This is a genomic window from Shewanella sp. P1-14-1 (genome assembly GCF_001401775.1).
Lineage (GTDB): Bacteria > Pseudomonadota > Gammaproteobacteria > Enterobacterales > Shewanellaceae > Shewanella > Shewanella japonica.
The window spans coordinates 1-57,671 of record NZ_LKTL01000004.1; the positions used below are offsets into that span (position 1 = coordinate 1).

Below are 57,671 nucleotides of genomic sequence, written 5' to 3' on the forward strand. Positions count from 1 at the left end.
TAATCACGCTGTGTTCGTTTAACGCTGATTGCGCTTGAAGGTTTCATAGATAAGTCTCCAAAGTGTCAACTTATCTCAGGACGGGACATCAATACAATGATAAAAAGCCACCTAAATGGTGGCTTTTTTATGTGAAAAATGACATCGACAATGACAAGCTAGTGGCTGAAATTATTTATTATAGTCTCAGCATTTCTTTGATAAATGGAATCGTTAATTTTCTTTGATGTACCATCGAGGCTTTATCTAACTTATCTAATACATCAAACAAGGTACGTAAATCACGTGCCATTCTAGTTAACAAAAAACGCCCGACTTCATCAGATAATTGCAATCCACGCATTGCAGCACGACGTTGGAGTGCGACTAACTTTTCTTCATCAGCCATGGGCTGTAATTGATAAATAAGTCCCCACTGCATTCGAGATATTAAATCTGGTAATGCAAAGCCAGCTTCTGTGGGTGATGAACTGCCGCTAACAATTAATCGACAGTCAGGCTGCTCAGCGACACGATTGTATAAATGAAATAACGCTTCTTCCCAGATAGGGTGACCCGCAATAGCATCTATGTCATCAATACAAATTAATTGTAGCGATTCCACACCTTCGAACAAAGCAGGAGAAATACTGGCATGAATACCTAAAGGAATATACAGGGTTCGTCTATCAAGCTCATTGGCATGGGCACAAGCAGCGTGCATCAAATGTGTACGACCTGACTTAACCGGTCCAAACAAATACATACTTGACGATAAACTGCCTTCTGCAGTCGCTTGCAGTTTTTGAATCAATTCATCATTCCCCACAGCGGGGTAATAACTTTGAAAAGTTTCATCGTCAGGTAAATATACAGGCAATGATAATTGTTTTGGTGAGTTTTGGGTCACTCAAAAATTCTCTAATAATAAAACAAGCAAAGTAAAGTAAAGTATAACACAGCCAAGTTAATAACTGCTGTTGAATAACTAAGCGTTAAAGGTTCCCTAAACACACTAAGATCAACTTTCCCACTTCAACGCTGAATAAATCAGCAATTGCTAACGCTTAATGCCACTGATATATCAATGTTTCTGTTAGTTCCGTCTTAAAATCTTCCTCTGATTCTGGGCTTGGTAACACAGCGTCAACGGGTTCAGACTGATTTAGTGTATCAAGTAGAGTCAATCTTTTATTGATATTCAGTAATTTCTGTAAATCATCAGCAGTACCAAATAGTGATAATTTATAAGTCACTGTATCAGCTTTAAACTGATGTAAACTGACAGATTTTATTGCACTTAATTGGTTTAAATAAGCTTCAATCTCGACTAACTGAGCCATATTTTGGACACCAACTAACGACAAATGTGTCGTTGCACTATTACCACTATCAGCAAAGGCATATTGGCTAACAAAGTACTCGGCAAGTGTTGATAATATTTGATTAGTAGCCGTTTCATAATCAAGCACTTCAGCCTGATGATGAATAAGCGGTTGCATTACAGCTGAGTCACTTTCTTTATCAAATAACGAAACTTGAAAGCGAACAAATCCACCGACTTGATCCATATCCGCAATAGCAAAATAGTCTGCGCGGTAACGCTTTGAGGCTTCAGAGACAACATCAGTAAACATACCTCGGACGTCAGAAACATTGATTTTCATCACATCATCTAAGTCCATTAAAGGCAAAATGACGGGAATGCCTTTATTGCTTGATTCCAGCTCAATTTGAGTACGAGTATCCATATCAGAAATGTCAGACAAGATATGACGCTCGCCATTGTCTTCAATTGACACCCACAATAGGGTTAAAGGACGTTGCTTGCCCCAAACAGGTAACTCAGCCTGACGAAGTGTTGAAATAATTCTTTTATGATCAAAGTTAGCTTTTAGGACTAACTCATCGTCAATTTCACTGTAACCATATTGAGTCAATAACACTTCAGGCTGGTTAATCTGAGCCTTTACTAAAGGATGTGAAACTGCAGAAGGTAAACCGGAATTTTTTACAAATACAGCGGAAAGTGCCGTTTTTAATGCTTGTTGACGTTCAGATTTAGCACGTGAAGAGACAACAATATCCGCTTCATCTAATAAGCCGACTTCAGCAGACATGCTACTTGTTGTTAATCCTACTGAAAGCAGGACAAATAACAAAATTTGTAATAAAAATTTTGGCATATAAAAATCATAAAAAAGTAATAATGATCAGAAGTGTAGCATATTATTTTTATGACTAGAATGAGATAACCAAGACAATATAAGCAGATTTATTATTGTAATTATTCGAATAACTCTGATTAAACTTGATTTGTATTACAGACATTTACCCCTTTATGGCCTATCTTACTGAATAATTAAAACGAGACAGGATACCCACCGGCTTATGAACCGTTTATTCATTCCTTTACAAGGTGCGCAAATGTTATTTGTGGCCTTTGGTGCATTAGTATTGATGCCATTACTGAGTGGTTTAGATACGAGTGTTGCCCTTTTCACTGCGGGTATCGGTACCCTAATCTTTCAGGTCATCACTAAAAGACAAGTTCCAATATTTCTCGCATCATCCTTTGCCTTTATCGCCCCGATTATGTACGGCGTACAAACCTGGGGAATACCTGCCACCATGGGCGGGCTGATGGTAGCAGGTTTTGTTTATGTCATTTTAGGTGCTTTAGTTAAAGTGAAAGGCAGCGGTTTTATTCATAAACTCTTACCGCCTGTCGTTGTCGGTCCGGTGATTATTATTATTGGTTTAGGCCTTGCACCTATGGCTGTGAATATGGCATTGGGTAAAACGGGCGATGGGAGTACAGTGCTGGTCGAGCCTAACATCGCACTGTTTATTGCATTAATGTCATTGGCAACCACAGTCGCTGTAGCAGTATTTGCCAAAGGGGTATTGAAATTAATGCCAATCCTAGCAGGTATTCTTGTTGGTTATGGTCTTAGTTTATTTTTCGGAATTGTAGACTTCTCCCCAGTTCATCAAGCTGCTTGGCTTGCCATGCCAAATTTTGTCGCACCAGAGTTTCACTGGCAAGCCATCCTCTTTATGATCCCAGTTGCTATTGCTCCAGCGGTTGAACATATCGGTGATTTGTTAGCAATATCTAACGTAACTGGCAAAGATTACATGAAGAAACCTGGGTTACATCGCACGCTTACTGGAGATGGTGTTGCAACAATGGCAGCGTCTGCTTTTGGTGGACCACCGAATACAACCTACTCAGAAGTGACTGGTGCAGTGACACTTACTAAAAACTTCGATCCTAGAATTATGACTTGGACAGCGATTACCGCTATCTGTTTAGCCTTTATAGGAAAATTAGGTGCGCTCATGCAAACCATTCCATTACCCGTGATGGGCGGCATCATGTGTTTGCTTTTCGGTTCTATTGCAGCTGTGGGACTCGGTACGTTAATTCGTAACCAAGTTGACTTAAACGAACCACGAAATTTGAGTATTGTGGGAGTGACATTAGTATTTGGTATTGGTGGTATGGCTTTCGGTATCGGAGAGTTTAGTTTAACTGGGATAAGTTTATGTGGCTTAGTTGCCATTGTAATGAACCTAATTTTACCTAAAACCCCCGAAACAACTAAAGCGTCATAAAAGAGAAAACAAACAGTAAAATAGACAATAAAAAACCTAAAGTGAAAACACTTTAGGTTTTTTGTATCAGGCCATTACGGCAACCGATATTAACCAAGCATAGAAACTATAATTTATGCAATAGTGCGGGCTATAGCATAATCTGAAGCTTACTCAGCGCCTTCTTCAGTATTCAGTACGGAACTTATCAGCAGTTTCTTTGATAATTGGCTGTAATTCGCCTTTTTGGTACATTTCAGTGATGATGTCACAACCACCAATTAATTCACCCTCAACCCACAATTGTGGAAATGTTGGCCAGTTAGCAAATTTTGGTAATTCAGCGCGGATATCTGGATGCTGTAAAATATCAACGAATGCAAACTGCTCTCCACAGTTAATCATAACTTGAGCGACTTGAGATGAAAAACCACAGCTTGGTAACTTTGGAGAACCTTTCATATATAAAATAATTGGGTTTTCACTGATTTGCTGTTTAATCTTGTCTACTGTTTCCATTGTAATTCCTAAGTGCAACTTAATAATCTTGACCCATTGTACTCGACCCTGAGCCATAACAAAATCCCACAGTTTGTAGGGTTATAATAAAAAACGCTTTTTTAGATGGTCACTATCGACATTATTCATCAAACAATGATTCACATCACAAAAATTTTAAGTACAATGTCGGCAGAGCAATGATGCCTAAGTGGTACTCATAAAATAACGATAACCTATGTCCATGGAGAGATAATAATGGCTTTCGAATTACCAGCATTACCATATGCTAAGAACGCACTTGCACCACACATTTCTGAAGAGACTATTGAATATCACTACGGTAAGCATCACAACACTTACGTTGTTAAGCTTAATGGTCTTGTTGAAGGTACTGAATTTGCTAACAAAACATTAGAAGAAGTTGTTAAAACTTCTACTGGTGGCATGTTCAACAACGCTGCTCAAATCTGGAACCACACTTTCTACTGGAACTGTTTAGCTCCAAATGCTGGCGGCACACCTACTGGTCCTATCGCTGATGCAATTAACGCAGCTTTCGGTTCTTTCGAAGAATTCAAAGCTAAGTTTACAGATTCTGCTGTAAACAACTTCGGTAGCGCTTGGACTTGGTTAGTAAAAAATGCTGACGGAACTGTTTCTATTGTTAACACTAGCAATGCTGCTACTCCGTTAACTGACGAGTCAGTAACATCACTACTAACAGTTGATGTTTGGGAACATGCTTACTACATCGATTACCGTAACGTTCGCCCTAACTACATGGCTGCGTTCTGGGAACTAGTTAACTGGGATTTCGTTAACGCAAACTTCGCGGGTTAATCTACCCACAAAGTAACAATTGAGATGAAGTAAAAGGAGCCTAATGGCTCCTTTTTTATTACTCAAAATGAGATATTTTTCTTTTACCCATCTAATACCAAACGCATTTATAGTTAAATAAAACTTTTGCAACAGTTGCAATTGCAACTGTTTATCATTGTTTTTATTGATAATTTTTATTTCTAATTTCTCGCCAAGTTCAAATCTCTAGCCTAGACTTAATTTAGCAAGTGGGTTTATTTACTCATTTAAGACAGTCAATTGTCACCGTAAAAACAAACCAAACATGCGCTATCACATACTTTCTTTCAGCTAAGTTTCAAGGGGTTTCTTATGGGCATATTCGAACATTACCAACAACGTTATGAACAAAAGCTAGATGAAGAATATTCATTACAACAGTTTCTTGAAATCTGTAAGGAAGACAGAAGTGCTTATGTTTCAGCCGCCGAAAGAATGCTAATGGCAATTGGTGAGTCTGAAACAATTGATACATCAAAAGATCCTGTTTTAAGTCGTATTTTTTCAAACCGACTTATTACTCACTATCCAAGTTTTAAAGATTTCTATGGGATGGAAGAATCAATTGAACAAATTGTTTCTTACTTAAAACATTCAGCTCAAGGATTAGAAGAGTCTAAACAAATACTTTATCTACTAGGGCCAGTTGGTGGCGGTAAGTCATCTTTAGCAGAAAAGCTTAAGTCACTCATGCAAAAAGTACCGATTTTTATTTTAACAGCCAATGGCGTGCGTAGTCCTGTTAACGATAGTCCACTGTGTTTATTTGACGCAGAAGAAGACGGAGAACTACTAAGCAAAGAATATAATATTCCTACTCGATACATTAAAACCATCATGTCACCTTGGGCAGTGAAACGGTTACATGAGTTTGGTGGCGATATTACTAAATTTAAAGTAGTTAAAGTATATCCTTCTATTCTTGATCAAACTGCAATCGCTAAAACTGAACCAGGAGATGAAAATAACCAAGATATATCGGCATTAGTCGGTAAAGTAGATATTCGTCAGCTTGAACACTTCTCACAAGATGATGCCGATGCCTATGCCTATTCAGGGGCTTTATGTCGAGCAAACCAAGGTGTGATGGAATTTGTTGAGATGTTTAAAGCACCGATAAAGGTACTGCATCCACTATTAACAGCCACTCAAGAAGGTAATTATAACGGAACAGAAGGATTATCGGCCCTTCCCTACAACGGCATGATATTGGCTCATTCGAACGAGTCAGAGTGGACAACATTTAGGAACAATAAAAATAATGAAGCATTTTTAGATAGGGTTTATATCGTTAAAGTGCCATATTGTTTACGTGTATCCGAAGAAATTGAAATTTATCAAAAATTGCTATCAAACTCCGAGCTATCTAAAGCGCCTTGTGCACCTGGTACACTAGAAACCTTAGCGCAATTTAGTATTTTATCCCGTCTAAAAGCACCAGAGAACTCGTCAATCTATTCAAAAATGCGCGTGTATAACGGCGAGACATTGAAAGATACCGATCCCAAAGCAAAATCCTTTCAAGAGTATCGTGATTATGCAGGCGTCGACGAAGGCATGAACGGGTTATCAACCCGCTTTGCGTTCAAGATACTATCTCGAGTATTCAACTTCGACGATACAGAAATTGCAGCTAACCCTGTGCATCTGTTTTATGTCCTCGAAAAACAAATCGAGCAAGAACAATTCCCTAACGAAATCAGTGAAAAGTATTTAGAGTTTTTAAAAGGGTATCTAATTCCTAAATATGTCGAATTTATCGGAAAAGAAATTCAAACTGCCTATTTAGAATCCTATTCCGAATATGGCCAAAATATTTTCGATAGGTACGTCACCTATGCTGATTTCTGGATTCAAGATCAAGAGTTCAGAGACCCAGAAACAGGCCAACTGTTCGATAGATCAGCTTTAAATGCCGAACTTGAGAAAATTGAAAAGCCTGCAGGAATAAGTAACCCTAAAGATTTTCGAAATGAAATCGTTAACTTTGTTCTTCGTGCACGTGCCAATAATGAAGGCAACAACCCACTTTGGACAAGTTACGAAAAACTGCGAGTGGTGATTGAGAAAAAAATGTTTTCTAACACCGAAGATTTACTCCCCGTTATTTCATTTAATGCGAAAACATCTGCTGACGATCAACGTAAGCATGATGATTTTATCAACCGAATGATGGAAAAAGGCTATACCCAAAAACAAGTAAGACTGCTATCAGAATGGTACTTAAGAGTCCGTAAGTCATCATAAATGTCGCTTAGTGAGCCTAGTCGTTGTGGGCGATTTTCATCTGAAAGTTGCCCTCATAAGGCCATCTTTTAACGAGCTACATTAGGAGCTGTGTATGGCAAATTTTATTGATAGACGCCTAAACGCTAAAGGTAAAAGCACTGTTAACCGTCAACGATTTATTGAACGATATAAAAAACAAATCAAAAAGTCTGTCAGTGAAGCAGTGACACGCCGTAGCGTGACCGACATTGATAAAGGCGAGAAGATCAGTATTCCAACACGAGATATCAGTGAGCCCATTTTTCATCAAGGACAAGGTGGTATAAGAGAAAGAGTCCACCCAGGCAACGACCAATTTAATCAAGGCGATCAAATCGAGCGCCCTAAAGGTGGTGGTGCAGGTGAAGGAAGTGGCGAAGGTGATGCATCAAATTCTGGTGAAGGTAAAGATGAGTTTTTATTTGAGATATCAAATGATGAATACCTAGAATTGCTATTTGAAGATTTGGCTCTGCCTGATTTACAGCAAACCAACGCCAAACAAATGGTGGAATTTGAAACCTACCGCGCCGGTTTTACCAATGTCGGTGTACCAGCCAATATAAACATCGTTCGTTCTTTACGCTCTTCACATGCAAGACGCATTGCAATGACCGCAGGAAAAAAGAAAAAACTCGCACAATTAAAAGCTGAGTTATCCAATCTTGAAAACACTCCCGGTACCCAAGCTGAAGTGATAATCGATTTAAAACAACGAATTGACTACTTACAGAAAAAAATTGATAGCGTTCCTTTTATCGATAGTTTTGATTTACGTTTTAATAATTTTGCTAAGCGTGAAAAACCTTCAAGCCAAGCGGTAATGTTCTGCCTAATGGATGTCTCAGGTTCTATGGATCAAGCAACTAAAGACATGGCAAAGCGATTTTATATCTTGTTATATCTTTTTCTAACGCAAACATACAAAAACTTAGAAGTCGTTTATATACGCCATCATACTCAAGCTAAAGAAGTCGATGAGCATGAGTTTTTTTATTCACAAGAAACAGGCGGCACAATTGTATCAAGTGCATTGAATTTAATGCACGAAATCCAACAAGAACGTTACCCTGCCGATGAATGGAATATCTATGCAGCACAGGCATCAGACGGCGACAATTGGGCTGATGACTCCCCTGTCTGTAAACAAGTTTTAGCAGAAAAGATATTACCAGTATCTCGTTATTTCAGTTACATAGAAATTACCCGACGCGCCCACCAAACCCTTTGGCGCGAATACGAAAACCTACAACAAGATTATGCAAATATTGCAGTGCAACATATCCGTGAGGTGGATGATATCTACCCTGTTTTCCGTGAGTTATTTAAAAAGCAGCCTAGCTAAGGAGAACATGATGACGAATCATAAAGCCAAAGCAAAACAGCCATTAAGTGATGGGCCAGATTGGAGCTTTGATTTACTTGAAGCTTACATGACTGAAATTGAAAAAGTGGCTGCTTTTTATAAACTTGATAGCTACCCAAATCAAATTGAAGTGATCACTGCTGAGCAAATGATGGATGCATATGCAGGTATTGGTATGCCAATTGGTTACACTCATTGGTCTTTTGGTAAACGTTTTATAGAAACTGAACAAGGTTACCGTCGTGGCCAAATGGGATTGGCCTATGAAATTGTAATTAACTCAGATCCTTGTATTGCTTATTTAATGGAAGAAAACACCATCACAATGCAAGCTTTAGTGATGGCTCATGCAAGCTTTGGACATAACAGTTTTTTTAAAAATAACTATTTGTTCAAAACTTGGACTGATGCAAGTTCAATTATCGACTATTTAGTTTTTGCTAAAAACTACATTCATGAGTGCGAGCTTAAATATGGAGTGGAACAAGTCGAGTTAACTGTAGATTCTTGCCATGCACTAATGAATTATGGTGTGGACCGATATAAGCGCCCCGCTGAGGTGTCGTTTAAAGAAGAGCAAATGCGTCAAAAAGATCGTGAGAGCTACTTACAAAGTCAGGTGAATGACTTATGGCGAACGGTACCTAAAAACCTCGATGAAAACCAACAAGAAAACAGTGCGTCCTTTCCTGATGAACCACAGGAAAATATTCTCTATTTTATTGAAAAAAATGCGCCACTGCTTGAGCCTTGGCAGCGAGAAATTGTAAGAATAGTTAGAAAAATGGCGCAATATTTTTACCCACAAAAACAAACCCAAGTCATGAATGAAGGCTGGGCAACGTTCTGGCATTACACCATCCTAAATCACATGTTTGATGAAGGTACTGTTACCGATAGGTTCATGCTTGAGTTCTTACAAAGCCACACAGGGGTTGTCGCACAACCTGCGTATAACAGTCCGTATTATAGTGGGATAAACCCTTATGCTTTAGGCTTTAACATGTTTGTAGATATCCGACGAATATGTGAATCCCCTACTGAAGAAGATATAAAGTGGTTTCCTGATATCGCTGGCAGTGACTGGCTTACAACCGTTACCTTTGCGATGGAAAACTTTAAAGATGAAAGTTTTATCAGCCAATACCTTTCGCCTAAAGTGATCCGTGATTTTAAATTATTCAGTATTCTTGATGATGACAGCTGTAATCGATTATCAGTATCAGCTATTCACGATGATCGAGGTTACCACCTCATTCGTGAAAAACTATCGCAGCAGTACAATCTATCTAACCTTGAACCAAACATTCAAGTTCAACGAGTAGATATAAATGGTGATCGGTCATTAACATTACGGTATGTGCCAAACAATCGAATACCGCTAGCAGGGAGTCATGAAGAAGTGTTAAAACATTTACATCGTTTATGGGGCTTCGATGTCAGCATTGAACAAGTTGATGCAAGTGGCAAAACAACAGTCTTAGCTCAATGTCCCACAAAGGAAGAACAGCAAAAAATGACTACAATATAGATAGCAATGGTTGATGGTTCACCTTTTTCATCACCAACAAAAAACCAACCTCTCGGTTGGTTTTTTTAATTGCTATTTTTATTTATCGTTTTTTGCAATTTCTGCAGGCATGTCATCACGTAGCTTTTGCCACATTATGCCACTGTTAATGCCGTTGGACTTCATCAGCGCAGGTACTTCAGTATATTTACCTTCCTGAGCTAATTTTTCTAGCGCTTTATAAAAATCCAGCGCAATAGTGCGTGCTTCTTGGCTTGAAAAGTAATAACGACCAACACGACTGTATAAGCCTTTAAAGCCGTTAAGAATTAATACATAAAGTGGGTTTCCGGATGAAAAAGCCAAAGCATGATGTAATTCATAGTCATAATCAGCATACGCTTCAGCTGTTTCTTCTAACTCATGAATTTTGGCTAATACTTCCTGCGCTTTTTCAGGGTTATTTCGAACAGCACCACGAAAATAAATCGCACTGACGTTCGCTCTTGCTGATAACAATTGATCGACCAATAACGGAAAACCATCCGGATTAAGATCGGCAATAGTCTCAAGAATATTAAGCCCTGATGTTTCCCAAAAGTTATTTACTTGGGTTGGTTTACCATGCTGAATCTTAAGCCAGCCATCACGTGCTAAACGTTGAAGTACTTCACGTAACGTGGTTCTAGTGACACCAATTAACTCTGATAGTTCTCGCTCAGCAGGTAAAATTGAACCTGGTGGGAATTTATTTTCCCAAATAGAACGGACGATATACTTCTCTGCAAAACTTGCAGGACCTTTTGCATTGATAATTGTCAACTTGAACATCCTGTGATTACTCAATGAACTGATCATACCAGAGGTATTCCAAATAGGCACTATTGATAAAGGTCAAACACACTGTTCTACAACGTTATTGGTGAATAAACAGACGATACAGGTAAAGAATGTGAGATAGGAGTTATATTCGTTATTTTTTTTCGTCCCAAAAATTAATTCGCATTACAATAGAAACCGTTTGCGCTAAACTAGCGCGAAAATTAATGGATGTAAGTTAGTGGTACAACTAACGAATTTTGAAACATCAAATAAAAGCAATATAAAACAACAACGTAAATAGAGTTAAGCTTTGTCATTTTGCAATCATTAGACAAAATAGTTTAGGGGCAAAATCACCAACCATAACAGCAGTTTTTGTTTTGGCTTAAATTGGTCTACAAAATTCCTTCCTCAAAAATTCACTATCGTAAATTCATAACTGGAGAGGCTATTATGCCGTCAACCACTGGTGCTGCGTTTTTTAGTAACTTTTTGGGTAACTCCCCAAAATGGTACAAATACGCAATATTATCGTTTCTTGTAATAAATCCCCTTTTATTCTTTTTAGTCAGTCCGTTCGTTGCCGGGTGGGTATTAGTAATAGAATTTATTTTTACCTTAGCTATGGCATTGAAGTGCTACCCACTTCAGCCTGGTGGTTTACTAGCGATACAGGCAGTCATGATTGGCATGACTTCCCCAACACAGGTACTGCATGAGATAGAAGCAAACTTAGAAGTTTTATTGCTACTCATATTTATGGTTGCTGGTATTTACTTCATGAAGCAGTTGCTTCTTTTTGTATTCACCAAAATGATCACTAAAGTACGCTCTAAAATTATTGTTTCATTGATGTTTTGCGTATCTTCCGCTTTCCTTTCAGCATTTTTAGACGCTTTAACTGTTATTGCCGTCATCATTGCGGTCGCAGTCGGGTTCTACTCTATTTATCATAAAGTTGCATCTGGCAAAGACTTTAGCTGTGACAAAGAGCATGACCATACTTCAGAAGAGCGTGAACAACTTAACGATGAAGAACTTGAAGCTTTCCGTGGTTTTCTACGTAACTTGCTGATGCATTCAGGTGTTGGTACAGCACTTGGTGGTGTATGTACTATGGTTGGTGAACCACAAAACTTGATCATTGCAGCGCAAGCGCACTGGCAGTTTAGTGAGTTTTTCCTTCGCATGTCACCAGTCACTATGCCTGTGTTTATTGCTGGTATTACAACCTGTTTCTTGGTCGAGAAATTTAAATTATTCAGCTATGGTGCACAATTACCAGATGCTGTTCATAAAATTCTAAGTGACTATTCAGATTACGAAGATCAAAATCGTACTAAAGCGGATAAAGTGAAGTTACTTGTTCAAGCATTGGTAGGGGTTTGGCTAGTTATTGGTCTTGCATTCCATTTAGCTTCTGTCGGACTGATTGGTTTATCTGTGATTATTTTAACCACAGCATTTAATGGCGTTACAGATGAACATGCATTGGGTAAAGCATTTGAAGAAGCCTTACCCTTTACAGCACTATTAGCCGTGTTTTTTGCTGTTGTCGGCGTAATCATTGACCAACACTTATTCGCGCCAGTGATTCAATGGGCATTAAGCTTTGAAGGAAACGCGCAACTGGTTATCTTCTATATTGCCAATGGATTACTGTCCATGGTGAGTGATAACGTCTTTGTCGGAACAGTTTATATTAACGAAGTTAAAGCCGCTCTTATCAATGGTCAAATCACCCGCGATCAATTTGACTTACTTGCCGTTGCAATTAACACAGGTACTAATCTACCTTCAGTGGCAACACCAAACGGCCAAGCCGCATTCTTGTTCTTATTAACGTCTGCATTAGCACCATTAGTTAGATTGTCATACGGCCGTATGGTTTGGATGGCTTTGCCTTATACGATTGTGTTATCTATCGTCGGTATTATTGCAATTGAATCAGGTTTCTTAACCGATATGACGCAATACTATTATGATAATCAAATCATTATTCACCATTCAGCCAAAGATATTGGTGGAATTTCGGTTGGACATTAATGCCAATTTGAATTAAGTTTGACCTGAAAACACCCTCAATCGAGGGTGTTTTTTTATCGTCATAAATCGACAGGAGATTGATTTGACTGGTTTACAGGAATTTACTCGTTCGCGTACTGCATGGATAATGCTACTTTTATCCGCAATAGGCCTAGAAGCAGCTGCATTATTCTTTCAGTACGTAATGGAATTAGATCCTTGTGTCATGTGTATCTATGTACGTGTGGCTGTATTAGGATTAATCATTGCAGGAATTATAGGCGCCTTAGCACCTAAATTCTGGTTAACTCGCTTTCTTGGTCTCATTGGTTGGGGAGTCAGCGGCGTTTGGGGCTTATTGTTATCGCTTGAGTTAAATGAATTACAAGTTAATCCATCACCATTTTCTACTTGTTCGTTTTTCCCAGAGTTTCCAACTTGGATGCCATTAGATCAGTGGCTGCCTTCGGTCTTTTCTCCAACGGGTATGTGTAGCGATGATCCTTGGACATTTTTGTCAGTGAGTATGGCGCAGTGGATGGTTGTCACTTTTGTTATCTATTTACTCGTTTTGGCGGTCATGCTACTTCCAGCAATAAAACCGTTAAAGCGCAGCTAACACCACGAAGTTGATTCGTTTATAAAAGAAAAAAGCACTCAATCAGAGTGCTTTTTTGTGGTCAATCAAATCTAACTTCACTTGTTCTACCCCGTAGGGTTAATCTAGGTCTTTCAAGGGCCATAGAACAATATGGTCAAAAACATCTTTAACTCGTTTCTCGTTAATGGTTTTCCCTTTAACTGAGATACCCGCTGCGTGCATTGCCTCTTTTGAACCGGTTAATAATGGATGCCAAGAAGGAAGCTCCCTGCCATCGTGCAGACGCTTATAAGCACAAGAGTCAGGCAACCAAGTTAACTCTGCAATATTATCGACGGTAATCGCTGTACAAGCTGGCACATATTTAAATCGTTCAGGATAATGACGACAGGCGCACGTATCATCATCGAGTAGATGACAAGCAGCATCTGTGTAATACAGATCCTCGGTTTCATCATCAATTAACTTATTCAGACAACACTTACCACAACCATCGCACAATGATTCCCATTGCACGGTGGTAAGTTGGTTAAGCTTTTTTTCAACCCAAAAAGACATAGTTCAATACGGTAATAACTTACAATTCCAATATTGTATCATTATTTAATAGGAGGATTTTTGATTCGTTCGGATAGATAGGTCACAGTCAGTAAGAAATGTTCTTTCTTTGACCAAGCTTGCAGCAGTCGGAAATTATTATAAACCAGATACTCTCGGCCCTTCTCGCCATCAGGCATTAAGAAAGACACTTGCATGTCATCACGTTTAGGTAAATCATTGCCGTTGTATCGACGAACGCCCAGCTCTTGCCACTCATTAAATGTTTGAGTGTGGTCAGCACCAATCAGATACTGCGGAACTGGATTAACTGAACTAACTTGTCTTCCCCAAGTTTCATCGTTTTTCCATCCGGTATCTTTAAGCATTGCAGCTGCAGTAGCAAAAGCGTCAAATTGGTTGTTCCAAATGTCTTTGTTTCCATCTCCATTGCCATCCTGGGCATAGGCTAGATATTGAGATGGCATTAACTGCATATGACCCATAGCACCTGTTGAGGAACCAATTAATTGCTCATAGGTAACTTGTTGGCTATCGATAATTTGCAGTGCTGCGATAAACTCATCGATGTAAAACTGTTCTTTTACACCTGAATAAGCGTTAGAAGCAGTGACAGATAAAATAGGAAAATTCCCCTTCTGTTCACCAAATTCTGAAGTCATTCCCCATAAGGCGACGAGAAAACGAGGCTGAACACCGTAACGGTCACCCAGCGTAATTAACGCATCTTCTTGTTCTTTAAACATTGCCCTAGCAGTGCTGACTGTTATTTCAGGTGCATTTTGTGGAATATAACTCTCTAGATTAATGCTCTTATCAGCGCCGTTAACAGTGGCACGTTTAAACACTTTTATTTTCGAAAAGTGTTTATTAATAGTATTTTGTGAAACACCAGCCTGTATTGCTTTGTCTTTTAATGAAGCTAAATAATCATCGAAAGTAACGGTTTGCTGTGCATGAGCAATGTTAAAAGTAATCAGAGAGATGACTACTGATGAAATGATCTTCCCAATCATAAAATGTCCTAAGTTAACTCATTACTGCTGTTTTTGTTCTTATTAACTAAACGTTAACACATTTGTGTTAACGTCGAAATACTAAAATTGATAACTGTATTAAAAACAAGCTATTGTAAATTTTATATCATTTAAAAAAACGCTTTTCAGACCAATAAACTATCACTGTAATAACAGGCGACGCTAGTCTTTTATCCCTAAACTTTTTCTGTGTTCATCTAACAAATTCGTGACAGGAGGCGGGATTTGTAAATAAAAGCCTTTATCAGCTAATTCTGATTTGACCTTCTCAATATCAGCCATCGCTAACTCAGTACGTTTGGATAAAGGCACCATCATAACCAATTTTGGAGTGCCAAACATTTGCATTAATGCTTCAGGTACAGCGTCAAAAACATCACGTTTTTCAACGAATAAGTAAGTATCAATTTTTCGGCTGCTTTTATATACTGCGCATATCATTTTGAAGTTAAATTCCTATGTTTCTTGCTTGATAGTCAACAACGCACACTATAACATGGACAGTCATAATTTAATTGCAAATCAGTTCACACACTGAAATTTTTGGAGATTAACGCCTGGATGGCCACACAAAGTCTTGAGCTCAAAGCGACCTCTTTTACTCTTTCAGTTCTTCATATCAATACACACGATATAAGTGCGATAGCTGCTGATTTAGACAGAAAGCTATCTCAAGCACCGCAATTCTTTATCGGCGCACCATTAATTTTAAATTTAAGTGCGATAGAACAACACTACGTTAATCTTGCTGCATTAAAACAACTTCTTACTGATAACCAATTAATCATCGTTGGTGTAACATCTGCAAACGATGATATTAGTAAACAAGCAAAATCGTTAGGCCTTGCGGTCGTTAAATCGGGCAAACAAGCCAAGAATATGCCAGCCCCAACCAAAGAAACCAAAATCATTAAACAAAATGTACGTTCAGGGCAGCAAATTTATGCAAAAAATGCTGACTTAATCATTTTTGGTGCGGTTGGTAATGGCGCAGAAGTGATTGCGGATGGTAGCATTCATATATATGGCGCTTTACGAGGTAAAGCAATGGCGGGAGCTTCAGGTGATCGCAATAGCATCATCATAGCCAATAGCCTTGACGCCGAATTAGTATCAATTGCTGGACAATATTGGCTAGCAGAACATTTGCAGCAGCATTGTAGCGATCAACGCGGTTGTGTTCGTCTTAATGACGAAACACTCATGGTTGAATCATTGCCTCAATAGTTGGCAACATAAAAGGATATAATAACAAATGGCACAAATAATTGTTGTCACATCAGGTAAAGGTGGCGTAGGTAAAACAACTTCGAGTGCAGCTATTGCGACAGGTTTAGCACTTAAAGGAAAAAAGACTGTTGTTATCGATTTCGATATCGGTTTACGTAATCTTGATTTAATTATGGGTTGTGAGCGCAGAGTTGTTTATGACTTCGTCAACGTTATCAACGGTGAAGCTAATCTCAATCAAGCACTAATTAAAGATAAACGTTGTGATAAGCTATTTATTTTACCAGCGTCACAAACCCGTGATAAAGATGCACTGACTAAAGAAGGTGTAGGCGGAGTGCTTGATGAACTCAGCAAAGACTTTGACTATATTGTTTGTGACTCACCAGCGGGTATTGAACAAGGTGCAATGATGGCCTTGTATTTTGCAGACATCGCTATTGTAACGACTAACCCAGAAGTGAGTTCTGTACGAGATTCAGACCGTATTCTTGGTATGTTACAAAGTCGCTCTCGTCGTGCAGAACAAAATCTTGAACCAATTCAAGAGTTTTTATTATTAACTCGCTATTCACCTGCTAGAGTTAAAACAGGTGAAATGTTAAGTGTCGAAGACGTATCAGAAATTTTAGCCATTAAGTTAGTCGGTGTAATTCCTGAATCACAAGCAGTATTAAAAGCATCAAACTCTGGTATTCCAGTCATTAACGATGAAGAAAGTGATGCAGGTTTAGCGTACGCTGACACTGTGGCGCGTTTACTTGGTGATGAAGTACCATTTCGTTTTCTGACAGAAGAGAAAAAGGGATTCTTAAAAAGGATATTTGGTAGCTAACTATGTCTATACTTGATTATTTTAGAAGCAATAAAAAAACCAACACAGCGGTGACAGCCAAAGAGCGCCTGCAAATTATCGTTGCACATCAACGTGGTGAACGTGATGCGCCTGATTACTTCCCAAAAATGAAACAAGAGATCATTGAGGTTATCCGCAAGTACGTTCATATCTCTGAGGATCAGGTATCAGTTCAGCTTGACCAAAATGATGACAAGCTGTCGGTACTTGAGTTAAACGTCACTTTACCTGATGGCAAATAACGTTTTTCAGGTCATAGCTTACTAAGCTGAATCTCACAATAAAAAAGCCAAGATAAACACGTATCTTGGCTTTTTTAATATCGTTAACTCAATAGCCTTGCTGACTATATAAAAGTTCCTTTCGTGTTAACCAAACTTTATTTCTTCTAGGCTATCTTTAATGATGCTCGCTCGCCAGCCGGTTAATAATAATGGCGTGTCTGTTTGTTTTTTATGATAAAGCCACAGTAAAAATTCATGAATAAGACGTTTAGAGCCAATAAATTCAATCGCGACATCATGTTGCTCAGCCAGTTGCGTGAGAATGACTTTAACTTCTTTAAATGAGGCTTTATAACCATTTTTAAGGGCTATCACGTCCACAGCTTCTGGTAAGTTTTCTAAATCTGCTGTTTGAAGCAGTTTGATGATCTCTTTACCATGGAAACGCTTTTCATGATCGGTTAAGTCATTTAATTGATTTAATTCGACTACCGTTTTCGGCTGTTTTTTTGCTAAAGCAATCAAGGCATGATCTTTAATGATAAAGCCAAGTGCAGAATCTTTCTTTAATGCTTTTTGTAAACGCCAAGTGGCCAATACTTTCAAGTAAGCCAATTGTTTTGGGAATAACTGAAACGCATTTTTCACCTTTAAATAAGCAAACTCTTCATCAGGCGGCGTTAAACGCCCTTCTGTCATTCGCTCACCCTCTTCCAGCAACCAATCCATGCGGCTGGCTTGATTAACCTTTTCAAGTAATTGTGGGTAAAGGTTATATAAATAGTAAACGTCATTCGCGGCGTATTGTAATTGTGCATCGGTTAACGGACGCTTCATCCAATCAGTTCGTGACTCGCCTTTATCAATCTCAATGTCTAAAAACATATTAACCAATTTTGCGTAACCGACCCCATGTCCCAAGCCACATAAGCTAGCGGCAATTTGGCTATCAAATAAAGGACTTGGCTGGCATTGTCCGTAACGTGCGAACACTTCTAAATCTTCACTACAAGAATGCACAAGTTTAGTAATTGAAGTATTTGTTAATAACTCCCAAAAACACGATAAATCAGGCAGAGCAACGGGATCGATTAGCGCCAATGTTTTGCCATCATAGGCTTGAATAAGACCCAACTTCGCGTAGTAGGTTCTTGTTCTTACGAATTCAGTGTCTAAGACCAGTAATTCACTTTGTTGATATTGTGCCACTAACGCTTCTAAACTTGCTTGGTCACTAATGTATTCGAACGATAACAAAATTCACTCCAGTATTAACTTATCGCCAATGAAAGGTCTAAATAGGATGCATTAAAAAGCCGGCAACTGCCGGCTTTACTTTACGCTGATTTAACTTCGTCTCGAAGCTCTCGTCGTAAAATCTTACCTACATTGGATTTTGGTAACTCATCTCTGAATTCTACCAGCTTTGGTACCTTATATCCTGTTAAATGATGACGACAATGTTTAATAATATCGCTATCAGTTAAGCTGTTATCTTTTGCGACGACAAATACTTTAACTAATTCACCGCTGGCTTCATTTGGAACACCAACAGCCGCAACCTCAATGACTTTAGGATGCAGTGCAATGACATCTTCAACTTCATTTGGAAATACATTAAAACCTGATACCAAAATCATGTCTTTTTTACGGTCAACAATGAAAAAGAATCCTTTTTCATCCATATAGCCAATATCACCAGTCGCTAGCCAACCGTCTTTGTCGATGACTTTTGTAGTTTCCTCTGGACGCTGCCAGTAGCCTTGCATAACTTGCGGGCCTTTCGCAAATAGCTCACCAGTTTCACCTTGAGCTAATACATTACCTTCATCATCACGTACTTGTATGTCAGTTGACGGCGCAGGGAAACCAATCGATCCGTTATAACCATCAAGGTTATAAGGACAACACGTCACCAGTGGCGATGCTTCAGTTAACCCATAACCTTCAAGTAATCGCGTCTTAGTAATGCTTTGCCATTTGTCAGCAACGGCTTTTTGTACGGCCATTCCACCGCCAATAGAAAGCTTTAAGCGGCTGAAATCAAGACTATTGAAGTCTTCATCATTAACTAGGGCGTTGAATAACGTGTTAACCCCTGTCAGCGCTGTAAAAGGATACTTCTTTAACTCGCCAACGAACGCTGGTAAATCACGAGGATTAGTAATTAATAAGTTTTTACTGCCTTTATGTAAAAACAGCAGACAGTTAACTGTGAGTGCGAAGATGTGATAAAGCGGCAATGCAGTAACGACAAATTCGGTACCATCTTTCAAAGCTGGCGAATAGGCACCATTGGCTTGCAAAACATTACTCACAACGTTTTTATGACTCAACATCGCGCCTTTTGAAACACCCGTTGTACCACCGGTATATTGCAAGAAAGACAAATCCTCTGGTGAAATCTCAGGTTTTACGTATTGTAAACGACGGCCTTTACTTAAAGACTGCCTAAAAGACAATGCATGGGGCAAGTTGTATTTAGGCACCATCTTCTTGATGTACTTAACCACGAAGTTGACTAAGGTTCTTTTTGGTGCACTCAGTTGATCACCTAACCCAGTGATGATCACCGATTCTACAGGCGTTTCTGAAACCACTTCTTCCAATGTACGTGCAAAATTCGACACAACGACAATGGCTTTAGCACCAGAATCAACTAACTGATGTTTTAATTCTCTTGGGGTATATAGAGGGTTAACATTAACCACGACCATGCCCGCACGTAATACACCAAATAATGCAATTGGGTATTGCAGTAAATTAGGCATCATCAAGGCGACTCTGTCGCCTTTTTCTAACTTGAGTTCATTTTGTAAATAGGCTGCAAATGCACGACTTCTTTCTTCTAACTTCCTATAAGTCAGTGTCGCCCCCATATTGATAAACGCAGGTTGGTCAGCATATTTAGCTACCGCAGATTCAAACATATCGACAAGGGTTGAAAATTGCGCTGAGTCAATTTCTGCCGGTACGTGTTCTGGTAAATTATTAATCCAAGGCTGGTCCACAAAATTCTCCTATTTATCCTGACCATTGCTAAGAAGACGGGCTTCAATTTTTACAAGGTCGAAGATCACTGCACTTAAAACTAGCTGATATTTTTATTATTGTTATGAGTTGCAGTAAAAACGTTATTGATAGTTATTATTCTTGAGCCGCAAAAAATCATACGACCGTTTTAATTCAGACCATAATCACATAAATAAATTAAAAATCCTAGTGATTTTAAAACAAAGAAAGCTTAATTTAGAATAAATGTTCTAATCGTGTTAGCAACTTGTGCTGCGCTTCCCATATGTAAATGGTGATCGCCTTTAATCTGCACATTAGTAAGCTGTGTAAACCACAGCTTAGCTTGCGGTATTGCCAATTTTAACTGTTTATAGCCCTCTTCGGCTAATATTAATAAACAAGGGGTATCACTGACGCTCATTAAAACATCAACCTGTTCAAAGGTTAATCTATAAGGAGAATCCAGTTTCAAACGAGGATCACTTTTCCAACAATATTGATGATCTTTGATTTCAAGATTTCGCTTTATAATTAACTCACACCACTTAGGATCCATACCAGTGAGCTTATGACGGGCATTTACGGCCCGCTCAAGCGTTAAGTTTGATGATGATTCAGGTTGTTTCTGCCCCTGAATCCCAGCTTGATTGAATCTGATATGCTGCTGAAAGCTTCGATTAACTCTTGCTTTAGATTTCGACACATCTTCAAATAATGGCGATAAAGCTTCAATTAATATGAGTTGCTTTAAGCTATCAGGGAAAGCCGCATTATAAGCTGCCGCAACTATCCCACCTAAAGAGTGTCCGATAACGGTTACAGGCTGGTCCTGCTTAAGTAATAAAACGAGTTCGTGCAAATCGTAGAGGTAATCAATCCAATGCAAAGGATATTGCCCTGGACGATGTTGAGATAAGCCATGACCAGGCCAATCTACGGCAATAATTTGATAATCTGTAAGTACTTGCTGCTCAGATAGCGCATTAACTAACGGTACGAAGCTGTCAGCATTATCTAACCAACCATGTAAAGCCAGTAAAACGGGTTTGTTACTAATTCCATATCGCTTTGCTGCTAAACGAATATGAGCCAACTGAAAATCGACATCTTCAAATTCTAATGCCGCATCAATTGGCTCATTCATCATTGTCTTCTTTATCAGTTATAGCGTGGTTATTTCGCTTTTTTAACAAATTTTAAAGTCATACGATCACTTTCACCAATCGCGAGATATTTGTCTTTGTCCTGATCTTCAAGGGCTAAACGTGGCGGTAATGTCCAAACACCTTTTGGATAATCTTTTGTATCCTTAGGGTTGGCATTCACTTCCGATGACGCCGCTAATGTAAAGCCGACTTTTTCAGCCAGTGCAATCATTTCAGCCTGATCCATATAGCCGCTATCAAATGACATACCAGGGTTTGCACGATGTTCAACCACACCAAAAACGCCACCATCTTTTAGTACATTAAAAGAAGCTGTAAAAGCATTTTCAAGTTGTTTCTGGCCAGCCCAATTATGTAAGTTACGGAATGTTAATACATAGTCAGCACTGTTATCTTCACCTAAAACAACAGATGCAGGTGGCTGAAAAGTCACCGTTTTAGCATTTCCTACAGCATCTTTGTTATCAGCTAACCAGCTTTGAAACTTTTTACCTGCTTTAGCGTAATATTGAGTGCGCTTAGTATCTTCTTTTGGATTGGTTTCAAAAATACCACCAATGTACTGACCTTTTTCTGCAAGGTAAGGTGCCAAGATTTCGGCATACCAACCGCCGCCAGGCCAAAGCTCAATAACGGTATCATCCGCTTGAACACCTAAAAAAGCTAAGGTTTCAGCAGGATGACGATATCCATCACGGGCTGAATTTTTTTCGCTTCTGAAGCTACTTGCTACAGCTTCTGCGAGTTGAGGGTTAACTTTAACAGCTTGTGCTTTGTCACTTGTTGAATGACCGTGCTCATGTGCAACCACATTTGTACTGATGGTCGATAGACCAATCGAACTTAAACCTAACATTGTGGTTAACAATAACGTACGTTTCATTGTCTTCTCCCTGAAGAAATTGTTTTAAAAAACAGCAACTGATACGGCAAAAATTGCTAAGTTGATCACTCTAAACTGTTTCTGGCTTTTTGTCGTCTACTCTTCGCCAACACATCCATAACATAGTGCAGCTAAACACTAACCAGATTATTACCCAAAGCCAAGCTGGTAGCCATGTTAACTGTGATAGCTTAGCCGCATCTCCTTGAGTTGATAAACCAAAAAGAATTGTCGGGCTCGCCATAGCATTAAGCACAATCATCAAACCCAGTGTTCGTAACAAACTGTTAAGCCATGCAAAATTATTAAATTTAAGCGGCATTAGAAACACAACGGCTAACGAAATTAAAATGAATATGGTTAATAAATCTCTCGCCCAGAAAATTAATGATGCGAGGACTGTTGTACCAAGAATGCCTAAGGTAAATTTAATGCCCGCTCGCCAAGTCGCCAATAAGAAGATGATATACCCCCACAGCGCAGCACCGAAATAGCCACTAAAAGTGATGAAAGGTGCAAAGCCACCTTGGGTAAAACATAAGCCCGCACCATTCGGAAATAGTTGAATTTGAGTGACAATGCCACCACTGGCTATAGCCGCTAATCCGTGGGAAATCTCATGAAAATAGCTTTCAAACCATTTAAAAGGAATACTGATAATAGGCAGTTTAGTAATCAGAAAAGCAATCAGTAGTTCAAAAAAGAAAAGCCCTTTAGAAGGAATAGCAGATAAGCGAGCAGGCTTAGGATCATGCATATAAATCAATACCCACCATTTGTTGAATTTGCTCTCGTTGAGCAGCATGTTGGTTTAATAAGTATTCTTTAATCGCACCTTCACTTCCTTGAACATGCTGTTGCTGTGATGCGTTAAAATGCGTTTGCTTGTCGTACTGCAGTTTTGCATCGACGGCATCGTTAATAACAGATTGCTCAACAAAGACAACGTGCGCATTAGTCGGTTCAACTGCCTTGGTCAAGGTTTCTTGTTTTGCCGCAGAAGTATGATTCACTTCAGAGACTTGGCGAGAACGAGTTAACCTATCAACTGTCGATTGTTGATTACTTACCGCTTGGTTATTTTGACTATTATTATCAGCAATCTTGTTTGTGTCAGTTCTTAATGTAAATGGATTATAAGAAGACAAAGGCTGAATTGATGATTGCACTGTATGAAGCAAATTGTCCTCCTATTTAACTAAACACATATTTAACCACACACATATTTAACCACACACATACTTAACTACATTATTAGAAAGCTAATATTAAACCTATACTTAGCTAATACTAAGCTAATAATAAGCCAAGAGTTAAACACAAACTCATCAAGCAAATAAAGCTAATCTATTATTCGCGCCCTGGTAATTTTTTCCAAGTCACCGTATCACGCAAATACACGGGAGCAAGCTCATCCACAGGAGTCGATAAACCTTGCTTATATCCCAATTGCGCAAGTGTTAACATCGCTTTGGCATCGGGTAATTTAATATCACTCATTTGTGTAGAATCAAGATTTGACAATAAATCAGGATATGCATCAAACCCTGTGCCACACAGTGTGATCGTTTGCTCAGTATCTAACAGTATATTTACTTGCTCTGGAGTAGATACATGTTCTTCGCCAACTAACGTTGCAATACCACCTGAATTAGTAAACTGTCCCCAGTATATTTCATTCATTCTTGCATCAATGGCTACAAATACTTGTTTAGCACTGTCAGCGTCAATAGCCATTTGTGCCATTGCTGCCAAAGTAGAAATACCGATAACAGGTATATCATGTCCTAGTGCTAAGCCTTGAGTCATACTTGTACAGATTCGAATTCCAGTAAAACTACCTGGCCCACGCCCATATGCAATCAAGTTTACATCTGCAATCTTAATATTTGCTTCTTTCAATACTTCATCAACCATTGGCAATAAACGCTGGCTATGTTCTCTTGGTGCATTTGCTGAACGACAATGTAAATCTTGGTTATGCAACAGCGCTGCTGAGCAAGATTCTGTGCAAGTGTCTAATGCAAGTATTGTTAAATCTGAATCAATGTGAGCCATGTAAGACGTGTTAACCCTAGAGTAATTCGGTAAATAATGGTCGCTATAATAACTTATGGGATACTTTTTAAAAAGCGTAACGCAGTATCTAAATCACGAGTCCTGCTCATTGGCGGTAATGAATTGATGAATGCTTCGCCATAGGGTCTATTTACAATACGGTTGTCACACAGTATTAATACCCCTCTGTCTTTCTCGTCCCTAATAAGACGACCCACACCTTGCTTTAAGCTAATAACGGCTTGAGGTAATGATATAGACGTAAAAGGATCGTTATGACTTCTCTCAGCGTTTGCCGCTCTAGCGCGATATAACGTGTCATCAGGAGAAACAAAAGGCAATTTGTCGATGATTACGCAGCTAAGTAACCGCCCTCTTACATCGATACCTTCCCAAAAGCTACTTGTCCCCAGCAATACACCATTACCGAGTTGGCGAAATTTATTTAACAAGCTTTGCTTACTCGCCTGTCCTTGTACCAACAAAGGATAATTCACTTTACGTTGAAGCATTATCGCAACTTGCTGCAGCATATGATGACTGGTGAATAAAATAAAAGTCCGTCCTTGTGCTGCATTAATTGCTTGAGTACAGACATCCACGAGTTGATTAACATTAGCTTCAGTTTGACCTGACTTAGCAAGATGTCTTGGCACACAAAATAATGCTTGGTTTGGATAATCAAACGGACTATCTAAGATAATTTGCTTTGCTTTACCCAGCCCCAACTCGTCAGCAAAATGTTTAAGCTGTCGGTTCACTTGTAACGTTGCCGAGGTAAAAATCCATTGAGTTTGTTTATCAAACAATTGCTGACATTGCTTTGCGATATTAATCGGTGCAATTCTTAACATAGTAAATCGACCACTAGGTTCAACACTGTAAGCGGCATTTTGATCATTACATTCAAAGTAAAGTTGAAGCTGTGCAACGATTGAAGAGAGTTGACCTACTACATTATCTAGCGCTTCACTGCGACCAACATGTTCTGTTGTCACAGCAAGCAACGTCGTCAGTTCATTCAATAAATCCCAAGATTGTGTGGCTAAATCTTTATTTGAAATAACGTGGCGCCAATCTGTGACATCCCCCTCAAGCAATGCATTTTGCCAACGAGATAACTTCACTAATAGTCGTTGACTCAGCTGCTCCAATTGAATGCTGTCTCTTAGCTCTGTTCGATACACATCAATAATTTGATTTAGCACTCTGTCGATATCACGCGTCGCAATTTGTTGGCCAAAATAGTTAATGCAAACATCAGGAACCAAGTGAGCTTCATCAAAAATGACAACATCGGCTTCTGGTAATAATTCTGCAAATCCTGTGTCTTTTAGTAATCGGTCGGCAAAGAATAAATGATGATTAACCACAACAATTTTCGCATCTTGCGCTTTAATCTTGGCTTTACGACTAAAACAGGCATCGTAATAACTGCACTTTTTACCAGTGCAGCTTTCTTTGGTGCTGGTGACTGTGGCAATGGTGGCCGAATGTTCTGCTACTGAGGTTAAGTTACCAGTATCACCATCTTTGGTCATACTAGCCCATTGGTTTATCTTGATCAGCTCATCAACCACTTGCGGTGACATTTGACTTATTTTTTGTAAGTTCTTTTCCAACCTAAGTTGACATAAGTAATTACTGCGACCTTTTAGTAGCGCCGTTTTGGGCGCGACAGAAAACATGGTTAATAATAGTGGTAAGTCTTTGAAAAAAAGCTGTTCTTGCAGGTTTTTACTCCCTGTACTAATGATGACTTGCTTACCACTTAATAATGCAGGGATCAGATAAGCAAACGTTTTACCTACACCTGTTCCTGCTTCTAAAATTATATTGTGTTTATCACTGATGGCACTCGTCACAGCCAAAGCCATGTCGTACTGACTTTGCCTTGGACGATATTGATGAACACTTTTTGCTAAAGCGCCCTGAGGAGAAAAAGCCAAGTCGACTTCTTTGCGTAATTTGCTGCTCACTATGATGCTTAATCTTGCCTTTTTAGTGGGAAAAACAAATAACCGTACTCGGTCATCTATCAAGCTTTTCATTATCCAATGATTTACAACAGTAAACAATGAAATAAAGTTTCTTTAAGTTAAGGCTCATCATTGATGATTTCGACGATAAACATTGATTTATCTGAATTAAACACCTTACTTGTATATACAAACAGAGCAAAAATAAGCCTAAAAATCATACTGATATAAGATATATTTTTTATTTAGCAAAAAAATGCAAATAGTGTTTATTCTGTATTGCAAACAAAATTAAAAGGGGTTAGATTGTTTGTAATGAAATTACACAAGCTAATTTAATAGAGAATTTATTATGTTCATCCGAATCAATACAAACCATCATCATCACCATTTGCGGTAGCCTTCGGATGCTTACTGCCGGAGGACTATTTCCTTCAGGCGGTTGTAAAAACATACACAAACCCCTGAAAGAAATTTCAGGGGTTTTTTAGTTTTAGGCTTTAAATAATTGTTTTTATATCAAATTTAATAGGAATTACATCATGAGCGAAAATAACAGACTGCGTATTGCAATTCAAAAATCAGGTCGCCTTTCAAAAGAATCACAGAAATTACTTAAAAGTTGTGGCGTAAAGTTCAACGTAAACGAACAACGTTTAATTGTACACGCTGACAACATGCCTATCGATTTACTGCGTGTACGTGATGATGATATCCCTGGCTTGGTTATGGATGGTGTCGTTGATTTAGGTATTATTGGCGAGAATGTTCTTGAAGAAGAACAAATAGAACGTCAAACACTTGGTAAGCCAGCTGACTGTGTAAAATTACGTGAATTAGATTTCGGAGCATGTCGCCTTTCACTCGCTGTTCCAAATGAATTTAGCTATGAAGATGCAAGCTCACTAGAAGGTTTACGTATTGCGACTTCTTATCCAAACCTTCTACGTCGTTACATGCAACAAAAAGGCATTAACTATAGCGACTGTATGTTAAAAGGTTCGGTTGAAGTTGCCCCACGTGCAGGATTAGCTGACGGTATCTGTGATTTAGTTTCAACAGGTGCAACTCTTGAAGCGAATGGTTTATACGAAACAGATATCATCTATCAATCAATGGCATGCATTATTCAATCAGCTGAGGAGCAAGTACCAGCAAAACAAGCACTCATCGATAAAATCCTTTCGCGCATGAACGGCGTCGTACGAGCTCGAGAAAGCAAGTACATTCTACTGCACGCACCGAGAGAAACTCTTGATCAAATCGTTGCACTATTACCGGGTGCTGAAAACCCAACCGTATTACCACTCAATGATGATACTGATCGGGTCGCAATCCATGCCGTTAGCACTGAAGATTTATTCTGGGACACAATGGAAGAGTTAACCGCACTGGGTGCGAGTTCAATCCTTGTTATGCCTATCGAAAAAATGGCCGGTTAACTAACACATTTGTCGTAGTGGAGCTGCACATGCAAACACAGCAAACAATGCAAATTCTAGATTGGAATGAATTAAGTTCAACAGAGCAACAAACTGCGCTAAATCGCTCGCCATTAGTTGGTGACAATAGTGTTGAGCGTTCAGTTAGAGACATCATCAACACCGTTGTGGCTGATGGTGACAGCGCTTTAGTCAAATATAGTCGGCAATTCGATGGGGTTAGTATCGATTCCATTGCTATGTCTGATGATGATATCTCACTAGCTTGTACCAGAGTATCTGAAGAGGTTAAGTCTGCTGTTGCTAATGCAGTGAATAATATTGAAACGTTTCACCAAGCACAAACATTCCAAGCAATTGATGTAGAAACGCAACCCGGTGTTCGCTGTGAGCTTCGCTCTGAGCCAATTCAGAAAGTCGGTTTATACATACCTGGCGGCAGTGCGCCGCTAATTTCAACGGTAATGATGCTGGCTTTACCAGCTAAAATTGCAGGCTGTGAGCAACGTGTTTTAGTCAGTCCTCCACCAATAAATGACGCGATTGTTTATGCTGCAAAGGTCTGTGGCATCACAGAAATTTATCAGGTTGGTGGTGCACAAGCTATCGCTGCCCTCGCCTTTGGTACAGAATCGGTGCCAAGTGTTGATAAAATCTTCGGCCCCGGTAATCGCTTTGTCACTGAAGCTAAACGTTTAGTTTCACAAGATGGCCGCTGCAGCGTCGCAATTGATATGCCAGCTGGCCCATCGGAAGTGCTTGTCATTGCAGACGAACTCGCAAATCCAGCCTTCATCGCGGCTGATTTGTTATCCCAAGCAGAACACGGGCCTGATTCACAGGTTATGTTAGTCACAGATTCTGAATCAGTGGCTAATGAAGTCAACCGAGAGCTCAGTAAACAACTTAACGTCTTATCTCGACAAGATATAGCCGCACAAGCACTCAGTTGCAGCCGGTCTATCATTGTTGATGATATGGCTCAAGCAGCCATGGTATCTAACCTTTATGGTCCTGAGCACTTAATCATACAATCTGAAAAACCTCGTGATGTATTAACCAATATTCGAGCCGCAGGTAGTGTTTTTCTAGGGGCATATACGCCAGAATCAGTTGGCGATTACGCGAGTGGAACCAACCATGTATTACCAACTTACGGATATAGTCGCAGCGTTTCTAGTTTGTCATTAGCTGATTTTTCTCGCCGATTTACCGTACAAGAATTAACTCCACAAGGCTTACAAGGTCTTGGCGAAACAGTCATGGTACTAGCAGAAAATGAGTTACTTGATGCTCATAAAAATGCCGTAGCCATTCGCTTAAATAGCTTATAAAGAGTAAAGATAGATGACAAATAACAGTGAATCCTCATCAAAATCTGCGCTAACGTTAGCAGAATCGTTAGCTAGACCAGAGCTGTTAAGCCTTGTTCCCTATGAAAGTGCGAGACGCATTGGTGGTCGCGGCGATATTTGGATAAACGCCAATGAGTCGCCTTTTAATAATAGCGATTTAGATACATTAAATCGTTACCCTGAATGTCAGCCTGAGCCATTAATTAATGCTTACAGTCAATATGCTAAGGTGCCTGTTGAAAATATCGTTTCAACTCGTGGAGCTGATGAGGGGATTGAGCTACTTATTAGAACCTTCTGCACCCCAGGCGTTGATAAAATAGCTTGCTTTGGTCCGACTTACGGTATGTATGCGATCAGCGCACAAACATACAATGTAGGTGTCAACAATTTAAACCTAACTGATAGCTATCAACTCCCAGAAAATTATGCATCGCAAATTGATGGCGCAAAAGTCGTCTTTATTTGCAACCCCAATAATCCAACTGGCACGATTATTCAAAAGCAGGATATTACAGCGGCCGTTGAAACTATGCCAAATGCCATTGTGGTGGTTGATGAAGCATATATTGAGTTTTCTCCGCAATACTCAGTGGCTGACTTAGTGACTCAGTATCCTAACCTGGTCGTGTTAAGAACCCTTTCAAAAGCATTTGCATTAGCAGGAGCTCGCTGCGGTTTTTTAATGGCTAACAGCGATATTATCAGTTTAATTATGCGGGTTATTGCGCCTTACCCAGTGCCTCTTCCCGTTGCAGAATTAGCGCAAAAAGCACTGTCGATAACGGGTATTGAGTTAATGCAGCAGCAAGTTGCACAGCTCAGCACTCAAGGGCAGCGATTATCCAATGCGCTGCAACAAGCTGGCGCTAAAGTATTACCTGCCCACGGCAATTTTGTATTAGCTGAGTTTACTCAACCTGATACGGTCAGTAACGCTTTGCAGCAAGCAGGGATAGTTGCACGGGCTTATAAAGACCCACGTTTACAAAGTCGAATTCGATTTAGTGTTAGCCATGCATCTGACACAGACAGACTTATCGATGCAATCAACAGCCTAAACTCACCCGTTTGATAGATATTACCCAATTTAAAGAATAAAAATATTTTGAAGGAAAAGAGATGAAACAAAACATTTTATTTATCGACAGAGATGGCACCTTAGTTGAGGAACCAGCAATTGATAAGCAGTTAGATAGACTTGATAAGCTAGTGTTTGAACCACAAGTCATTCCTTCTTTACTGAAACTACAAAAAGCGGGTTACCGTTTAGTGATGGTGTCCAACCAAGATGGTTTAGGCACAGATTCATTCCCACAAGCAGACTTTGACGCACCGCACAATATGATGATGCAAATCTTTGAAAGCCAAGGTGTCAAATTTGATGATGTCGTCATTTGCCCACACTTTGACGCTGATAATTGCAGTTGTCGTAAGCCTAAATTAGGCTTGGTCAAAGAGTACTTAACACAAGGTAAAGTCGATTTTATGACCTCGGCGGTTATTGGCGATCGTTATACTGATGTAGAACTTGCAAGTGCTATGGGGATCCGTAGTTTTCAATATCAACGTGAAACACTCGATTGGGCTGCCATTACAGATGCAATCTTAAATCAAGGCCGTATCAGTGAAGTTGTTCGCACAACAAAAGAGACGGATATTAAAGTTAATATTAACCTTGATGATACTAGCAAAGGCAAAATTGATACAGGTATTGGCTTTTTTGACCACATGCTAGATCAAATTCAAACTCACGGAAATTTCAGAATGGATGTGACTGTTGATGGCGATTTAGAAATAGACGATCACCACAGCGTTGAAGATACCGCCTTAGCCATAGGCGACGCATTACGCCATGCACTAGGCGATAAACGTGGTATTGCCCGTTTCGGCTTCAGTCTGCCTATGGATGAAGCAAATGGAGAGTGTTTAATGGATATTTCTGGTCGTCCATTTATTAAATTCAATGCTCAGTTCGATCGTGAAATGGTCGGTGAAATGGCCACTGAAATGGTGCCACACTTTTTCCGCTCATTTGCCGATGGCCTGCGTTGTACATTACACATCAGCACCGATGGCGATAATGATCACCACAAAGTTGAAGCGCTATTCAAAGTTTTAGGCCGCACGTTACGCCAAGCAGTAAAAGTCGAAGGTGATTTGCTGCCTTCAAGTAAAGGTGTACTGTAAGGAGCGCAATTCATGTCAGATAACAACACAACCGTCATTCTTGATACTGGCTGTGCAAACCTAAGCTCGGTACGATTTGCATTTGAGCGCCTAAACGCTGATGTCATTGTATCTGCTGACCATCAAGTGATTAAGTCCGCCGCAAGAGTCGTTTTGCCTGGTGTCGGCACTGCTGGCGCGGCGATGGATGCGCTTGTGAGCCGCGATCTAGTGTCCATTATTAACAACCTAACCCAACCTGTCATGGGGGTATGTTTAGGGATGCAAATGCTCACGGAGAAATCCAATGAGCACGGTGGGCGCACAGAACAAGACATAACCTGCTTGGGATTAATTCCTACTCAAATTAATGAATTAGACAGCCAAGGCTTGCCATTACCACACATGGGCTGGAACCAAATAACAGTATCTGACCATCCGTTGTTTAAAGGGATTGAAGACGGTAGTTATGTGTATTTTGTCCATAGCTTTAAGGCGCCACTCAGTCAGTACACCATCGCATCATCACAATACGGTGAAGCATTTAGTGCCGCCATCGCAAAAGATAACTTTTTTGGTGTGCAATTTCACCCAGAAAAAAGTGCAGCAATAGGCTCGCAGATATTACAAAATTTCCTAAATATGGGGAACCAAACATGATCATTCCAGCAATTGATTTAATCGACGGCCAAGTGGTGCGTTTATATCAAGGCGACTACCAACAAAAAACGACTTTTGATTTAAGTCCATTAGCTCAACTTCAGTCTTATGAATCCCAAGGAGCTAAGCTACTTCATATCGTAGATTTAACAGGTGCTAAGGATCCCGAAAAGCGCCAAATAGCATTGATTTCACAATTGGTTGCAGGCTTAAACACCGATATCCAAGTCGGCGGCGGGATCCGTAGTGAACAGCAAGTAAAAGAGTTATTAGATAGTGGCGTTAAACGTGTCGTCATTGGTTCATTAGCAGTCAAAGAGCCCGAATTGGTCAAAAGCTGGTTTGTAAAATACGGCAGTGATGCCATTTGTTTAGCGTTAGATGTCAATATTAACGAGCAAGGCGAAAAAATTGTCGCAGTGTCAGGCTGGCAAACTGGCGGTGGTAAGTCGTTAGAATCATTAGTGTCAGAATACAGCACAGTTGGACTTAAACATGCATTGGTCACCGATATTAGCCGTGATGGTACTTTACAAGGCGCTAATACAGTTCTTTATGCTGAGCTTGCAAGTAAATACCCAAACATTACTTGGCAAGCCTCTGGCGGTATAGCAAGCCTTGATGATGTCGCGGCGGTAAGAGACAGTAACGCCAATGGTATTATCATTGGTAAAGCATTACTGATAAATAATTTTACCGTTGAGGAGGCAATCACATGTTGGCCAAACGCCTAGTCCCCTGCCTCGATGTTCGTGATGGACAAGTCGTAAAAGGGGTTCAATTTCGTAACCATGAAATCATTGGTGATATTGAACCATTAGCAGCAAGATATGCGGCAGAAGGTGCTGATGAGTTAGTGTTTTATGATATTACCGCCAGTGCCCATGATAGAGTGATTGATAAGTCTTGGGTAAGTCGAGTCGCAGCGCAAATCGATATTCCTTTTTGCGTCGCTGGTGGAATTAAAACCATCGAACAAGCACGACAAATGTTAGCTTACGGTGCCGATAAAATTTCAATTAACTCACCAGCACTCAGCGACCCGAGTTTGATTTCACGATTACAGGATGAATTTGGCCGCCAATGCATCGTGATTGGTATTGACTCATTCTATGATGACGAATCAGATAGCTACAAAGTAAAGCAATTTACTGGTGACGAAGCTGCAACTAAAGATACGCAATGGTTTACTCAAGATTGGGTTGAAGAAGTTCAAACTAGAGGTTGTGGCGAAATTGTACTGAACGTCATGAACCAAGATGGCGTGAGAGGCGGTTATGATATTAAACAGCTCAGTATGGTAAGAGCAATTTGTGATGTCCCATTAATTGCTTCTGGCGGTGCAGGCACAATGGCACATTTCAAGGAAGTGTTTCAGCAAGCGAATGTTGATGCTGCCCTAGCAGCCAGTGTGTTTCATAAGGGAATTATCGATATCGCTGAATTAAAGCAATATTTAGCCAATGAAAACATTGCGATTCGTATTTAACAGGCAAAGAAACTGAATAAGAAGTGAAACTGAATTATGACATTATCTGCAACTGTGACATTTGATACCTCAGCACTAGCATGGGATAAACAAAACGATTTATTACCAGCCGTGGTTCAAAACCACTTAACCGGTAAGGTGCTTATGCTGGGTTATATGAATAAAGCGGCATTAGAACATACCTTAGAAACAGGCAAAGTAACTTTTTTCAGTCGCTCAAAACAACGCCTATGGACTAAAGGTGAAACGTCAGGCAACACATTAGATTTAGTTGCCATTGATAAAGACTGTGACAATGACAGTTTACTGGTTCAGGTTATTCCAAATGGCCCTACCTGCCACACAGGAACTGAAAGCTGCTGGCCTAACGGCAATGCTCACAGCTTCATTGACAACCTCACCAATGTGATCATTTCTCGAAAAGGCCAAAGCGCAGATTCAAGCTACACGGCATCGCTTTTTGAACGTGGTACAAAAAGAATTGCACAAAAAGTTGGCGAAGAAGGATTAGAAACGGCGCTTGCTGCTGCAACACATGATAAAGAAGAGTTAATTAATGAAGCTTCGGATCTTATGTATCACTTAATTGTGCTACTTGAAGATCAACAATTATCCATGGCTGACGTTAATCAAAACCTAATGCAACGTCATTTAAACAGTCAATAGCGTTAATCTAAACCGACTATTTAAGCACATAGCATCCAATAAAAAAGGCACCGACTCGGTGCCTTTAATTTTTTACAAAAACTGATATCTATTTGATTACGCTTGGTCTTGCCAAAGCTTTTCATCATTTTGCATGTTATATAGGCTCTCAGCGCGAGACACCAATAAGTTAGCAAATTTAAGTTGGGTCTCATCGCGAGTTGCGCCAGACTTATGTAAGTTTTCAGCTTTAATTTGCCACATCATTGAAAAGTGACGAATCGCCTCACGCGCAGTACCAGCAACTTTTACATCGACATAGTCAGAAGGTAAATCGCCTGACATTACCCAAAAAGTTTGCTTGGTAGGTTGTTTCGATTCCATTTTCCAAATTGCTAAATATGGCACTAAATAGCGGCTTTCATCAGCAAGGACTTTTGACGGGATAACGCCTTTTTCGGCAAGGAATCGATTGGCTTTTTGAAATTGTGCTTGGACCCATTGTTGTCTTAATACTTCTGGATCTTGTTGTTCTGTTTTAGGCTCAGCCACTGATTCAGTCATTCTTTCTTCCTATTTTATTGTTATATGTCGTCATCATAACACTTACATCTTTATATCAATTTGTGTGACAAATGCAACGAAACGCAAAAAAAGTTTACGTTTACGTAAAGTGGCAAGCTAAATTGCCACGTAGATCACAAAATTATATGAATCTAACTTTGTTGAGAGTATCGCTAAATGCTATCGTTCTGCAATAAATAATAACAAGCAGTCGTTATTCACTTTTATTCTGACGACTATTTAATCGCACAGCGGAGATCACAAGTGGCTCTATTTAATCATGTATCGTTTGATGACCACGAACAAGTCGTATTTTGTCACGACAAAGAAAGTGGCTTAAAAGCAATTATCGCTATCCATAATACTAACCTAGGCCCTGCAGTGGGCGGTTGTCGTATGTGGAATTATGACTCAGACGACGAGGCAATCAATGACGTGTTGCGTCTATCTCGTGGAATGACTTATAAAAACGCACTTGCTGGTTTAACAATGGGTGGCGGCAAGTCAGTGATTATCGCAGACCCTAAAACTACCGATCGTGAAGCCTTATTCCGCTCATTTGGTCGTTTTATTCACACTTTAGGTGGTAAGTACTACTCTGCTGAAGATGTGGGTACTACCACAGCTGATATTATGATTGCTCATGAAGAAACACCCTATATGGCTGGTCTTGAGGGCAAAAGTGGTGATCCATCTCCATTCACTGCTTTAGGTACGTATTTAGGTATTAAAGCCGCGGTAAAACATCAGCGTGGTCTAGATAGCTTAAAAGGCTTAAAAATTTCGGTTCAAGGCGTTGGACATGTTGGTTATTACTTATGTAAGCACCTTCATGAAGATGGCGCTGAACTGATCGTGACTGACATCCATCAAGCTTCTTTAGACCGTGTGGCCACGGAATTTGGCGCTACAGTTGTTGCACCACAAGATATCTATACCCAAGATGTTGATGTTTACGCACCATGTGCACTTGGCGCAACAATCAACGACACGACTATCCCGTTGCTTAAAGCAACAATTGTTGCGGGTTGTGCAAATAACCAGTTAGCTGAAGTTCGCCACGGTGAAGTATTAAAAGAGCTAGGCATTTTGTATGCACCTGATTATGTCATCAATGCTGGCGGTATCATCAATGTTTCTTTCGAAAGTGACTATGATGTAGCTAAAGCCACTGCCAAAGTCGAAGAAATTTATAACACGTTAATCAAAATCTTCGAGCAAGCCGAAAAAGACAACCGCACCACCGGTGATGTTGCTGACGAAATGGCGCGTGAGATCATTAACGCCGCTAAATAATTAACGCACTCATTTTATAAGCCTATTTTTTATAAAATGAGTTACGGTTATGACCTCACTAAAGGGAGCCATCAGGCTCCTTTTTTATTGGAATTGAATCGCTAGTAATCCAGCGTTAACTTTGCTTTAGTTTCTTATATTAGTTTCTTATATTAGTTTCTTATATTAGTTTCTTATATTAGTTTCTTATATTAGTTTTTTATATTAGATACTTATATTAGTTACCTATATTCGTTTACTGCCAATGACCAAATTTTGGCTCTTATTGTCTCTTAGAGCCTTACTAAATCTTATCCAAAGTAGCATTGCCTTGCTTAGCCTTGCATTCATTTAACTCGGCTCCGTTCACTGTAAATTGTCATCCCTTTGACATATTGGCGTCATCTTGAGTTCAAAAACCGCTCCTATGCTAGTTTAGACATTCATCGTTGAGCGATATATCAATGACTCAAAATGCTAAAGATAAGACCGGTTTACATGAACTTACATCTAATCCCACTTCTCACTTCTGCCCTTTTGAACATGCGATTACAACCAGCAATTCCCCTAAATCTAGTGGCAAAGTAAAACAAACTTTCAATGCTTTATGGATTTCAGATGTTCACCTAGGCAGTGTCGATTGCAAAGCAGAATATTTATTGGATCTGCTTAATCAAACTCACACTAATAAGCTTTATTTAGTTGGCGACATCATTGATATCTGGGCACTAAAACGTAAAGTTTATTGGCCTGAAAGTCATAACCTAGTCCTACAAAAGTTAATCCAACTGGCGCAAAGCGGTATCGAAATCAAGTTTATACCAGGCAACCATGATGAAGGGTTTAAAGCTTATAGTAATTTCCAAATATGGGGCATTACGATCACCCGCCAATATATACATGAATGCATAACTGGCGATAAAATTTTAATGTTACATGGCGATCAATTTGATTCAGAAGTGTGTATAAGTCGCACCTACGCCAAACTTGGCGATCACTTATATGATGTTTTGTTATTACTCAATCGTAAATTACAACGTATTAGACACAGCTTAGGCTTTTCGTATTGGTCTTTAGCCAGTTACGTGAAACTCCGAGTCAATAAAGCACAACATGCCATCAGCATGTATCGAGATGCGGTATTGCGCTACGCACAAACACAGCAAGTACAAGCAGTGGTTTGCGGTCATATTCACCAACCAGAATTATCCCAACACAAGAATATCATTTATGCCAACGACGGTGACTGGGTCGAAAATTGTACGCTGATTGCTGAAACCCACAGTGGTGAATTACAGCTGCTTCGCTGGAGTGATGAAGCGTGCACGACCAAAGTCATCAATCAAATCACATTGAGTGAAGCCACTGCTACTCCAATGAAGCAAAAAGTCGCTTAGCACTGACTATTCACTTCTTATAACAATAAAGGCTATGGACATGATTTTTACAGTAGATAATGTGGTAGAAAAAAACTTACCCAAAATCCACCAAACACCTTGGTTAGCAACACCAACAAAAGCCATGTTGCGTTATTTATTAAACGAAAAACAATGTAATGAGATCGCGGCAGAATCCGCTTATTTGAAAGGGGTAGATTTTGTCGAGCATGTACTAGATTGTTTTGATTTCAATTACTCAGTGCCTAGTAATGAAATTGAAAATATTCCCATCGAAGGCAGAGTGGTTATTTATGCCAATCACCCTATTGGTTCCCTTGATGCACTCGCTCTCATCAAACTTATTAGCCAAGTTCGACCTGATATCAAAGTCGTCGCGAATGAACTGCTGATGGCACTTGAACCACTACACTCACTGCTGCTTCCCGTGAATAACATGTCCGGTGGTACCCCAAGACAGCACTTAGAAAATATTCACTTGCACCTAAAAAATGAAGGCGCTGTATTAATTTTTCCTTCAGGAGAAGTATCAAGACTCAGACCCTCAGGTGTCACTGATTTAAAGTGGCATTCTGGCTTTTTAAAAATGGCCAACTCCTGCAATGCTCCGTTACTGCCAATGTTTGTTGATGCTAAAAACTCACTTTCATTCTATGGCGCTTCAATGATTTATAAGCCACTCGCAAGTTTATTGCTCGTCAAAGAAATGTTTAAACAGCAAAAGCGCACCATGCCAGTACGAATTGGACAGTTAATTCCTAAAGAAGCTATTACTGGCCATGATTTTAATGTCAAAACCAAGGTTCAGTTACTTAAGAATCACCTTTATCGAATTGGAAAGAATCGTCGGCCATTATTTGCTACACAAAAAGCCATTGCCCATCCAGAATCACGAAGCGAACTGCAATCAGCTTTGCAACAATGTGAGATGCTCGGTGAGACTAATGACAATAAACAAATCTTTTTATATCAGCACCAAGGCTGCAATCCAATCATGCGAGAAATTGGCCGATTAAGAGAAATCGCATTTCGTGCCGTGGGGGAAGGTAGCGGCAACAGGCGAGATAACGATCAATATGATCCTTATTATCAGCACCTGGTGTTATGGGATAAGGATGATTTAGAAATTGTAGGATCATATCGTTTTGCAAGTGCTAAGTGGGTTCACGAGCATCAAGGTAAAACGGCCTTATATAGCCAATCATTGTTTCAATATAACGATGAGTTTGCCCCCTACTTTGAAAATGGCTTAGAGCTTGGCCGTAGCTTCGTGCAGCCAAAGTACTGGGGAAAACGAAGCCTAGACTACCTATGGCTTGGTATTGGCGCTTATTTAGCTAAGAATCCACAATTTCGCTATTTATTTGGTCCTGTGTCTATTAGTGACCAAATCCCCGAACAAGCGAAAGAAATGCTTGTCCATTTCTATCAGAAGCAATTCAGTAACCCTGAGGTGTTAGCAATCTCTAATTGCCCTTACCGCTTTACCCAAGATAAACGCCAACAACTCGATGCACTTTATTCCGCTGACGATTACGCATCTAATTTCAAAGTGTTAAAACACACAATGGCGAATATGGGGGCGGCAGTACCGCCACTGTTTAAACAATATGGCGAATTGTGCGAACAAAATGGCGTATCGTTTCTCGACTTTGGTATCGATACTGATTTTGGCAACTGTATTGATGGACTGGTACTTGTTGATGTGCATGCGCTGAAACCTAAAAAGCAGCAACGATACATTAATTACCACTTAACTAAACCATAAAATAACTGTTGAAATAAGCAATGAACTAATCAGTCACGATGCATGACTCAATTATTCATCATTTGTCGGCTTTTCAATTGTCTGATATAAATAGATTAATTGAAAAGGAGAACAAGATGGTTACTGTTGAGCAAATAATGAGCCACAGAGTAGTCACCGTTGAAATGGATGATCGGTTAGCCACGGCTAAAGATATTTTTGACAATGTACCCTTTCATCACCTTGTGGTGTTAGATGAACATAATCAAGTCTCCGGTATCTTGGCGCGTGCCGATCTGGTTAATGCTATCAGTCCAAATCTTGGCACGGCCGCGGAACTAACTCGAGATATTGAAACACTACAAAAACGTGTCCATCAAGTGATGGCTCACCACCCTATCACTATTCCTCCAGAGTTGGATGTTAACAGTGCTTCAGAACTTATCTTATCTAAAGGGATCACCTGCTTGCCTGTATTAGTGGATAAGGAAATTGTCGGTATTGTGAGTTGGCGTGATCTACTTGCTCATTATTGTGGTTTAGAGCCCCTGAATGGCGAGCAACCGTAACCAACTGTTTTATATATAAATAAAACCATATAGTTAATGGCAAAAACTATTTTATGCGTTTCTGTCTAACAATTGCTTGCCCCCAAAATAAAATAAAAAATTTTCTTCAATCTCAACAATCACATACTAATCCATTCAAAAAAACTTCATTTATCTTGGTGGAAAACGTCACATTTGTCTGCTTATCTTAAGGTAGGTTTACACGCCAAGGAGAGATTAATGACAAGTTTTAAATATCATTTAAATCATGAAAAAATCGAATTGCTTGCCAGTGATTGGTTTGGATTAGAGCGTGTTTTAGTTAATGATCAGCTTGTATCAAGTAAAATCAACTTTAGCCAAAGAAGTACTCACCGTATTGAGCTTAAAAATGGCAAACCTTGCCAACTTCAGTTACTCATTGACCCACAAACAGAGCAATTAACCTGTCGTTTATACAAACAAAACCAGCTAATTGGGAGTTTAAAACAAGGTAAACAAAGCTTATTGAGCAGTAAGAAAGTATTTGAAGCCAGTGTCATGGTTACGTTTATGAGTGTTTTAGGTCTTTATTGGTTTAGTTAACGGTACCGAATTTACATTGAAGATACACATTAAAAAAGGCTGCGATAAGCAGCCTTAGTGTAGCGATTATATTTGTTTTACTGTTTTTTAGTCGCATAAACTGACAGCGTTTTCTGAAATACACATCAACTGGCTTGTTTGATAGTTTCCACTTCCAGCGGTTACCGTAGTAATATTAAGTTGTTGGCCATCACTATTATCTTTAAGGACTTCTACCGATAAAATTGTGCCATCTCTAGGAATAATTATCCCATCAGCAAAATCACCTACATCCAAGTTTTTATATAGCTTAATGCTTATGGTACCAATAGAACGTGGCTCGATACGGCCTTCAGCAATCACCACACTTTGCTGGTTAGAAAAAGAAAATGCTTTAACATAAGTGCCACCATTTGATGTAGTTAACTCGTGTACTTCGTGGGCATTAACCATAGTTGCGCTGCCATACAACAAAGGCGCAATCATCAAAAACGACAGCATATTGTTTACACGAGAAGTCTTTTTCATATTTTTCATTATTAGCCCTTCCTATCCATGATGCTTAAAAGTACATCAAGTTAACTATCAACAAAACCTTAGCTTAAGCATTGTTCATATTATTACAGTTCGCGAATTTTAAGCATTAAAAAGGCTGCCATATGGCAGCCTTAATCACGAGCGTCAGTGGCAATAGTCTTTAAAAGACTCTTGCAACCAAGCCTTTAAGGTAAAATCCTTCTGGAAATGCACTACCAATAGGATGATCACTTGCTTGGCTCAATCTATCAATAAATTGAACGTCACGCTTTGCATCAAGCGCCGCATCAGCAACCACTTTTTGGAATAAATCAGCGGCCATTAACCCTGAACAAGAGAACGTTAGTAATGTTCCACCCGGATTTAATAACTGCATCGCAATCATATTGATGTCTTTGTAACCACGGCAAGCACCATTCAGTTGTGCTTTATTGTCAGCAAACTTAGGTGGGTCTAGCACAATGACATCAAAGGTTTTACCTTCATCACGATACTGGCGCAGTAACTTAAACACATCAGCTTCATGGTAATTAACGTGATCATCATTAAAGCCGTTTATTTCCATATTTAATCGCGCGGTATCTAACGCAAGTTTAGAGACATCGACATTTTCAATGTTCGCTGCGCCGCCTTTTGCAGCATACAAACCGAAGGTACCTGTATAGCAAAAGCAATTAAGCACGGACTTATTTTTTACGAAGCGTGCTGCAATAGCGCGGTTATCACGTTGATCTAAATAAAAACCCGTTTTATGCCCTTTTGTCACATCAACAGAAATTTTTATACCATTTTCTTCAATTACCACTGGCATTACTGGTAATTCACCGTGCAATAAACCGGTGACAGGCTTTAAACCTTCTTTCTTACGAGAGTCGACATCAGAACGCTCGTAAATGGCACAATCAGGATAGAGTTCTGCTAATACCTCAACTAAAGTATCACGCCAGTAATCAGCCCCTGTGCTCAGTAATTGACAGACTAAAACATTCGCGTACTTATCAATGGTAATACCCGGTAAGCCATCTGATTCCGCAGCAATAAGACGATAGCCGGTAAGGCCTTGTTCTTCAATTAATGCATCACGCCCCAATTGAGCACGCTGAATACGACGAACAAAAAAGTCTTTATCGATTTGTTCTTCTTTATCAAACGTCCAAACACGCACTTGAATTTGTGATTCAGGTGACCAAGCACCACGGCCTAACCAATGACCATCATGAGCGACAACATCAACGGTTTCACCTGCTTGTGGTTTACCTTTTATGTTATGTATACCACTTGCAAATACCCAAGGGTGCTTACGTTCAAGTGATTTTTCACGCTTAGGTCTAAGCTTGATTCTGATTGCCATGATGGTGCCTTTTTAAAATTGGGATAAGGATAATAAGGATCCTGTATAGGGAACGCAAGTTAGAATCTAAAAATTATAGCTTGAAATTGAATGTCATACACTCGAGGCAACTCATCGAAAATCAGTAACATCAACTTGCAGTTAACTAAAATCCAAATCAAATGGTTATTATAACGTGGTGGGTAATTAAATATAAAAATGCTACTCATAATTGACTAGCATTCTAAAGAAATATTTCACAGAGTTAACTATCTCAAACAGTTAAATAATTAAGGATGATATGTAAATAACCTTATAAGCAATATTTTATTAAAATCAATGACTATTGTTTTAATAATAGTAAAGTAAATAACTGTGATTGACTCAATAATGTAATATCTTGAGGCTCGCCATCAACTGACAAAGATAGCACTGGATTTTGTAAAAAGTCTTTTGCATCATCAGCTGAATACAACTCAGGTAAATCTAGATGATACTGCTCATTACCTTCGACATTTAGCTTAAGATAAAGTGGTTCAGACTTAACCCAATGCCCTGAGTCATCGGCGTTATCTTGAAACAGATCGCTATAGCTCACTTCAATTAATTGCTCCCCAGGGATAAGATCCACTTCACGCTGAAATTCGATAACAACACCATTCACACTATCAACATCTAAATCATCATGAAACGTAATGCTTGATGACTGAGCCGTAAAACTGGTTAGCATAAAACTAAAAGCGGTCAAAATCATTATTTTGGTATTCATATTTCACTCCAATTAATATCTTCTTATTCCACTTGGCACAAAACACTGCACCGGTTAAATAAAGAGACCTTAAAATGAAAATTAAAATTTCATTTTTTAGAATTATTTTATAAATCTATAAAATATGAGGAAAACGATATTATAAAAACCATCTATCTATATGAGTAAAAATCAAAAAATATTTTTTTATTTTTTTAAAATTTAATTCTAATCCAGTATTCTTTGATTTAATGCAAAGAAATCAACAAGCTTTAACACTAAGGTTACCTAGGTAACAAATATTCAAGATTGATAGAGGTAAGTTGTTGATGTTAAGTAATCACACGACAGCAGGTTCACGTGTAGCAGGTTCGAAATCAGATGAGTAAGTCATACAAAAGAAGAGTAACTTGCATTCATTGTGACGCAGAAATTGTGGATTTTTCATCCATGTGTCATTGCAAAAAACGTCATATCATGTTTTCCAAACTGACTATTACCATACTGGGCACATTGAGTGTACTCATGGCTATTACCACAAGCCTTTTTTGGCTTGATGTAATTTGCCATCCTTTTAGTTTTCCTGAGCACAACTCAATCACTTATGTATTAGCAGCAGGCTGTTTTTTGGTTAGTTGGTACTGCAGTCTTAAATGGTGTAAAGACACAATTAAAACGGCCAAAAAATCGTCTTAAACTAACAGTGAAGTCTGCCTTATAAAACGTTTCATCTACTGATTAAAATGTGTTTTAGATAAGCTCATTTGACTAATTTGTTTATCAAAATACACCTTTAAAAAATCGAGTAATAAACGCAATTTTTTTGAATCAGCCGCCCCAGGCGGGAATACACCATAAATATTAATATCGGATAAATGGTAATCATCGAGCACGGTTTCAAGGGTTCCTTGCTTAACCTTAGGCCAAGCATCATAAGTCGGCACCCTTCCTATACCATGTCCTCCTTCAATAAAGGCTGTTCGTGCTGAAGCATTATTTGTGGTTATCGAGCCTTTCATTTCAATGCTGAACGATCGAGCACCTTTCTTCAGCTCCAACACTTTTTTAAGAGGTTTATAGATAACCCAATCATGTGAGCTAAGATCAGCCGGCGAACTCGGGCGTCCGTTACGATCAAAGTAATCAGGAGAACCGCACAAACAAGTCGTTAATACACAGAGTTTTGTAGCTTGTAAACTTGAATCAACTAATGGCGCACCTCTAATCGCTAAATCAAACCCTTGATTTATGATATTGACAATTTCATCAGTCAACATGACATCAAGTTCAATTTTGGGGTACAGCACTTTAAATTCATTCAAGGCTGGCACTATGGTTTCAAGCCCAGCATTAACCGGACAAGTAATACGAATTAGCCCTACGGGCTCACTTTTCATATTTTCAATTTGTCGATTCGCATTAAAAGCTTGCTCAGCAATCACTTTACATGACTGATAATAGGCTTTGCCCTCTTCGGTTAGGCTGATGCTTCTTGTTGAGCGGTTAAGTAACTTTACTGATAAATGCGCTTCAAGCTTTTTTAAATGATAGCTCACCACAGCACGAGATAAGCCGATGTGCTTTGCCGCGCCACTCAAGCTACCTTGCTCCACTACTTGTGAAAAAACCACCATGCTCTTTAACTGTTCAAACGATACGTTCACTTAACAATACTCCGCTTAAAACTTTCCGACTATTGTATCAATTAATTAAACAATGAAGTCAAAAATATCTGCATTGTACGAATCTAAATGTATTTCTATACTGTGTTGCATTATTCAGAGCCTCATTACACAAACTTGTTTAAGGGAATATCATGACTCAAGCAACACAAACCACCAAAAAAGTATTAATGGTGCTAACTTCACATGACAAGTTAGGCGATACAGGTGAAAAAACCGGATTTTGGATTGAAGAGTTTGCAGCACCTTATTATGTATTTGCCGATGCTGGCTATGAAGTCGTTTTAGCCTCTCCTCTTGGTGGACAACCGCCTATTGATCCCAAAAGTGAATTAGCTGATTTTCAAACAGAGGACACTCACCGTTTTGACAACGACGAGCAGCTTAAATCATTGCTGGCTAACACTCATGTATTATCTAGCATAAATCCAGCAGAGTTTGATGGCGTATTTTATCCGGGCGGACATGGGCCATTATGGGATTTAGCTGACAATGCAGATTCAATCTCACTGATTAACCAATTTGTGGTTCAAAATAAGCCTATCGCAGCAGTTTGCCACGCCACAGCAGTGTTATTAAATGTCAAAGACCAAAACGGTAAGCATATTGTCGCTGATAAAGCCGTAACAGGCTTCACGAACTCAGAAGAAGACGCTGTCCAATTAACGGATATTGTGCCATTTTTATTAGAAGATGAACTTATCGCCCGTGGCGCTGATTACCAAAAAGCGGCAGATTGGCATGCTTTCTCTGTACAAGATGGCTTACTCATTACAGGTCAAAATCCTGCTAGCTCATCATTAACAGCACAAAAGTTGATTAGCCAGCTCAATGCATAACAGTCAATTAGTCTTGATCCCCACTGTGTAACACAGTGCATCACTTTATTATCAGGAACGACACATGTTAAATTTTTCTTTTCAAAACAATACAAAAATTTTATTTGGTGAAAACCAAATCAGCGCAATCAGCCAAGAAATCCCAGCAGATGCCAAAGTATTAATGGTTTATGGTGGCGGGTCGATTAAGTCAAATGGCGTATACCAACAAGTCACCGAAGCACTTAAAGACCATACTTGGTTTGAGTTCTCTGGTGTTGAGCCTAACCCGCAATACGATACGTTAATGAAAGCGCAAGCCATCATTGAAGCGGAAAATATTGATTACCTCCTAGCAGTAGGCGGTGGTTCAGTCGTTGATGGCGTTAAATTTATAGCCGCTGCTGCAAAATTTGAAGGCCAAGATCCTTGGGATATCGTTGCAAAAGGTGCAAGTGTTAAACAAGCACTGCCAATCGGTGCAGTCTTAACACTGCCAGCGACAGGTTCAGAGTCTAATGGCGGCTCCGTTATTACTCGTGATGGTAATAAACTGCCATTTGGTAGTCCATTAGTCAGACCATTATTTGCTGTACTCGATCCTTCTGTGACGCTATCACTGTCAGATCGACAAATTAGTAATGGGGTTATTGATGCTTACATTCATATTATGGAGCAATACTTAACTTACAGCGTCAACGGTAAAGTACAAGACAGATTCAGTGAAGGTTTACTGCAAACCTTAATTGAAGAAGGCCCTAAAGCTCTCGCTGCCGATACAAAACAAGATCTAGAAGTCAGAGCTAATATCATGTGGTCAGCCACCATGGCACTTAATGGCTTAATTGGTGCCGGCGTACCACAAGATTGGTCGACTCACATGATTGGTCATGAATTAACAGCCAGCCACGGTATTGATCATGCACGAACTTTATCAATCGTGTTACCTGCAGTAATGAAAGTGCGCCGAGTACAAAAACATGACAAGCTAGTTCAATATGCTGAACGTGTATTTGGCATCACTACAGGCACTGATGAGCAAAAAATTGATCAAGCGATTCTTGCAACAGAAGCGTTCTTTAAACGAATGCAAGTGCCAATTCGTTTAGGAGATATTGATTTAGGTACAGATCAAGTCGATGTAATGGTTAATGCCCTTGAAAAACACGGTATGACAAAACTAGGTGAACATGGTGATATTGATTTAACTGTCAGCCGAGAAATACTAACGACAGCGTTATAAATGATTTAACTTAATTGAACACAGATTTTTACTCTGTTGTGACTAAAAGCTAGCATCTTGCTAGCTTTTGTTTTTTATACTGTTTTAATATTTTAATCGCCACTGAAAGAAGTGTGATCTAGTGTTGAAATTTTCAATTAATTCATCAAATGTGGAATATTGATGAATTTAAATAGTAAACGAAAGACTCAGGTTGGCTTACTATATTCTACACTTGAAGAATTATTCATACATTAGTGCTTACCGATGCCCATTCTTAAAAAAACTGCTGGTAGACCGTTAATGCAGGTCGATAATCGCAATGCATTAATCGAAGCTGCTCGCGTACTCTTTGTTGAAAGTGATTACGACAAAGTATCTGTACGTGCGATTGCACAGCAAGCGAATGTTGACGCCAGTCTGATCCGTTATTATTTTCAATCCAAATTGGGCTTATTCAGTGAAATGCTAAAAGAAACATTAGCACCGCTGACGCAAAAAATATCTCAAACTAACAAAGCAATGATCCACAACTCACCAGAAGAAATACTTAGCACTTATTACAGTATGATGAGTCAAAACCCAGATTTTCCGAAGCTCATTTATCGCACTGCAAGTTTGCCTGACTCACCGCAAAATCGTGAACTACAAGCAAGGCTATTAACCTTAATGCCATCACCTAAATTCGCCATCATAGACAAAATTAAAGATGCCGATATTTTAAAAGCGGATGTTGATGTAATGTGCGCCAAAATGAGTTTTATTAGCTTACTGATTTTCCCTTTTTTGATGCCTGAGCTATTTAAAAAAGCCGTAGGCATTGAAACCTCACCTGAATTTATGCAAAAGCTTGCGAAGCACAATGCATCACTTTTACGTCATGGGCTTTTTGCCGATGGCAACCAACCAAGCCAGGACTGCAAAAAATGACCAGCTTAAAAAGACGTTATGTTTTCCCGGGGATTGCTGCCGGATTTATTATTTTATTTATCGCTATTGCAATGCGCTCATCGCCTGAACTGGAAGCAGGTCATGACAAATCTCGTTTAGTTGAAGTCATTAATCTCGACAAACAACAAAGTATGCCAGTGATTAAAGCGTATGGCAGAGTCGCGCCCAAGCACAGTTGGCAAGGTATTGCTGAGGTTGGTGGTAAAATTATTTATCGTCACCCAGAACTTGAAACTGGCCGCTTAATTAAAGCTGGCACCTTAGTATTAGCTATTGATCCACTCGAATACGAACTTAAATTGGCACAAGCTGAAGCTAATGTGAATGCCGCAGAGGCGCAGTTAATTCAGTTAAACCAAAAAGAAGTTAACCTTGAAACCAGTTTGCAAATTGAAAAGCAAAAACTCACGTTAGTGGATCAAGAGTACCAGCGTAAACAAGCGCTTAATGTGAAAAATCTTATATCTAAGTCAGAACTCGAAACCCAAAAGCAAGCATTACTTGCCCAGCGTAACCTAGTTCAAGACTTAAACAGCAGCTTGAGTTTACTGCCCGATGATAGAAAAGTAACCCAAGCTCAAGTCAAAGTTAACCAAGCCTTACTGAATGATGCACAGCGGCAACTCAACAATACCCGCTTTACCCTGCCCTTTGACGCCCGTATTGCTGAGGTGAACATAGAGCGAGCTCAAGCGGTGACGAATGGTTCGGTGTTATTTGAAGCCCACCAGCTCGGCGCTGTAGAAATCAAAGCCGAGCTCTCTTTGCAAGATGCTGAAACACTGATTAGCAGCATCTCTGGGATCCCACGTGACACAGCATCATTGCCATCAATCGAAAAAGTCAACTTTGATGCTTATGTTGAAATCAACATGGGACAAAAACATCACCAGTGGCAAGCAAAACTCACTCGAATAGCCGATACCATTAATCCGGATCAAGCAACCATAGGCTTTTACCTTGAAGTTGAACAAAACTTTAATGATATGGATCTGGTAAAACGCCCACCATTAACCAATGGCATGTTTGTTACAGCTTATATCCATGGCTACCCGTCAGAGCAATTTGTTATCCCTGAAAAAGCCCTCCACGGCGACCAAATCTATGTCATGGATCTTGAAGGAAAACTACAGATTATTAAGGTTAAAGTGATATATCGCACTGATAAGGGCGTCGCAATCGAAAGCCAGTCAACAACTGCACCATTAACGCAAAACATGCAAATCGTTACTAACGATCTTATTCCTGCCATTGCAGGCATGAGTTTAAAAGTGGCGCAACAAAACAGTCAAAGTGATGAGGAGTTAAACCAGTGATTAACTTTTTCACTCGACATCCAACCATCGCAAACTTGATGATGCTGGCGTTTTTTGTTGTCGGCCTAAGTAGTATTGGCAAAATTAAGCGAGAAACATTCCCAGAGTTTAGCCCGCCTTACATTATTGCCAGTGTCGTTTATCCTGGCGCCTCTCCTGCAGAGGTTGAAGAAAGCTTATGTTTGAGAATGGAAGATGCCATTGATGGCCTAAGCGACATAGAAGAAACTAAATGTGATGCACAAGAAGGCTTTGCCTCTCTTACCGTTAAGCTCACTGGTGATGCCGATATGGGCCGCAGTTTAGTCGATATTCAGACTGAAATTAACGCCATTAAAGACTTCCCATCACAAATTGACCCACCAACCGTCAAAGAGCTTGATTGGGCTGAACCTGTCGTCGATATTGCAATTGCAGCCGATGCCAGTTTGCCTCACTTAAAGTCTTACGCTGAAGATTTAAAGCGACGGTTAAAGATTGATGCTGGGGTTAACTTAGTCACGGTATCAGGCTTTTCAGATCATCAAATCCGAGTCGAGCTAAACGAGGCTGACATAAGACGTTTAGGACTTACTGTGGCGGAAGTCGCCGATAAAGTTGGCCGTCAGAACGTTCAAATGCCAGCAGGCAGCGTAGAGTTATCAGATAAAAACTTATTGATCCGTTTTGATGAGCGGCAAATTACCCCAGAAAATTTGGGTAAAATAATCGTATCATCAAACCCTGAAGGCGGTGTGGTTCGCTTACGTGATATCGCTAAAATTGAAGACTTATTTGAACTAGAAGAAGAGCACACCATATTTAATGGTAAAGCTGCAGCGGTATTAAAAGTTCAAAAAAATAAAGCTGATGATGCTTTGCGCATTAAAGAGCGAGTCACCGAGTTTGTTGCCCAAGAGCAACTCGTCGCCCCTGATGGCGTAACGCTCACGCTCACAAATGATATGTCATCATTGCTACAAGACAGATTATCCATGCTGCTAAAGAATGGCTGGCAAGGGATCATCTTAGTGTTCTTTTCAATGTGGCTGTTTTTCTCGTTACGTTATTCTTTTTGGGTGTCCGCAGGTCTGCCTGTCGCCTTCATGGGCGGGTTATTTTTAATGTGGGTGTTTGGCGTATCCATTAACATCATGAGCCTAGTCGGTTTGTTGATGGCTATTGGTATCATGATGGATGATGCCATTGTGATCGCAGAATCAGTTGCCGCCCATGTAGAAAAAGGCTTACCCATTAATGATGCTGTCACTCAAGGAGTTAAAAAAGTCGCACCAGGGGTTTTCTCATCTTTTTTAACGACAGTGTTTATTTTTGGCAGTTTGTTGTGGCTCGACGGCCAAATGGGCGATGTACTATCCGTTGTACCACTCGTCTTAATTATGGTGCTCAGCGTCAGTTTGATTGAAGCATTTTTGATTTTACCGAACCATTTAAGCCACTCATTAAAATCAAATAAACAAGAAAAACCACCGCTTAAATTTAAGCGTGTCTTTTTAGAAAAATTTGAGCATTTCCGTAATAACAATTTAGTTGAAGCTGTCACCTTTGTGGTTAAGTGGCGTTATGCAAGCCTTGGGGCAACCTTAGGTTTACTCTTTGTCTCTATTGCCCTAGTTGCCGGCGGCGCTGTGAAATTTGTTGGCTTCCCTGAACTTGATGGTGATATCGCTGAAGCGCGCATTATATTGCCGCCAGGCTCAACACTAGATCAAACCAAACAAGTGGTCGAAAAGTTAGTCGCCAGTGCGAATAAAGTGGGTGACCGTTATACCAAAGAGAATCAAGAAGACTCAAATTTGATTCGCTATATCACCGAACAATACAACATGAACGCCGATGCCGGTGAATCAGGTCCCCACGTTGCAACAGTCAGGTTAGATTTATTGTCAGCGGAGACTCGTGAAAGCTTAATCGATGACTTTATTCGAGATTGGCGTCTAGAAAGTGGAGACATTGCTGAGCCATTATCGCTCGTCTTTAAGCAACCGAGTATGGGGCCTGCTGGGCGTGATGTGGAAGTCAGACTTCAACATGATGACTTAGAATTACTTAAAATGGCCTCAGTCGATCTGCAATCTTATTTAAGCCAGTTCTCAGGCGTAAATGGTATTTTGGACGACATGCGTCCTGGTAAAGAAGAAGTGCTCGTTAAACTGCGTGACGGCGCAGAAAATTTCGGTGTCGATGGCGAGATGATCGCATCACAACTGCGCGCAGCTTACTTTGGGCAAACTGCCGATGACGTGCAAGCAGGACCCGAAAACATTGAAATTCAAGTACGCCTAAATAAACAACAAGCAGGGAATTTACAGGCATTAGCCAACTTTCCTATTATGCTTAGTGATGGGAGTCAGCTGCCACTTAATGCTGTCGCTACATTGAATTATGAGCGCTCTTACGTACGTATACAGCGAATTGAAAGTCAGCGCACCGTAACCGTAATGGCTGATATTGATAATGCTAAAGCCAATGGTAGTGAGATTGTCAGCAAAGTACGTAATGAATATGCCAATGAATTACGGGAAAAATACCCAGGTTTACGAGTGGACTATGAAGGTGCGGCTAAAGAAACCGCTAAAACTGGAGCCTCGTTCATGCAAGGTTTCATCATTGGCTTATTTGGCTTGTTCGCCATTTTAAGTTTTCAATTCAGAAGTTACTTAGAACCATTTGTGGTGATGTTAGCCATCCCACTTGCCTTAATTGGGGTATTCTGGGGACACTTATTAACAGGTCACAGCTTATCAATGCCATCAATTTTAGGCTTTGTTTCATTAGCTGGTATTGTCGTCAACGACTCCATATTATTGGTGCAATACATAAGGCACCACGTTGATATAGGTGATGACATTCAAGAAGCAGTAGTCAAAGCGAGCCGAGATAGGTTTAGAGCGGTATTTTTAACATCGCTTACTACAGCTGCAGGGTTACTGCCATTACTGATGGAAACCTCATTACAGGCGCAAGTCGTAAAACCGATTGTAATCTCTATTGTGTTTGGTATTTTCACCTCTACCTTATTGGTATTATTTATTATACCAAGTGCTTATGCCGTATTAGCTGACTTTAATCTCGTGCATAAGCATGAAGAATTGTCAGCCTAAACAAACCATAAGCTCAAACTGACAAGAAACAAAAGGCCGTTAATGACAACATTAACGGCCTTTTAATTGATAGTTCAATATAACTGAAACAATAAATAGACTCCCTCTTACCCATGCTCAGGCTATTTATTTATTTTATTCAACAATTGCAATAAAGTTTGCTGTTCTTGCTCATCGAGAGCTTCCAGACACTTCTCATTGACCCACTGCGCTTCATGGATCAAGTCTTGCTCTAGCGCTTTGCCCGCGTCAGTTAAGAAAATTTGGAATGCACGGCGATTGTCTGACTCTTGGTGGCGAGTGATATAGCCTTGTACTTGTAATTGATCTAGCAGACGCGTCATCGTGTAGTTAGCCACATCACATAGCTTTGATAGTTCAGTTTGGCTTATGCCCTCTTCTTGCCATAAAGAAAACAGCACCGGCCAAAGCTTAACGTCTAATTCATAACGTTTTAAGCGTTCATCAAGCTCATTTTGAAGCGTGATGTTGAGGTGAGAGATTTGATAATAAAGACTTTCGTACCGCTTCATAAAACCCTCCTACATGCTCAGCAATCCTTAGCTACTAGGTAAATTAACGAATCAAGCCAAGAATGCAGATTTCTGAGTTGTATTTTAGATTACCATCATATACTCAGGTTAACACCTTAAGCTAGGTAAGATACGTATAAGACCGCTATTTTAGTCAGTCAGTTACAAATTGATTAATATAGCGGTAGTAACAAGCACGCCCTAACCCTGCAATGACGCCTCTTTCTACTGGAAATTCAATAGCATCTTCTAACAATCTCACCAATGAAGGGTTGTTGATTATATGCTCAGTACCAATACTGCTAATTAGGGATAAGCTGTTATCATCATTTTCAATATAATCAACAATCACGAAAGCGTGACGTTCAACTGTCACCTGCACCTTTTCCACTGGCGTAATCAAGAAATACTTCCCATCAATACCATTAAGTACACTAGCAAATAACTTAGCAAACTTTTTCGGCAGTGGACTGCCCAAATACGTCCACTCGCCTTGCATATTAATATTAAATAGTGGTTCATCACTGCATAACGGTGTAGACGATTGCTGGCTTTCGTCATTATTGGGGCTTAATTGCCCCAATTGTTCGGCAATGTTAATGGGTTCAGCCATTATCTTGTTTCGCTTGAACTAACAATTGCAATAAGGCTTCAATTGGATGTTTTGGTTTGAAGCCTGCAAAACGTTTAACTTGGCTTCGACATGAATAGCCTGACACTAAAATTTGCGTTTTATCGTCAATCTTATCTAAGGTCGGCTGCCAAGACATAGCAAACAATTTAGTGGAACGACCTAAATTATCTTGTTCGTGACCGTAGGTGCCAGCCATACCGCAGCAACCAACGTTAATCACATCGAATTCAGCCCCAAAGTGACTAAATATGGTTTTCCATTCTACTGGCGTGGCAGGTTTTGCCGTTGATTCAGTACAATGGCTGAACCAGCTAAATTTTTGCTGCGTGTTATTCAGTTTTGGTATTGAATTGATGGCATCCGTTAACCATTCATTTGCTAATAACACTTCAAAGTTACCACGCCTATTGCCTAATACTTGTTGATATTCATCTCGGTAACATAAGACTAAGGCTGGGTCTAACCCCACCATTGGCATATTAAGCGCGTACACTTGATTCAAAAAGTCAGCACTGGATTGCGCTGTTTTTGCAAACTTATCTAAAAAACCTTTTATGTGGGTAGGCTTACCATTAGGTTTAAATGGCAATAATACCGGCTTTAAGCCCATTTCTTTTATTAGCTGAATAAAGCGATACACCAGCTCCGCATCATAAAAGCTGTTAAAAGGATCTTGAACCACTAACACATATTGAGCACGCTCTGATTCAGGAATACCCTGTAGCGCTTCTAAATCATAGCCACGACTTTCATGTCCATCTAAGCGTTGTTTGAGTGTCGGCACCGATAATGCTGGCGCATCGACATAACCAATCGATTTTTTAATCACCCATTGGCTGAGTTTATTTTGCGATGCAAAGTTAGTCACCTTTGGCATTGCTGCCATAATAGGTAACATATCTTCAATACCTGCGACCAAATAGTCTTTTGCTGGGCGCATGTAACGCTTGTAATAGATATTAAAAAATTGCGCTCTGAATTTAGGCACATCGACTTTAACTGGGCATTGTCCAGAGCATGCTTTACAGGCTAAACATCCTTTCAAAGACTCCATCACTTCATGGGAATAATCGTAGTCACGCTCTGCGTTATAGCTATTCTGAGCACGTTGTAAAAAACTTAATGGTTTTGACTTAGCTAGGGCATCAACATCAACACCTTCAGCTTCTAGTAAACGTAGCCATTCTCTCATTAAGCCACTGCGCCCCTTTGGCGAATGGATACGGTCGCCCGTTGCTTTAAATGACGGACACATAAAAGAATAACTGCTGTAGTTAAAGCAAAGGCCATTACCATTGCAGTTCATCACATCAGGAAACGCATCACGTACTTGGATTGGGATTTGACGGTCAAATGTGCCACGTTTAACACTGTCGACGTTAAACATCATAGGGCCACTGTCTTTTGGAGCAACCAATTTACCTGGGTTTAAACGGTTTTGCGGATCGAATAAACCTTTAATTTCTTCAAGCTCACCGTACAGTTCATCGCCAAATACCGCTGGACCGTATTCTCCGCGAACACCTTTACCATGTTCACCCCACATCAAGCCGCCATATTTAAGCGTTAACTCTGCCACTTGATCTGAAATGGTTTTCAATAACTTTTCATCTGCTTCATCACACATATCTAGTGCAGGACGAACATGTAACACACCAGCATCAACATGACCAAACATGCCATATTGCAGCTTATGCCCGTCTAATAAATGACGAAACTCCATAATAAAGTCAGCTAAGTTTTCAGGCGGCACTGCGGTGTCTTCGGCAAATGCGAGTGGCTTACGGCGACCTTTTGTTGCCCCAAGTAATCCCACAGCTTTTTTACGCATCGCATAAATTTTATTGATACTTGGTTTATCTGAAGTGATTTGATAACCCACAACACCAGCTTCTTCATTGGCAAGTTGGCTTGCCAACACAGATTCCAGTTTGCTAATACGAGCTTTGACATCCTCTTCATCACCCGCAAACTCAACCATGTTAAGCCCCTCGATGACTTTATCAGGTACAGCTTCAATCAGGTGTGAAACTGAATGCCAGATGATATCTTCGCGGGCAAGGTTAAGCACTTTTGAATCGATCGTTTCAACCACTGTGGCACTCGCTGCAACCAAAGAAGGTGCATGCCGTAATGCTGACTCAAACGAATCATATTTGATATTAAGCATCATTCGCGTGTTAGGAAGCGGTGTAATATTAAGTTTAGCTTCGGTTAAGACCGCTAGCGTGCCTTCAGAGCCTGCTATTATCCGCGATAAATCAAATTGAGTCAGATCATCATTCCAGACATGGCGTAAATCATACCCCGTTAAAAAACGATTTAACGCAGGGAATTGCTTAACAATCAAGTCTCGCTTTTCATGACAACGACTCGCAATATGACTGACAATATGTTGAGCAAAGGAATTGTGATTAACTTGTTGGTGTAAATCACCTTGTTTACCCAATGCAATATCACCTTGCATTGGTGAAGTTGCTAGTACACTGCCATCAACCAGCACGCTGGTTAGTCCTAATACATGATCTGAGGTTTTACCATAGACAAGAGAGCCCGCACCTGAAGCATCAGTATTAATCATCCCGCCAACAGTGGCACGGTTAGAGGTTGATAAGTCAGGACTAAAAAAGTATCCATGTGGCCGCAGTGCATCGTTCAATGCATCTTTAACGACACCGGCTTGTACTCTGACCCAACCTTCTTCAGCGTTGACTTCAAGCACTTGATTCATATGCCTTGAAACATCAAGAATAAAGCCATGAGTTAAAGACTGACCGTTAGTACCTGTACCACCGCCACGGGCACTAAAAGTGACTTGCTTATATTGAGGATCTGAAGCCAGTGTTAACACCAGTTCAACATCAGTTTGATTTAGCGGATAAATTACAGCTTGAGGTAAAAACTGGTAAACAGAATTATCGGTCGCTTGGATTAGCCTTGCGCTGTAACGTTTATCTATTTCACCTGCAAACGAAGAGGCTTCAAGCGCTTCTAAAAAGCGTAAATAGATAGGTTCTAATGTTTGATGATGGGATAGCAGCGGCAGCATAGTCGACTTCTGTTATAGTAATTTTGTCATCATTATAAACAAAAAAATAACAGCTAAGTAGTTGAGTTAGTAAAATTCATTAAATTTTGATATCGATTGAATATTCTACAAAATCATGGCCGCATATTTCATCAATTGATAAATATCTGTCTCATCCTAATGAATATGATGACTTATCATTGAGCATCATTGGCACAATTGTAATGTCTGTAATTAATTGGTAGACAATAATTGGCAAAATTAATTGGCCAAATTGATAACCGAGTCTAACAATAAACGACCTGTTAATACCTACAGAGTGAGTTCATATCGGTTTTAGAGTAATGTTCAAAATTTAAATAGCGCTTTATTTCTGCTTGATTGTTAACGGTTTACCTTCTATTCCTACATAAAAAACAATTATCTCGACTGGTTCTACTCCTGAGTTAGTACCGTAATGCCATTTATCAACGACTTCAGCTATTGCATCACCCGCTTTCATAACGAGTTGTTTACCGGCTTTTGTTGTTACAGTTAAATGTCCTTTCGTTAATATGCCAGCATTAATGACCGGATGCTGGTGATATGGCAAAGTTGCACCGGGGGCAATGGTTATTTTTAAAATAGTGACTTCTGGTTGACCTGTTGGATAACTAGGTAGTGTACGACCATCCCAACTTTTGCTTGTTTTAAGGAGTTGCTCAACTGCAATATCATCGGTTGGCTCTATGGCGACAGCTGTACTCAAAAAACTAGAAACGAAAGTCAGGCTTACACCTAAAAACATTACTGAACGTAAAGCGCTTGCTAGGCACGGTATCTTCTTAGCGGTGAAGTGGTAAATCATGTTATTTCCTTATAGTCGATGATTTTAAATCAGAGATGAATATTAAAGCAGAGTCAAAATCCGTTTTATACAAATCTATCTGAAGCACTAATTTGAGATGCTAAATCCAAAATATTTAATCCAAAGCACTTAATCCAAAGCACTTAATCCAAAGTACTCAATCCAAAGCACTCAATCCAAAGCACTTAATCCAAAGCACTTACTCCAAAGTTCTTAATCAGAAGCGCTAAATAGCCATAGCTGGATTGCTATCTGTTTTTATCAGATTCTTATTATATACAGCTTATAGCAAGCTTATGAAAAACCAGTGAAAAGATATCAATAAAAAAACACCTATCGAGTCATCATGCAAACTAGATAGGTGATAAAGTGTGTTGATCAGAATACTAAATTACATGTGTCGTGTAACACAATAGACGGTATTACAGACGATATGGCTTATTAAGAAAAAATAACAATAAATAACACTTACTCATCTACCGCAGTCGCTCCCTCTTCCGCACTGCATATGAAGATACTTGGAGCCA

General features: G+C 39.7%; 53 protein-coding genes (1 of these 53 running past the window's edge). 28 read left to right on the forward strand and 25 right to left on the reverse strand.

From position 1 onward, the window contains the following. Positions 1-178: 178 nt before the first annotated feature. Positions 179-889, reverse strand: coding sequence for a DnaA inactivator Hda (gene hda, locus AN944_RS03385; protein WP_055023189.1), 711 nt, complete (start codon positions 887-889; stop codon positions 179-181). Positions 890-1,046: 157 nt separating this feature from the next. Beyond that, positions 1,047-2,165, reverse strand: coding sequence for a DUF2066 domain-containing protein (locus AN944_RS03390; RefSeq protein ID WP_055023190.1), 1,119 nt, complete (start codon positions 2,163-2,165; stop codon positions 1,047-1,049). Positions 2,166-2,370: 205 nt separating this feature from the next. On the opposite strand from AN944_RS03390, the gene AN944_RS03395 reads away from it, so the two are divergent. Further along, positions 2,371-3,600 carry a uracil-xanthine permease family protein gene (locus tag AN944_RS03395; RefSeq protein ID WP_055023191.1) on the forward strand — a complete coding sequence of 410 codons (1,230 nt, stop codon included), beginning with the start codon at positions 2,371-2,373 and terminating at the stop codon, positions 3,598-3,600. Between the two features lie 165 nt (positions 3,601-3,765). On the opposite strand, the gene AN944_RS03400 is transcribed toward AN944_RS03395, so the two are convergent. Beyond that, entirely contained in the window at positions 3,766-4,098 is a 333-nt protein-coding gene (locus tag AN944_RS03400; RefSeq protein WP_055023192.1) for a Grx4 family monothiol glutaredoxin, read from the reverse strand. Positions 4,099-4,335: 237 nt separating this feature from the next. Here AN944_RS03400 and sodB point away from each other — a divergent pair, with 237 nt between their 5' ends. The 4 genes from sodB to AN944_RS03420 all read left to right on the forward strand — a co-directional run bounded on the left by sodB (position 4,336) and on the right by AN944_RS03420 (position 10,106). Then, on the forward strand, positions 4,336-4,920 hold the full coding sequence (sodB, locus tag AN944_RS03405) for a superoxide dismutase [Fe] (protein ID WP_055023193.1): 585 nt from the start codon (positions 4,336-4,338) through the stop codon (positions 4,918-4,920). Between the two features lie 333 nt (positions 4,921-5,253). Beyond that, positions 5,254-7,188 carry a PrkA family serine protein kinase gene (locus AN944_RS03410; RefSeq protein WP_055023194.1) on the forward strand — a complete coding sequence of 645 codons (1,935 nt, stop codon included), beginning with the start codon at positions 5,254-5,256 and terminating at the stop codon, positions 7,186-7,188. A gap of 94 nt (positions 7,189-7,282) precedes the next feature. After that, the gene (locus tag AN944_RS03415) at positions 7,283-8,554 is read left to right on the forward strand and encodes a YeaH/YhbH family protein (RefSeq protein WP_055023195.1); all 1,272 of its coding nucleotides are present in this window, start codon (positions 7,283-7,285) and stop codon (positions 8,552-8,554) included. Between the two features lie 10 nt (positions 8,555-8,564). Beyond that, positions 8,565-10,106 (forward strand): SpoVR family protein, encoded by a 1,542-nt coding sequence (locus AN944_RS03420; RefSeq protein WP_055023196.1) that lies wholly within the window; start codon positions 8,565-8,567, stop codon positions 10,104-10,106. Between the two features lie 78 nt (positions 10,107-10,184). Here the strand turns inward: AN944_RS03420 and fadR are convergent, their stop codons facing one another. Continuing rightward, positions 10,185-10,901: a fatty acid metabolism transcriptional regulator FadR gene (gene fadR / locus AN944_RS03425; RefSeq protein ID WP_372036970.1), complete on the reverse strand. Its 717-nt coding sequence runs from the start codon at positions 10,899-10,901 to the stop codon at positions 10,185-10,187. 459 nt (positions 10,902-11,360) lie between these two features. Here fadR and nhaB point away from each other — a divergent pair, with 459 nt between their 5' ends. After that, on the forward strand, positions 11,361-12,953 hold the full coding sequence (nhaB, locus tag AN944_RS03430; protein WP_055023197.1) for a sodium/proton antiporter NhaB: 1,593 nt from the start codon (positions 11,361-11,363) through the stop codon (positions 12,951-12,953). Positions 12,954-13,035: 82 nt separating this feature from the next. Next, the gene (gene dsbB, locus AN944_RS03435) at positions 13,036-13,551 is read left to right on the forward strand and encodes a disulfide bond formation protein DsbB (protein ID WP_082419874.1); all 516 of its coding nucleotides are present in this window, start codon (positions 13,036-13,038) and stop codon (positions 13,549-13,551) included. A 99-nt stretch (positions 13,552-13,650) separates the two neighbouring features. On the opposite strand, the gene AN944_RS03440 is transcribed toward dsbB, so the two are convergent. The 3 genes from AN944_RS03440 to AN944_RS03450 all read right to left on the reverse strand — a co-directional run bounded on the left by AN944_RS03440 (position 13,651) and on the right by AN944_RS03450 (position 15,569). Beyond that, on the reverse strand, positions 13,651-14,091 hold the full coding sequence (locus AN944_RS03440; protein WP_055023198.1) for a YcgN family cysteine cluster protein: 441 nt from the start codon (positions 14,089-14,091) through the stop codon (positions 13,651-13,653). 41 nt (positions 14,092-14,132) lie between these two features. Next, a complete protein-coding gene (locus tag AN944_RS03445; protein WP_055023199.1) occupies positions 14,133-15,107 on the reverse strand; it encodes a lytic transglycosylase domain-containing protein in 975 nt (324 codons plus the stop codon). Positions 15,108-15,290: 183 nt separating this feature from the next. Further along, positions 15,291-15,569 (reverse strand): YcgL domain-containing protein, encoded by a 279-nt coding sequence (locus AN944_RS03450; protein ID WP_055023200.1) that lies wholly within the window; start codon positions 15,567-15,569, stop codon positions 15,291-15,293. Between the two features lie 120 nt (positions 15,570-15,689). Here AN944_RS03450 and minC point away from each other — a divergent pair, with 120 nt between their 5' ends. From minC to minE, 3 genes are read left to right on the forward strand one after another with little or no spacing between them, the layout of a single operon-like run. Further along, on the forward strand, positions 15,690-16,355 hold the full coding sequence (gene minC / locus AN944_RS03455; RefSeq protein WP_055023201.1) for a septum site-determining protein MinC: 666 nt from the start codon (positions 15,690-15,692) through the stop codon (positions 16,353-16,355). 28 nt (positions 16,356-16,383) lie between these two features. Continuing rightward, positions 16,384-17,193 carry a septum site-determining protein MinD gene (minD, locus tag AN944_RS03460; protein ID WP_055023202.1) on the forward strand — a complete coding sequence of 270 codons (810 nt, stop codon included), beginning with the start codon at positions 16,384-16,386 and terminating at the stop codon, positions 17,191-17,193. A gap of 2 nt (positions 17,194-17,195) precedes the next feature. Beyond that, the gene (gene minE / locus AN944_RS03465) at positions 17,196-17,456 is read left to right on the forward strand and encodes a cell division topological specificity factor MinE (RefSeq protein WP_055023203.1); all 261 of its coding nucleotides are present in this window, start codon (positions 17,196-17,198) and stop codon (positions 17,454-17,456) included. A gap of 126 nt (positions 17,457-17,582) precedes the next feature. Here minE and rnd read toward each other — a convergent pair whose 3' ends face one another. The 8 genes from rnd to AN944_RS03505 all read right to left on the reverse strand — a co-directional run bounded on the left by rnd (position 17,583) and on the right by AN944_RS03505 (position 26,539). Then, entirely contained in the window at positions 17,583-18,695 is a 1,113-nt protein-coding gene (rnd, locus tag AN944_RS03470) for a ribonuclease D (RefSeq protein ID WP_055023204.1), read from the reverse strand. Between the two features lie 80 nt (positions 18,696-18,775). Continuing rightward, entirely contained in the window at positions 18,776-20,449 is a 1,674-nt protein-coding gene (gene fadD / locus AN944_RS03475; protein ID WP_055023205.1) for a long-chain-fatty-acid--CoA ligase FadD, read from the reverse strand. A 233-nt stretch (positions 20,450-20,682) separates the two neighbouring features. Further along, complete coding sequence (locus AN944_RS03480) at positions 20,683-21,597, reverse strand: alpha/beta fold hydrolase (protein ID WP_144430132.1); 915 nt, start codon at positions 21,595-21,597, stop codon at positions 20,683-20,685. Between the two features lie 29 nt (positions 21,598-21,626). Next, complete coding sequence (locus AN944_RS03485; RefSeq protein WP_055023207.1) at positions 21,627-22,502, reverse strand: class I SAM-dependent methyltransferase; 876 nt, start codon at positions 22,500-22,502, stop codon at positions 21,627-21,629. A 70-nt stretch (positions 22,503-22,572) separates the two neighbouring features. Further along, on the reverse strand, positions 22,573-23,259 hold the full coding sequence (locus tag AN944_RS03490) for a M50 family metallopeptidase (protein ID WP_055023208.1): 687 nt from the start codon (positions 23,257-23,259) through the stop codon (positions 22,573-22,575). Further along, entirely contained in the window at positions 23,252-23,683 is a 432-nt protein-coding gene (locus AN944_RS03495; RefSeq protein ID WP_055023209.1) for a hypothetical protein, read from the reverse strand. The genes AN944_RS03490 and AN944_RS03495 overlap by 8 nt, the downstream gene beginning before the upstream one ends. Positions 23,684-23,852: 169 nt before the next feature. Further along, complete coding sequence (gene tsaB, locus AN944_RS03500; protein ID WP_055023210.1) at positions 23,853-24,560, reverse strand: tRNA (adenosine(37)-N6)-threonylcarbamoyltransferase complex dimerization subunit type 1 TsaB; 708 nt, start codon at positions 24,558-24,560, stop codon at positions 23,853-23,855. 53 nt (positions 24,561-24,613) lie between these two features. Further along, a complete protein-coding gene (locus AN944_RS03505) occupies positions 24,614-26,539 on the reverse strand; it encodes an ATP-dependent DNA helicase (RefSeq protein ID WP_055023211.1) in 1,926 nt (641 codons plus the stop codon). Between the two features lie 542 nt (positions 26,540-27,081). On the opposite strand from AN944_RS03505, the gene hisG reads away from it, so the two are divergent. The 8 genes from hisG to hisIE are packed head-to-tail and all read left to right on the forward strand — an operon-like array spanning position 27,082 to position 34,320. Then, on the forward strand, positions 27,082-27,981 hold the full coding sequence (gene hisG / locus AN944_RS03510; protein ID WP_055023212.1) for an ATP phosphoribosyltransferase: 900 nt from the start codon (positions 27,082-27,084) through the stop codon (positions 27,979-27,981). Between the two features lie 47 nt (positions 27,982-28,028). Continuing rightward, on the forward strand, positions 28,029-29,315 hold the full coding sequence (hisD, locus tag AN944_RS03515; RefSeq protein ID WP_055023413.1) for a histidinol dehydrogenase: 1,287 nt from the start codon (positions 28,029-28,031) through the stop codon (positions 29,313-29,315). A gap of 13 nt (positions 29,316-29,328) precedes the next feature. Beyond that, a complete protein-coding gene (hisC, locus tag AN944_RS03520; RefSeq protein ID WP_055023213.1) occupies positions 29,329-30,411 on the forward strand; it encodes a histidinol-phosphate transaminase in 1,083 nt (360 codons plus the stop codon). A 47-nt stretch (positions 30,412-30,458) separates the two neighbouring features. Further along, on the forward strand, positions 30,459-31,526 hold the full coding sequence (gene hisB, locus AN944_RS03525) for a bifunctional histidinol-phosphatase/imidazoleglycerol-phosphate dehydratase HisB (protein WP_055023214.1): 1,068 nt from the start codon (positions 30,459-30,461) through the stop codon (positions 31,524-31,526). 12 nt (positions 31,527-31,538) lie between these two features. Then, entirely contained in the window at positions 31,539-32,165 is a 627-nt protein-coding gene (gene hisH, locus AN944_RS03530; RefSeq protein WP_055023215.1) for an imidazole glycerol phosphate synthase subunit HisH, read from the forward strand. Continuing rightward, entirely contained in the window at positions 32,162-32,899 is a 738-nt protein-coding gene (gene hisA / locus AN944_RS03535) for a 1-(5-phosphoribosyl)-5-[(5-phosphoribosylamino)methylideneamino]imidazole-4-carboxamide isomerase (protein ID WP_055023216.1), read from the forward strand. Before hisH ends, hisA begins: the two co-directional genes overlap by 4 nt. Further along, the gene (gene hisF / locus AN944_RS03540; protein WP_055023217.1) at positions 32,881-33,654 is read left to right on the forward strand and encodes an imidazole glycerol phosphate synthase subunit HisF; all 774 of its coding nucleotides are present in this window, start codon (positions 32,881-32,883) and stop codon (positions 33,652-33,654) included. Before hisA ends, hisF begins: the two co-directional genes overlap by 19 nt. Positions 33,655-33,690: 36 nt before the next feature. Then, positions 33,691-34,320: a bifunctional phosphoribosyl-AMP cyclohydrolase/phosphoribosyl-ATP diphosphatase HisIE gene (gene hisIE, locus AN944_RS03545; RefSeq protein WP_055023218.1), complete on the forward strand. Its 630-nt coding sequence runs from the start codon at positions 33,691-33,693 to the stop codon at positions 34,318-34,320. Between the two features lie 96 nt (positions 34,321-34,416). Here the strand turns inward: hisIE and AN944_RS03550 are convergent, their stop codons facing one another. Beyond that, positions 34,417-34,863, reverse strand: coding sequence for a DUF4826 family protein (locus AN944_RS03550; RefSeq protein WP_055023219.1), 447 nt, complete (start codon positions 34,861-34,863; stop codon positions 34,417-34,419). Positions 34,864-35,127: 264 nt separating this feature from the next. Here AN944_RS03550 and AN944_RS03555 point away from each other — a divergent pair, with 264 nt between their 5' ends. The 5 genes from AN944_RS03555 to AN944_RS03575 all read left to right on the forward strand — a co-directional run bounded on the left by AN944_RS03555 (position 35,128) and on the right by AN944_RS03575 (position 40,415). Beyond that, the gene (locus AN944_RS03555; protein ID WP_055023220.1) at positions 35,128-36,159 is read left to right on the forward strand and encodes a Glu/Leu/Phe/Val dehydrogenase dimerization domain-containing protein; all 1,032 of its coding nucleotides are present in this window, start codon (positions 35,128-35,130) and stop codon (positions 36,157-36,159) included. A gap of 443 nt (positions 36,160-36,602) precedes the next feature. Then, positions 36,603-37,535 carry a UDP-2,3-diacylglucosamine diphosphatase gene (locus AN944_RS03560; protein WP_082419878.1) on the forward strand — a complete coding sequence of 311 codons (933 nt, stop codon included), beginning with the start codon at positions 36,603-36,605 and terminating at the stop codon, positions 37,533-37,535. Positions 37,536-37,575: 40 nt separating this feature from the next. Then, positions 37,576-39,303, forward strand: coding sequence for a lysophospholipid acyltransferase family protein (locus tag AN944_RS03565; protein WP_055023221.1), 1,728 nt, complete (start codon positions 37,576-37,578; stop codon positions 39,301-39,303). A gap of 116 nt (positions 39,304-39,419) precedes the next feature. After that, positions 39,420-39,851, forward strand: coding sequence for a CBS domain-containing protein (locus AN944_RS03570; protein ID WP_055023222.1), 432 nt, complete (start codon positions 39,420-39,422; stop codon positions 39,849-39,851). A gap of 219 nt (positions 39,852-40,070) precedes the next feature. Further along, complete coding sequence (locus AN944_RS03575; protein WP_055023223.1) at positions 40,071-40,415, forward strand: hypothetical protein; 345 nt, start codon at positions 40,071-40,073, stop codon at positions 40,413-40,415. A gap of 87 nt (positions 40,416-40,502) precedes the next feature. Here AN944_RS03575 and AN944_RS03580 read toward each other — a convergent pair whose 3' ends face one another. From AN944_RS03580 to AN944_RS03595, 4 genes are all read right to left on the reverse strand, one after another. Further along, positions 40,503-40,931 (reverse strand): PliI family lysozyme inhibitor of I-type lysozyme, encoded by a 429-nt coding sequence (locus tag AN944_RS03580; protein ID WP_055023224.1) that lies wholly within the window; start codon positions 40,929-40,931, stop codon positions 40,503-40,505. Positions 40,932-41,091: 160 nt separating this feature from the next. Next, entirely contained in the window at positions 41,092-42,282 is a 1,191-nt protein-coding gene (locus tag AN944_RS03585; protein ID WP_055023225.1) for a class I SAM-dependent rRNA methyltransferase, read from the reverse strand. Between the two features lie 322 nt (positions 42,283-42,604). Then, on the reverse strand, positions 42,605-43,030 hold the full coding sequence (locus AN944_RS03590; protein ID WP_055023226.1) for a DUF2057 family protein: 426 nt from the start codon (positions 43,028-43,030) through the stop codon (positions 42,605-42,607). A 710-nt stretch (positions 43,031-43,740) separates the two neighbouring features. Then, positions 43,741-44,673: a LysR family transcriptional regulator gene (locus AN944_RS03595; RefSeq protein WP_055023227.1), complete on the reverse strand. Its 933-nt coding sequence runs from the start codon at positions 44,671-44,673 to the stop codon at positions 43,741-43,743. Between the two features lie 152 nt (positions 44,674-44,825). Here AN944_RS03595 and AN944_RS03600 point away from each other — a divergent pair, with 152 nt between their 5' ends. From AN944_RS03600 to AN944_RS03620, 5 genes are all read left to right on the forward strand, one after another. Continuing rightward, positions 44,826-45,530, forward strand: a complete 705-nt coding sequence (locus tag AN944_RS03600; protein WP_055023228.1) for a type 1 glutamine amidotransferase domain-containing protein — start codon at positions 44,826-44,828, stop codon at positions 45,528-45,530. Positions 45,531-45,594: 64 nt separating this feature from the next. Next, a complete protein-coding gene (locus AN944_RS03605; protein WP_055023229.1) occupies positions 45,595-46,752 on the forward strand; it encodes an iron-containing alcohol dehydrogenase in 1,158 nt (385 codons plus the stop codon). A 246-nt stretch (positions 46,753-46,998) separates the two neighbouring features. Then, complete coding sequence (locus AN944_RS03610) at positions 46,999-47,661, forward strand: TetR family transcriptional regulator (RefSeq protein ID WP_055023230.1); 663 nt, start codon at positions 46,999-47,001, stop codon at positions 47,659-47,661. After that, entirely contained in the window at positions 47,658-48,998 is a 1,341-nt protein-coding gene (locus tag AN944_RS03615) for an efflux RND transporter periplasmic adaptor subunit (protein ID WP_055023231.1), read from the forward strand. Before AN944_RS03610 ends, AN944_RS03615 begins: the two co-directional genes overlap by 4 nt. Continuing rightward, positions 48,995-52,102: an efflux RND transporter permease subunit gene (locus AN944_RS03620; protein WP_055023232.1), complete on the forward strand. Its 3,108-nt coding sequence runs from the start codon at positions 48,995-48,997 to the stop codon at positions 52,100-52,102. Before AN944_RS03615 ends, AN944_RS03620 begins: the two co-directional genes overlap by 4 nt. 122 nt (positions 52,103-52,224) lie before the next feature. On the opposite strand, the gene AN944_RS03625 is transcribed toward AN944_RS03620, so the two are convergent. The 5 genes from AN944_RS03625 to galK form a co-directional block, all read right to left on the reverse strand. After that, the gene (locus AN944_RS03625) at positions 52,225-52,635 is read right to left on the reverse strand and encodes a MarR family winged helix-turn-helix transcriptional regulator (protein WP_055023233.1); all 411 of its coding nucleotides are present in this window, start codon (positions 52,633-52,635) and stop codon (positions 52,225-52,227) included. A gap of 154 nt (positions 52,636-52,789) precedes the next feature. After that, positions 52,790-53,248, reverse strand: coding sequence for a DUF1285 domain-containing protein (locus AN944_RS03630; protein WP_055023234.1), 459 nt, complete (start codon positions 53,246-53,248; stop codon positions 52,790-52,792). Further along, positions 53,241-56,318: an FAD-binding and (Fe-S)-binding domain-containing protein gene (locus AN944_RS03635; RefSeq protein ID WP_055023235.1), complete on the reverse strand. Its 3,078-nt coding sequence runs from the start codon at positions 56,316-56,318 to the stop codon at positions 53,241-53,243. Before AN944_RS03635 ends, AN944_RS03630 begins: the two co-directional genes overlap by 8 nt. A gap of 346 nt (positions 56,319-56,664) precedes the next feature. Then, positions 56,665-57,144 carry a cupin domain-containing protein gene (locus AN944_RS03640; protein WP_235530843.1) on the reverse strand — a complete coding sequence of 160 codons (480 nt, stop codon included), beginning with the start codon at positions 57,142-57,144 and terminating at the stop codon, positions 56,665-56,667. A 468-nt stretch (positions 57,145-57,612) separates the two neighbouring features. Then, positions 57,613-57,671, reverse strand: the 3' end of a protein-coding gene (gene galK, locus AN944_RS03645) for a galactokinase (RefSeq protein WP_055023236.1). 1,099 nt of this gene lie beyond the right edge of the window; the window shows 59 of its 1,158 coding nt (coding positions 1,100-1,158); its start codon lies off the right edge, out of view — the gene reads right to left on this strand; the stop codon is at positions 57,613-57,615.

Bases quoted from the DNA above. Each gene is read 5' to 3' on its own strand.
- AN944_RS03560 (WP_082419878.1), top strand. From the start codon at position 36,603: ATGACTCAAAATGCTAAAGATAAGACCGGTTTACATGAACTTACATCT.
- AN944_RS03580 (WP_055023224.1), bottom strand. From the start codon at position 40,931: ATGAAAAATATGAAAAAGACTTCTCGTGTAAACAATATGCTGTCGTTT.
- AN944_RS03570 (WP_055023222.1), top strand. From the start codon at position 39,420: ATGGTTACTGTTGAGCAAATAATGAGCCACAGAGTAGTCACCGTTGAA.
- minE (WP_055023203.1), top strand. From the start codon at position 17,196: ATGTCTATACTTGATTATTTTAGAAGCAATAAAAAAACCAACACAGCG.
- AN944_RS03450 (WP_055023200.1), bottom strand. From the start codon at position 15,569: ATGATATGCGCAGTATATAAAAGCAGCCGAAAAATTGATACTTACTTA.
- hisD (WP_055023413.1), top strand. From the start codon at position 28,029: ATGCAAATTCTAGATTGGAATGAATTAAGTTCAACAGAGCAACAAACT.
- nhaB (WP_055023197.1), top strand. From the start codon at position 11,361: ATGCCGTCAACCACTGGTGCTGCGTTTTTTAGTAACTTTTTGGGTAAC.
- hisIE (WP_055023218.1), top strand. From the start codon at position 33,691: ATGACATTATCTGCAACTGTGACATTTGATACCTCAGCACTAGCATGG.
- hisG (WP_055023212.1), top strand. From the start codon at position 27,082: ATGAGCGAAAATAACAGACTGCGTATTGCAATTCAAAAATCAGGTCGC.
- AN944_RS03575 (WP_055023223.1), top strand. From the start codon at position 40,071: ATGACAAGTTTTAAATATCATTTAAATCATGAAAAAATCGAATTGCTT.
- AN944_RS03445 (WP_055023199.1), bottom strand. From the start codon at position 15,107: ATGATTGGGAAGATCATTTCATCAGTAGTCATCTCTCTGATTACTTTT.
- AN944_RS03415 (WP_055023195.1), top strand. From the start codon at position 7,283: ATGGCAAATTTTATTGATAGACGCCTAAACGCTAAAGGTAAAAGCACT.
- AN944_RS03565 (WP_055023221.1), top strand. From the start codon at position 37,576: ATGATTTTTACAGTAGATAATGTGGTAGAAAAAAACTTACCCAAAATC.
- AN944_RS03630 (WP_055023234.1), bottom strand. From the start codon at position 53,248: ATGGCTGAACCCATTAACATTGCCGAACAATTGGGGCAATTAAGCCCC.
- AN944_RS03600 (WP_055023228.1), top strand. From the start codon at position 44,826: ATGACTCAAGCAACACAAACCACCAAAAAAGTATTAATGGTGCTAACT.
- AN944_RS03395 (WP_055023191.1), top strand. From the start codon at position 2,371: ATGAACCGTTTATTCATTCCTTTACAAGGTGCGCAAATGTTATTTGTG.
- hisH (WP_055023215.1), top strand. From the start codon at position 31,539: ATGTCAGATAACAACACAACCGTCATTCTTGATACTGGCTGTGCAAAC.
- AN944_RS03550 (WP_055023219.1), bottom strand. From the start codon at position 34,863: ATGACTGAATCAGTGGCTGAGCCTAAAACAGAACAACAAGATCCAGAA.
- tsaB (WP_055023210.1), bottom strand. From the start codon at position 24,560: ATGGCTCACATTGATTCAGATTTAACAATACTTGCATTAGACACTTGC.
- hisF (WP_055023217.1), top strand. From the start codon at position 32,881: ATGTTGGCCAAACGCCTAGTCCCCTGCCTCGATGTTCGTGATGGACAA.
- AN944_RS03480 (WP_144430132.1), bottom strand. From the start codon at position 21,597: ATGAATGAGCCAATTGATGCGGCATTAGAATTTGAAGATGTCGATTTT.
- AN944_RS03410 (WP_055023194.1), top strand. From the start codon at position 5,254: ATGGGCATATTCGAACATTACCAACAACGTTATGAACAAAAGCTAGAT.
- AN944_RS03490 (WP_055023208.1), bottom strand. From the start codon at position 23,259: ATGCATGATCCTAAGCCTGCTCGCTTATCTGCTATTCCTTCTAAAGGG.
- AN944_RS03420 (WP_055023196.1), top strand. From the start codon at position 8,565: ATGACGAATCATAAAGCCAAAGCAAAACAGCCATTAAGTGATGGGCCA.
- minC (WP_055023201.1), top strand. From the start codon at position 15,690: ATGGCCACACAAAGTCTTGAGCTCAAAGCGACCTCTTTTACTCTTTCA.
- AN944_RS03635 (WP_055023235.1), bottom strand. From the start codon at position 56,318: ATGCTGCCGCTGCTATCCCATCATCAAACATTAGAACCTATCTATTTA.
- AN944_RS03615 (WP_055023231.1), top strand. From the start codon at position 47,658: ATGACCAGCTTAAAAAGACGTTATGTTTTCCCGGGGATTGCTGCCGGA.
- AN944_RS03625 (WP_055023233.1), bottom strand. From the start codon at position 52,635: ATGAAGCGGTACGAAAGTCTTTATTATCAAATCTCTCACCTCAACATC.
- AN944_RS03390 (WP_055023190.1), bottom strand. From the start codon at position 2,165: ATGCCAAAATTTTTATTACAAATTTTGTTATTTGTCCTGCTTTCAGTA.
- AN944_RS03440 (WP_055023198.1), bottom strand. From the start codon at position 14,091: ATGTCTTTTTGGGTTGAAAAAAAGCTTAACCAACTTACCACCGTGCAA.
- AN944_RS03590 (WP_055023226.1), bottom strand. From the start codon at position 43,030: ATGAATACCAAAATAATGATTTTGACCGCTTTTAGTTTTATGCTAACC.
- AN944_RS03605 (WP_055023229.1), top strand. From the start codon at position 45,595: ATGTTAAATTTTTCTTTTCAAAACAATACAAAAATTTTATTTGGTGAA.
- minD (WP_055023202.1), top strand. From the start codon at position 16,384: ATGGCACAAATAATTGTTGTCACATCAGGTAAAGGTGGCGTAGGTAAA.
- AN944_RS03485 (WP_055023207.1), bottom strand. From the start codon at position 22,502: ATGAAACGTACGTTATTGTTAACCACAATGTTAGGTTTAAGTTCGATT.
- AN944_RS03640 (WP_235530843.1), bottom strand. From the start codon at position 57,144: ATGATTTACCACTTCACCGCTAAGAAGATACCGTGCCTAGCAAGCGCT.
- AN944_RS03610 (WP_055023230.1), top strand. From the start codon at position 46,999: ATGCCCATTCTTAAAAAAACTGCTGGTAGACCGTTAATGCAGGTCGAT.
- sodB (WP_055023193.1), top strand. From the start codon at position 4,336: ATGGCTTTCGAATTACCAGCATTACCATATGCTAAGAACGCACTTGCA.
- hisB (WP_055023214.1), top strand. From the start codon at position 30,459: ATGAAACAAAACATTTTATTTATCGACAGAGATGGCACCTTAGTTGAG.
- hisC (WP_055023213.1), top strand. From the start codon at position 29,329: ATGACAAATAACAGTGAATCCTCATCAAAATCTGCGCTAACGTTAGCA.
- AN944_RS03400 (WP_055023192.1), bottom strand. From the start codon at position 4,098: ATGGAAACAGTAGACAAGATTAAACAGCAAATCAGTGAAAACCCAATT.
- hisA (WP_055023216.1), top strand. From the start codon at position 32,162: ATGATCATTCCAGCAATTGATTTAATCGACGGCCAAGTGGTGCGTTTA.
- AN944_RS03585 (WP_055023225.1), bottom strand. From the start codon at position 42,282: ATGGCAATCAGAATCAAGCTTAGACCTAAGCGTGAAAAATCACTTGAA.